This is a genomic window from Prolixibacteraceae bacterium (genome assembly GCA_019720755.1).
Classification (GTDB): domain Bacteria; phylum Bacteroidota; class Bacteroidia; order Bacteroidales; family Prolixibacteraceae; genus Halosquirtibacter; species Halosquirtibacter laminarini.
Map to the genome: position 1 here is coordinate 2,652,886 of CP081303.1, position 57,671 is coordinate 2,710,556.

40 protein-coding genes (2 of these 40 only partly in view) are annotated in these 57,671 nt (G+C 37.0%); 19 read left to right on the forward strand and 21 right to left on the reverse strand.

The window, feature by feature from the left end:
• Positions 1-48, reverse strand: partial view of a MarC family protein gene (locus K4L44_10375; protein QZE12994.1) — the start only. Its footprint begins 570 nt before the window's first position; only the first 48 of its 618 coding nucleotides appear in the window; its start codon is at positions 46-48; the stop codon falls past the left edge of the window.
• Positions 49-192: 144 nt separating this feature from the next.
• On the opposite strand from K4L44_10375, the gene K4L44_10380 reads away from it, so the two are divergent.
• On the forward strand, positions 193-1,980 hold the full coding sequence (locus K4L44_10380) for a hypothetical protein (GenBank protein ID QZE12995.1): 1,788 nt from the start codon (positions 193-195) through the stop codon (positions 1,978-1,980).
• 57 nt (positions 1,981-2,037) lie between these two features.
• On the opposite strand, the gene K4L44_10385 is transcribed toward K4L44_10380, so the two are convergent.
• Entirely contained in the window at positions 2,038-2,958 is a 921-nt protein-coding gene (locus tag K4L44_10385) for a ribonuclease Z (protein QZE12996.1), read from the reverse strand.
• Between the two features lie 88 nt (positions 2,959-3,046).
• Entirely contained in the window at positions 3,047-4,879 is a 1,833-nt protein-coding gene (gene rpsA / locus K4L44_10390; GenBank protein QZE12997.1) for a 30S ribosomal protein S1, read from the reverse strand.
• A gap of 555 nt (positions 4,880-5,434) precedes the next feature.
• On the opposite strand from rpsA, the gene K4L44_10395 reads away from it, so the two are divergent.
• From K4L44_10395 to K4L44_10415, 5 genes are all read left to right on the forward strand, one after another.
• A complete protein-coding gene (locus K4L44_10395) occupies positions 5,435-6,385 on the forward strand; it encodes an SDR family oxidoreductase (protein QZE12998.1) in 951 nt (316 codons plus the stop codon).
• Positions 6,382-7,266 carry a dTDP-4-dehydrorhamnose reductase gene (gene rfbD, locus K4L44_10400; protein ID QZE12999.1) on the forward strand — a complete coding sequence of 295 codons (885 nt, stop codon included), beginning with the start codon at positions 6,382-6,384 and terminating at the stop codon, positions 7,264-7,266. Before K4L44_10395 ends, rfbD begins: the two co-directional genes overlap by 4 nt.
• Before the next feature lie 7 nt (positions 7,267-7,273).
• Entirely contained in the window at positions 7,274-9,019 is a 1,746-nt protein-coding gene (locus K4L44_10405) for a phospho-sugar mutase (protein ID QZE13000.1), read from the forward strand.
• A gap of 825 nt (positions 9,020-9,844) precedes the next feature.
• A complete protein-coding gene (locus K4L44_10410; protein ID QZE13001.1) occupies positions 9,845-10,099 on the forward strand; it encodes an autorepressor SdpR family transcription factor in 255 nt (84 codons plus the stop codon).
• A 4-nt stretch (positions 10,100-10,103) separates the two neighbouring features.
• Positions 10,104-10,757: an SdpI family protein gene (locus K4L44_10415; protein ID QZE13002.1), complete on the forward strand. Its 654-nt coding sequence runs from the start codon at positions 10,104-10,106 to the stop codon at positions 10,755-10,757.
• A 365-nt stretch (positions 10,758-11,122) separates the two neighbouring features.
• On the opposite strand, the gene K4L44_10420 is transcribed toward K4L44_10415, so the two are convergent.
• The 3 genes from K4L44_10420 to K4L44_10430 are packed head-to-tail and all read right to left on the reverse strand — an operon-like array spanning position 11,123 to position 16,726.
• A complete protein-coding gene (locus tag K4L44_10420; GenBank protein ID QZE15994.1) occupies positions 11,123-14,311 on the reverse strand; it encodes an efflux RND transporter permease subunit in 3,189 nt (1,062 codons plus the stop codon).
• 24 nt (positions 14,312-14,335) lie between these two features.
• Positions 14,336-15,406, reverse strand: a complete 1,071-nt coding sequence (locus K4L44_10425) for an efflux RND transporter periplasmic adaptor subunit (GenBank protein ID QZE13003.1) — start codon at positions 15,404-15,406, stop codon at positions 14,336-14,338.
• Positions 15,407-15,412: 6 nt separating this feature from the next.
• Positions 15,413-16,726, reverse strand: a complete 1,314-nt coding sequence (locus tag K4L44_10430; GenBank protein ID QZE13004.1) for a TolC family protein — start codon at positions 16,724-16,726, stop codon at positions 15,413-15,415.
• A gap of 1,014 nt (positions 16,727-17,740) precedes the next feature.
• On the opposite strand from K4L44_10430, the gene K4L44_10435 reads away from it, so the two are divergent.
• Together K4L44_10435 and K4L44_10440 are read left to right on the forward strand one after the other, a co-directional pair.
• The gene (locus K4L44_10435) at positions 17,741-21,220 is read left to right on the forward strand and encodes a SusC/RagA family TonB-linked outer membrane protein (protein QZE13005.1); all 3,480 of its coding nucleotides are present in this window, start codon (positions 17,741-17,743) and stop codon (positions 21,218-21,220) included.
• Between the two features lie 24 nt (positions 21,221-21,244).
• Positions 21,245-23,161 (forward strand): SusD/RagB family nutrient-binding outer membrane lipoprotein, encoded by a 1,917-nt coding sequence (locus tag K4L44_10440; protein QZE13006.1) that lies wholly within the window; start codon positions 21,245-21,247, stop codon positions 23,159-23,161.
• A 690-nt stretch (positions 23,162-23,851) separates the two neighbouring features.
• Here K4L44_10440 and K4L44_10445 read toward each other — a convergent pair.
• Together K4L44_10445 and rfbC are read right to left on the reverse strand one after the other, a co-directional pair.
• Positions 23,852-25,330 carry a hypothetical protein gene (locus K4L44_10445; protein QZE13007.1) on the reverse strand — a complete coding sequence of 493 codons (1,479 nt, stop codon included), beginning with the start codon at positions 25,328-25,330 and terminating at the stop codon, positions 23,852-23,854.
• A gap of 288 nt (positions 25,331-25,618) precedes the next feature.
• A complete protein-coding gene (gene rfbC, locus K4L44_10450; GenBank protein ID QZE13008.1) occupies positions 25,619-26,170 on the reverse strand; it encodes a dTDP-4-dehydrorhamnose 3,5-epimerase in 552 nt (183 codons plus the stop codon).
• A gap of 231 nt (positions 26,171-26,401) precedes the next feature.
• Here rfbC and K4L44_10455 point away from each other — a divergent pair, with 231 nt between their 5' ends.
• The 5 genes from K4L44_10455 (at position 26,402) to K4L44_10475 (ending at position 34,494) form a co-directional block, all read left to right on the forward strand.
• Positions 26,402-26,737 carry a hypothetical protein gene (locus K4L44_10455; GenBank protein QZE13009.1) on the forward strand — a complete coding sequence of 112 codons (336 nt, stop codon included), beginning with the start codon at positions 26,402-26,404 and terminating at the stop codon, positions 26,735-26,737.
• A gap of 276 nt (positions 26,738-27,013) precedes the next feature.
• Complete coding sequence (locus K4L44_10460; GenBank protein QZE13010.1) at positions 27,014-27,616, forward strand: DNA-3-methyladenine glycosylase I; 603 nt, start codon at positions 27,014-27,016, stop codon at positions 27,614-27,616.
• A gap of 104 nt (positions 27,617-27,720) precedes the next feature.
• A complete protein-coding gene (gene rimO / locus K4L44_10465) occupies positions 27,721-29,016 on the forward strand; it encodes a 30S ribosomal protein S12 methylthiotransferase RimO (protein QZE13011.1) in 1,296 nt (431 codons plus the stop codon).
• Between the two features lie 303 nt (positions 29,017-29,319).
• The gene (locus K4L44_10470) at positions 29,320-33,276 is read left to right on the forward strand and encodes a response regulator (protein ID QZE13012.1); all 3,957 of its coding nucleotides are present in this window, start codon (positions 29,320-29,322) and stop codon (positions 33,274-33,276) included.
• A gap of 192 nt (positions 33,277-33,468) precedes the next feature.
• On the forward strand, positions 33,469-34,494 hold the full coding sequence (locus K4L44_10475; protein ID QZE13013.1) for an N-acetylmuramoyl-L-alanine amidase: 1,026 nt from the start codon (positions 33,469-33,471) through the stop codon (positions 34,492-34,494).
• A 441-nt stretch (positions 34,495-34,935) separates the two neighbouring features.
• Here the strand turns inward: K4L44_10475 and K4L44_10480 are convergent, their stop codons facing one another.
• Positions 34,936-36,231, reverse strand: a complete 1,296-nt coding sequence (locus tag K4L44_10480; protein QZE13014.1) for a voltage-gated chloride channel family protein — start codon at positions 36,229-36,231, stop codon at positions 34,936-34,938.
• A 233-nt stretch (positions 36,232-36,464) separates the two neighbouring features.
• Here K4L44_10480 and K4L44_10485 point away from each other — a divergent pair, with 233 nt between their 5' ends.
• Positions 36,465-37,250 carry a sulfite exporter TauE/SafE family protein gene (locus K4L44_10485; GenBank protein QZE13015.1) on the forward strand — a complete coding sequence of 262 codons (786 nt, stop codon included), beginning with the start codon at positions 36,465-36,467 and terminating at the stop codon, positions 37,248-37,250.
• Positions 37,251-37,333: 83 nt separating this feature from the next.
• The gene (locus tag K4L44_10490) at positions 37,334-37,993 is read left to right on the forward strand and encodes a hypothetical protein (protein QZE13016.1); all 660 of its coding nucleotides are present in this window, start codon (positions 37,334-37,336) and stop codon (positions 37,991-37,993) included.
• 87 nt (positions 37,994-38,080) lie between these two features.
• Here K4L44_10490 and K4L44_10495 read toward each other — a convergent pair whose 3' ends face one another.
• Positions 38,081-40,513: an AAA family ATPase gene (locus tag K4L44_10495; GenBank protein QZE13017.1), complete on the reverse strand. Its 2,433-nt coding sequence runs from the start codon at positions 40,511-40,513 to the stop codon at positions 38,081-38,083.
• Between the two features lie 300 nt (positions 40,514-40,813).
• Here K4L44_10495 and K4L44_10500 point away from each other — a divergent pair, with 300 nt between their 5' ends.
• Positions 40,814-42,073 (forward strand): hypothetical protein, encoded by a 1,260-nt coding sequence (locus K4L44_10500; protein ID QZE13018.1) that lies wholly within the window; start codon positions 40,814-40,816, stop codon positions 42,071-42,073.
• A gap of 85 nt (positions 42,074-42,158) precedes the next feature.
• Entirely contained in the window at positions 42,159-42,506 is a 348-nt protein-coding gene (locus K4L44_10505) for a BlaI/MecI/CopY family transcriptional regulator (protein QZE13019.1), read from the forward strand.
• A gap of 2 nt (positions 42,507-42,508) precedes the next feature.
• On the opposite strand, the gene K4L44_10510 is transcribed toward K4L44_10505, so the two are convergent.
• The 6 genes from K4L44_10510 to K4L44_10535 all read right to left on the reverse strand — a co-directional run bounded on the left by K4L44_10510 (position 42,509) and on the right by K4L44_10535 (position 49,914).
• A complete protein-coding gene (locus K4L44_10510) occupies positions 42,509-44,707 on the reverse strand; it encodes an AAA family ATPase (protein QZE13020.1) in 2,199 nt (732 codons plus the stop codon).
• Between the two features lie 29 nt (positions 44,708-44,736).
• Positions 44,737-47,535: an excinuclease ABC subunit UvrA gene (gene uvrA, locus K4L44_10515; GenBank protein ID QZE13021.1), complete on the reverse strand. Its 2,799-nt coding sequence runs from the start codon at positions 47,533-47,535 to the stop codon at positions 44,737-44,739.
• A 342-nt stretch (positions 47,536-47,877) separates the two neighbouring features.
• Positions 47,878-48,360, reverse strand: coding sequence for a DUF4252 domain-containing protein (locus K4L44_10520; protein ID QZE13022.1), 483 nt, complete (start codon positions 48,358-48,360; stop codon positions 47,878-47,880).
• A 54-nt stretch (positions 48,361-48,414) separates the two neighbouring features.
• Positions 48,415-48,906, reverse strand: a complete 492-nt coding sequence (locus tag K4L44_10525; protein ID QZE13023.1) for a DUF4252 domain-containing protein — start codon at positions 48,904-48,906, stop codon at positions 48,415-48,417.
• Positions 48,903-49,424: a hypothetical protein gene (locus K4L44_10530; protein QZE13024.1), complete on the reverse strand. Its 522-nt coding sequence runs from the start codon at positions 49,422-49,424 to the stop codon at positions 48,903-48,905. Before K4L44_10530 ends, K4L44_10525 begins: the two co-directional genes overlap by 4 nt.
• On the reverse strand, positions 49,411-49,914 hold the full coding sequence (locus K4L44_10535; protein ID QZE13025.1) for an RNA polymerase sigma factor: 504 nt from the start codon (positions 49,912-49,914) through the stop codon (positions 49,411-49,413). Before K4L44_10535 ends, K4L44_10530 begins: the two co-directional genes overlap by 14 nt.
• Before the next feature lie 330 nt (positions 49,915-50,244).
• Between K4L44_10535 and K4L44_10540 the strand changes: the two genes are divergently transcribed.
• Both K4L44_10540 and rocD read left to right on the forward strand, forming a co-directional pair.
• Positions 50,245-51,285, forward strand: a complete 1,041-nt coding sequence (locus K4L44_10540) for a TonB-dependent receptor plug domain-containing protein (protein ID QZE13026.1) — start codon at positions 50,245-50,247, stop codon at positions 51,283-51,285.
• Positions 51,286-51,642: 357 nt separating this feature from the next.
• Entirely contained in the window at positions 51,643-52,857 is a 1,215-nt protein-coding gene (gene rocD, locus K4L44_10545) for an ornithine--oxo-acid transaminase (GenBank protein QZE13027.1), read from the forward strand.
• 150 nt (positions 52,858-53,007) lie between these two features.
• Here rocD and K4L44_10550 read toward each other — a convergent pair whose 3' ends face one another.
• The 5 genes from K4L44_10550 to K4L44_10570 form a co-directional block, all read right to left on the reverse strand.
• Positions 53,008-54,114: a hypothetical protein gene (locus tag K4L44_10550; GenBank protein QZE13028.1), complete on the reverse strand. Its 1,107-nt coding sequence runs from the start codon at positions 54,112-54,114 to the stop codon at positions 53,008-53,010.
• 11 nt (positions 54,115-54,125) lie between these two features.
• On the reverse strand, positions 54,126-54,794 hold the full coding sequence (locus K4L44_10555; GenBank protein ID QZE13029.1) for a hypothetical protein: 669 nt from the start codon (positions 54,792-54,794) through the stop codon (positions 54,126-54,128).
• 424 nt (positions 54,795-55,218) lie between these two features.
• Entirely contained in the window at positions 55,219-55,887 is a 669-nt protein-coding gene (locus K4L44_10560; GenBank protein ID QZE13030.1) for a hypothetical protein, read from the reverse strand.
• A gap of 288 nt (positions 55,888-56,175) precedes the next feature.
• Positions 56,176-56,841 (reverse strand): hypothetical protein, encoded by a 666-nt coding sequence (locus tag K4L44_10565; protein ID QZE13031.1) that lies wholly within the window; start codon positions 56,839-56,841, stop codon positions 56,176-56,178.
• Positions 56,842-56,903: 62 nt separating this feature from the next.
• Positions 56,904-57,671, reverse strand: partial view of a hypothetical protein gene (locus tag K4L44_10570; GenBank protein QZE13032.1) — the 3' portion only. 222 nt of this gene lie beyond the right edge of the window; the window shows 768 of its 990 coding nt (coding positions 223-990); the start codon falls outside the window, past its right edge; it ends in the stop codon at positions 56,904-56,906.

Consider the following 57,671-nt stretch of genomic DNA (forward strand, 5'->3'; position numbering starts at 1 on the left):
GAAACCTGTTAATACAGACAACGCAAAAGACAGTATATTATGTTCCATGTTAACTCTATTTGATTTTATAGTATGAACAGCACCAGGGGATAAGTTGTTCTTATAAAATTGGTAATAAATGGATATTATCTCATTTTCTTACTCTATATTAGCACTACGATATAGAATCTATTTAGGTTAAAAACAGAACAGATGAACCATCAACCAAGTCATAGTTATTACCAAAAGACACTTTCAACAAAGCAACATAAAGCCATCAAAGCAAAAAGAGTAAGTAGATGGGTAGGCACCACCAGACTATTACTCTTTTTAGCCATCTGCTACACATTCTACCTTTTCACCAATGGATTGTCATTTCTATACATATTACTTCCATTAATTCCCTTTGCAGTACTCCATATTTACGATTTAAAACACCAACGATACCGAAATAAACTTTCTATACTCATAAAGATTTTAGAGGCGGAGATAGCCTCTTTGGAAGGAGACATCTCTAAGTTTCGTGATGGAAAAGAGTATATAGACAGCAAACACAACTACAGCTACGATCTAGAGATCTTTGGACAGAAGTCTCTCTTTCAGCTGATCAACAGAACTGCGACCAAAGAGGGAGCAGACCATTTGGCTTCCCTTCTTCAAGATACAGACCGAAGTGCAGAAGAGGTTCGAGAAAACCAAAAGGCAACCAAAGAGCTCTCTTCAAAGATCACATGGCGACAAAACATCTTGGCAGAAGGTTGGAATACCCCACTGCACATCACCCCATTAAAAGAAGCGGCCTCGGACTACAAGAAAATTATTACAAGCAAAGGACAGATCGTCATCGCAATCCTCCTCACCCTATTCAATATAACAGCAATTGTCACCGCCTCATTGGGGATCCTGAGTCCAAGTATTGCCATTATTACAGTCCTTCTTTTGATTGCATCAGCGGGAGCTTTAGCCAAGAAAATAAACAAACAACAACTTCTATTAGACACCACAATAAGCTCTATGAGAGGTTTAGAACAGCTACTACAACTCGTTTATCAAGAATCGTCCACCTTTCAAGACACAAAATTAAAACGTCTAGCAAAATCATTATGTGGCGAAGACGACAGTTTCATTTCTGAAATCAAGGAACTCAACAGTATTATATCAGCACTAGACCAACGAGCAAACTTAGTAGTAGCAGTCCTCCTCAATGGGTTATATTTCAGAGACTTTTGGGTTGTATTACGTACCGACAGATGGTTTATAAAGAACCAAAATAATGTAAGCAGATGGTTAGAGCACATCGCGGAACTGGATGCACTCTGCTCTCTATCGCATATTTCGTATCACTATAACACCACCACATATCCTGAAGTTAGCCAAGAGAAAGTATACGATGCAGAAGAGGTTGTACACCCTCTCATCCCTAAAGATGAGGTCGTAGGCAACAACATCGAAATACAACAACAGCACACCATACATATAGTGACAGGTGCAAATATGGCAGGTAAAAGTACTTATCTAAGAACCGTAGGGATCAACTTAATACTTGCCTCTACTGGCTCCACTGTCTTTGCAAAGAAGATGCAGTTCAGACCTACGGCCCTATTCTCAAGTATGAGAAATACAGACCAACTAACAGAGGGGATTAGCTTTTTCCATGCCGAACTTATACGACTAAAACAGATGAGAACACACTTAGAGAGTCATCAAAACAGTTTTATTCTTTTGGATGAGATACTAAAGGGGACAAACTCAGAAGACAAACTCAAAGGATCACGAATAGTATTAGAAAAGATTCTAGACTACCCATGTTCGGGCATTGTTGCAACCCATGACCTTGAGTTAAAACACCTAGAAGAGGAAAAACCAGAACACTTCCACAACTACTGTTTTGAGTTTACCTACGAAGAGGAAGAGATCCTCTTTGACTACAGACTAAGAGAAGGAGCTACACAAAAGATGAATGCAAGTTACCTACTCAAGAAGATCTTTTTAGAATCATAAAAGGAAAATATTATTGTCTGTAGATGCACTACATTTACAGACAATACCCTTTCTATTTTACTCAATAGTATATACACCACCATCCTTCACCGCTTCCACATTTGGAAACAGTTCTTTTGCCTCAGCAACAAGTGGAGACACCTCCTTATATCTACTAGAGAAGTGTCCTATAAGCAATCTCTTTGCGTCTACACTCTTAGCAATTTCAGAGGCTTGCACAGAAGTACTATGTCCTGTCTTCTTTGCCAAGAGATTCTGCTTGCAGTCAAAAGTAGCCTCATGATATAGCAGATCCACTCCTTTCACCACATCATACTTGTCTATTACAGGCGCAGTATCCGTACAGTATACATATTTTCTAGGAACTTGGGCTTGTGTTACAAGTTTGGCATTCGGAATAACCCTACCATCCTCCAGAATATGATCTTCACCATCCTTAATTCTCTTTATGTCGGAGATGGAGAGCTCATAAGTTTCAATCGCATCTTTATTGATATTAGGCTCCTTCTCCTTCTCTTCAAATAGAAATCCACAACACCCCACTTTGTGCTTCAGAGGAAGCGAGGTCACACGAATACGCTTATCCTCATAGATCTCTTTCACCCCCTTGAAACTAATAGGATGAAACACAATGTCGTAATTAAACACTTCTCCAAAAAAATCTTTCTGCAACACAAAGAAACGATGGACTTCAGAAGGAGCATATATATGTAAAGGCTTCGTCCTGTTTGAGAGATTATACGAAGACAACATACCATACAATCCAAGAATATGGTCCCCATGATGATGGGATATAAATATCGCTGTGATACGGGATTGTTTCACCCCAAAACGCATCATCTGTGTTTGCGTCCCTTCACCACAATCAATCAAATAAGGCACTTGATTCACAGACAACACCTGTGCCGATGTATTACGCTTGGGAGTTGGAACAGCAGCTCCTGAACCTAAAATAGTAACAGTAATTGGATCTCTCATTCTTATATATATCAAAAAAATAGGTTGCTTCTATACAGAAACAACCTATTAATATTATCATAAATCCTTTAATGGATACGAAATCGGATTAGTTTTCTCCTTTTTCGTCCTCTTCCATTTGAGACTTAAGAGCAGCAAGGTCAGTGATATCACCTAGAGTTGTTTTCTCCAAGTTATCCTTCACGTGTTGCATACCTTTTTTAGCTGTTTTAGCAGCAGCTGATTTCTTAGCACGATCTTCTGCACGTTTCACATCTTCGAATACACGAGAGTGAGAAAGAATGATACGCTTAGCTGATTTAGAGAATTCAATTACTTTGAACTCTAATTTCTCATCAACTATCACTTGAGTACCATCTTCTTTTACAAGGTGACGTGGAGTAGCGAATCCTTCAACACCGTAAGGCAATGCGATAACAGCACCTTTGTCGAAGATATCGATTACAGTTCCTTCGTGTACAGAATCAACAGTAAAGATTGTTTCGAAAACATCCCATGGGTTCTCTTCTAGTTGCTTGTGTCCAAGGCTTAGACGACGGTTATCTTTGTCGATATCCAATACTACAACCTCGATCTCAGCTCCAATAGAAGTAAATTCTGATGGGTGCTTAATTTTCTTAGTCCAGCTTAGGTCAGAAATGTGAATCAAACCATCAACGCCCTCTTCGATCTCTACGAATACACCGAAGTTAGTGAAGTTACGTACTTTAGCTGAATGCTTAGTACCAACACTGTACTTCTCTTCGATTTGAGCCCAAGGATCGTTTTTTAGTTGCTTAATACCAAGAGACATCTTACGCTCGTCGCGATCTAAAGTAAGGATTTGAGCTTCTACCTCATCTCCAACTTTCATGAAGTCTTGAGCAGAACGTAGGTGTTGACTCCAGCTCATTTCTGAAACGTGGATCAAACCTTCTACACCTGGAGCAATCTCAACGAATGCACCGTAGTCAGCCATCACAACAACTTTACCTTTCACACGATCACCAACTTTCAACTCAGTATCTAGTTGATCCCATGGATGAGCAGTCAATTGTTTCAATCCAAGAGCAATACGTTTCTTATCATCATCGAAGTCAAGGATAACAACGTTAATCTTCTGATCAAGTTCAACGATCTCGCTTGGATGGTTTACGCGACCCCAAGAAAGGTCAGTAATGTGGATAAGACCATCTACGCCACCAAGGTCGATGAATACACCGTAAGAAGTGATGTTCTTAACAGTTCCTTCAAGAACTTGTCCTTTTTCCAATTTAGAGATAATCTCTTTCTTCTGTTGTTCAAGCTCAGCTTCGATAAGTGCTTTGTGAGATACAACAACGTTACGGAATTCGTGGTTAATCTTAACTACTTTGAACTCCATTGTTTTACCTACATAGATATCGTAATCACGAATAGGCTTCACGTCGATTTGAGAACCTGGCAAGAAAGCCTCAATTCCGAATACATCAACGATCATACCACCTTTAGTACGACATTTAATGAAACCTTTGATGATTTCGTCGTTTTCTAGAGCAGCATTAACACGATCCCAACTACGTAGAGAACGTGCTTTTTTGTGAGAAAGAACTAGTTGTCCCTTCTTGTCTTCAAGGCTTTCAACGTAAACCTCTACTTCGTCACCCACAGTCAACTCTGGGTTATAACGGAATTCGTTCAAAGAAACGATACCATCAGACTTGTAGCCAATGTTTACAACTACTTCACGCTTGTTCATTGCGATCACATTACCATCAACAACTTCTTTTTCTTGAAGTGCAGATAGTGTGTTATCGTACATAGCTTCCAACTCTTTGTCTTTCACTTCTGCAGCTGTTTTACCAGCTTCGTACGCATCCCAATCAAACTCCTCGTGAACAACAACTTGAGTTTTTACCTCCTCAGTTGCCTCAACAGCCTTGTTTTCTAAATTTTCGCTCATTTAATTTTCTTAATTCAATTAATAAATTAGACAATATATCGTTTAAATCGCGGCAAAATTAGCGATTAATTACCAAACCACCGAATGAAAGATGTTTTTTTTGTCTTTTTCTTAGGCACTTAATCAATATAGAGTAATTTTTTACAATAAACGACATGCAAATCGCTCTCCGATTAAAATAGAAACCACTATTATGTGTTATATTTACATGCTATTTAGAAAACCATTTCATGCATATCAAAAAGTCTATATGAACACATTATCTTCGTTATGATACCTATAATAAGATGTAATGATACAGCCCAAAACAATACTAGTATAAATAGAGATATTGGGGAGTCGAACATCACATTTAAATAGGATCGACAACAGATAAGAGGGTCATAAAATATTAAATCGTAAGTCTAAAATATTTCCGATTTTTACTATTTTCACGGAAGGTGTTGTTGGTTAAGGAAGCGCCTCATTTGACAATATCTAGAATACATTATCTAGGAAATAAGATGCAGTCTAATCACGTATCTCAAGAGGGAAAACATTATTAAGAATCACATAATGAACACAAACCGAAGAAAGAAAATCCTTGTAACAGGAGGAGCTGGTTTTATTGGCTCCCATCTTTGCGAGAAGTTGCTCAACCAAGGACACGAAGTCACTTGCTTAGATAATTTCTTTACTGGCACCAAAGACAACATCATCCATCTATTGGATAACCCATACTTTGAGTTGGTGAGACACGACATCACCATGCCATTCTATATTGAAGTGGATCAGATATACAATCTAGCTTGTCCTGCCTCCCCGGTCCATTATCAACACAATGCAATCAAAACAATCAAGACATCTGTCATGGGGGCAATCAACATGCTAGGGCTTGCCAAAAGAACCAACGCTCGCATACTACAGGCATCCACTTCTGAGGTCTATGGAGATCCTTTTATTCACCCACAAACAGAAGACTATTGGGGAAATGTCAACCCCATAGGCCCAAGGTCCTGCTACGATGAAGGGAAAAGATGTGCCGAATCGCTCTTTATGAACTACCATATTCAAAACGATGTAGACATTAAAATTATCCGCATATTCAACACCTATGGCCCCAAAATGCAACCCAATGATGGGAGGGTCATCTCCAATTTCATTTTTCAAGCTGTAGAGAACAAGGATATCACGATCTATGGCGATGGAAGCCAATCACGAAGCTTTCAATTTGTCGATGATTTGATTGATGCAATGATCCTTATGATGAATACAGACCCATCTGTCTTAGGTCCCATTAATATTGGCAATCCGATAGAGTATACCATCAAAGAGCTCGCTCAGAAAATTGTAGATCTCACCCACAGTAAATCGAAGATCATCTATCTTGAAAAACCGATTGACGATCCCAACCAACGTCAACCCAACATCTCTACCGCGACCAAAACCTTAAATGGATGGAAGCCCAAAGTGGAACTAAACGAGGGACTAGAAAAAACCATTGCATACTTTAAAGAAAGACAATGAAAAAAAAGAATATCCTTATTACTGGAGGACACGGAATGCTAGCATTTCACCTAAATAGGGCACTAAAAAATGAGAACAATATCCGTACTTTATGCTTAGGAAGAGAGGATTGTGATATAACCAACAGAGAACAACTCAATCAAATAGTTGTGGACAATCACATCGATATCATTGTCAATTGTGCGGCCTATACTGCCGTAGACAAAGCAGAAGAAGAGAAAGAGACTGCTGATCTTATCAACCACCGTGCTCTACAAAACATCGGGGAGATCTCTCAACAAAAGGAGATTGAGGTGGTTCATATCTCTACAGATTATGTCTTCGACGGAGAAGCATCGTATCCCTATCAAGAAGATCATACAACCAACCCCCAATCCATCTATGGTATCACCAAAAGAGACGGAGAGACTACACTCCTGAATGCCTCTTCCTATGCCACCATTATCCGAACCGCTTGGTTATACGATGCCCTACATGCAAATTTCTTCAACACCATGGTAAAACTAGGGCAATCTAAAAAAAAGATACAAGTGGTGAACGATCAATTTGGCACACCAACTTATGCTCCAGATCTAGCAAACGTCATCGTAAAGATTATAAACACAGATAGAAAACAGACAAAAAAATTTGGTATCTTTCATTTCAGTAATGAAGGTCAAATATCATGGTATGATTTTGCTCATAAAATATTCAGCAAATTCGAAATAACTTGCGCAATACACCCTGTTTCTTCAGAACAGTTTGTGCGTCCTGCACCAAGACCAAAATTTACTGTATTAGACAAGACAAAAATAAAACATACCTTTGAGCTCTCTATTCCGCAATGGGAAACGAGTCTGAAACAGTGTGTACAACAATTTAATCTAAATATAAGAAACTAACATAAAAATGAATAATATGGATATATTGTCAACAGTTGAAATCAAAGCAACTGAATGGTTAGAAGGACCTTACGACCAAGAAACAAAAGATGCCATCAAAAAAATGTTGGAGAACGAAGACAAGACAGATTTGATCGAGTCTTTTTATAAGGATTTAGAATTTGGTACCGGAGGACTTCGCGGTATTATGGGACCTGGTTCTAACAGAATGAATCGCTACACTGTTGGAGCAGCAACACAAGGGCTATCAAATTATCTTAAAAAAACATATCCAAACAAAAAAGATATTAAAGTAGCTATTGGATATGATTGCCGTAATAATAGTCCATATTTTGCAGAAACCGCTGCAAATATCTTCTCTGCAAACGGAATAGAAGTCCATATCTTCGAATCGTTAAGACCTACTCCTGAGATGTCTTACGCAATCCGTGAATTAGATTGTCAAAGTGGTATTATCATTACTGCATCCCACAATCCAAAGATCTACAATGGTTATAAGGCTTACTGGAATGACGGTTCTCAGATTGTAGCACCTCACGATAAGAATATCATTGACGAAGTAGCAAACATCAAAGTAGAAAACATCCTTTTCGAGCCAAACAAAGAGCTTATCCATGTCATGGGAGAAGAGATGGATAAAAAATTCATCGAAGCATCTCACCAAATCTCTATGTCCCCTCAATCGATCGAGAGACATAAAGATATGAAGATTGTATACACACCAATCCATGGTACTGGATACAAAATGGTTCCTGCAGCACTTCGTAAGTTCGGCTTCACAAACATCATTAACGTTCCTGAACAGGATGTAGTGAGTGGCGAATTTCCAACCGTAGTCTCTCCAAATCCCGAAGAAGCTGCGGCAATGGAAATGGCTATCGCTAAAGCAAACGAGACTGGTGCAGAAATAGTGATGGCGACTGATCCCGATGCAGACCGTATTGGTGTCTGTGTACGTGACGACTCTGGTAAGTTTATCATCGTAAACGGAAACCAAACTTGTATTCTATTCACATACTACCTTATCGCTCGTAACAAAGAGCTAGGACGCATCACTGGTAAAGAGTATGTAGTGAAAACAATTGTTACAAGTGAGTTGATCGCTAAAATTGCAGAAGCGAACAATGTAGAGTACTTCGACAGCTACACAGGATTCAAGTTTATTGCAGACGTAATTCGCGATAATGAAGCAACCAAGAGATATATTGGTGGTGGAGAAGAGAGCTTCGGTTTCCTTCCTTCAGACTTCGTAAGAGATAAAGATGCAGTAACTGCTTGTGCTTTGATGGCAGAAATTGCTGCTTGGGCAAAAGACAAAGGAAAATCTCTATTTGAACTTCTTCAAGACATCTACCTAGAGTATGGTTTCTCTAAAGAATTCATGAAATATATTGTACGTCAAGGAAAAACTGGAGCAGAAGAGATTCAAGAGATGATGAAGAACTTCAGAGAGACTCCTCCTGCTACGCTTGGTGGATCAAAGCTTGTTCGTATCAAAGATTACTCTACTCTAGAAGACAAAGATCTTGAAACAGGTAAAATAACAAAGATGAACTACAAAAGCACATCTAACGTACTTCAGTTCTTCACTGAAGACGGAACAAAAGTGTCGGTACGTCCATCAGGAACAGAGCCTAAAATCAAATTCTACTTCGAGTGTACAAGTAAAATCAACACCAGAGACGAGTATCATTCTGCAGATGAAAAAGCAATGAAACGAATCGAAAGTGTGATGAAAGATCTAGGAATCTAAAACACAAACACACAATGCGAAAGGCTGACACTCAAACCGTGTCAGCCTTTTTTTTCACCACATCCCCATCCTGTCTCCTTCTTCCCGAATAACCATTTACAAAAAACGCCCAACAGATATTCCTATCTCTCCTACCCCCTATAAAAACAATCATTTTGATAAGAAAACAACTAAAACTCCCATCCCTCTATTTTTTCTCTCACATCTCCCCTATTTCATCCTGGTTTCAAAGGGGTTTCCACCTAGGTTTGTCCATGGTTTGTCCATACTTCCTCCATGGTTTGTCCATCGATTCTCCATCGATTGGGTGGACAAAGCATGAACAAGATTCGAATCAACCATGAACAAAGTCAGGTAGAAACAGGGGACAAAACCCTTCCAATATACCCCTAAAACAAATAGAGGGCACTGTCCCGAAAAGTATGTTAATCCCCTTTATTTATATCCTGATTCCTTTTCATGAACCAAACAATAAATTGCATCCTATAGACAAAATGGTCGAATGGATGTCAACCCATATTTGTCTCTTTCTACATATTTTTTTGGGAATAGTCCTCCTTTACGACACTTAACTGTTTCACCTGCTTGTCCCCATATCTTAAACGATTTTTCGAACCTACTTGCTTTACACTCTCTCCTGCATAATACTATCGGTTTTCATCTCATTGTATAAAACTTCCACATAAAAATAACCACAAGCAATCTCTCCCAACAATAGGCATAGACTCCATCAAAATCTCCTCTCTCAATCCCTTTAATCCACTGATATTTGGATATATAAGATATTATTTAGATATTTGTCTAAATATATAAGTATTTACATCAATGAATTTAATATTTAAAGCGCTGAATGATGAAACTCGAAGGAGAATCGTAGAACTTTTAAAAGAGAAAGATATGAATGCTGGGGAGATCGCAGATCGATTTAATATCTCGAAACCAAGCATATCTCATCATCTCGATATATTAAAAAGGGCAGATTTGATCACGAGTGAGAAGAAGGGCCAATTTGTGGAATATTCCTTAAACACAACGATTCTAGAGGAGCTTCTCAATTGGATTTTAACATTAAAAAAGTAAAAACATGAACTTAAAAAAAGAAATTCCGAACTGGATTATTATCTCCCTACCGTTTATCTATCTTGCTTTTGTATGGAGCGAATTGCCACAAACAATCCCCATCCATTGGAACATAGATGGGGAAATAGATAGATATGGAAGCAAAATATCTCTATTTTTTATTTCTCTTCTTCTTCCTCTATCCACCTACTTGATTCTTCATTTTCTTCCAAAGATAGACCCCAAAAAGAAGATGAAGAAGATGGGGAGAAAGCTCGCATCACTCAAACTTCTACTCACGAGTGTTATGTCGATCATAGCAATATTCATTATCTATGCAGCAAAACACAAAACGATCGGGGATCCGAACTATTTTCTCTTGCTTAATGGACTGCTATTCACTATCATTGGAAACTCTATGAAAACCATCCCACCAAACTATTTCCTTGGAATAAAAGTTCCATGGACCTTAGAGAGTGAGACCGTATGGAAAGCCACACACAAGTTAGGTGGTGTAATTTGGTTTGTAGGGGGTCTCATCGTAATATTATCTAGTTTGATTCTTCCTATCAAGACAAGTAATACTCTATTTATCATCATTATATCCATTATGGTTATTGTCCCGATCGCATATTCAGGAATTCTTTTTAGAAAACTAAAAAGAGAGAATACTATTTAAACGAGAGTTCATTCCAACTTACGTTTAGAATGGATAGAATGTTTATTTAAGTTAAATATTAATAACTTAGTAAGATTAAAAGAATCTCGACAAAATTTGCATATCCATGACTGAAGAGATAAAAAAAGCTTATCTCTACAGTCTGATAGATATTTTATTCAAGTCGATAATACAATGCGAAAAAAACACATACAATCACGTAAAGACCGATAAATAGATCGTGTTTCAGAGATATCTATAATAAAGGGAACAATCAGAGATATCCAAAGTGACAAACCACAAAAGACAAAGCACTAGAACCGAAGTGCTAGTGCTTTTGATAAAAGAGTGTTTAAATAAAAACGTACGAAAGACGTATCCTAATTCTATTGATATCTTTTACGATAGACCATATAGAAGATCAATGGAACAATGACTAATGTTAAGGCAGTGGAAGCGATAGAACCACCCATCAGAGAGATGGCAAGTCCCTGGAATATTGGATCGAAAAGAATCACGAATGCTCCGATCACTACGGTTCCTGCAGTCAACAAGATCGGAGTAGTACGAACAGCTCCTGCCTCAATGATGGCCTGTTTCATCGGAATGCGCTCTTTGAGTCGGATATGAATAAAGTCGACCAATAAGATGGCATTCCGCACCATAATCCCTGCCAAAGCGATCAATCCAATCATACTTGTGGCAGTAAAATAAGCACCAAGAAGCCAGTGTCCAATCAAGATTCCTCCCAACGAGAGTGGTATGGATATCATCATGATAATAGGAACTTTATAATCTTGAAACCAACCAATAATCAACATATAGATAATCACAATCACCACTGCGAAAGCAATTCCTAAATCTCTAAACACATCGTAGGTTATCTGCCATTCTCCATCCCATTTTACAACATATTGGTCGTCGTTAAAAGGTTGTCCATTATACATCTGTAAAAGATGATCTTGTCCAGATACAGGAATGGCCTCTATCTTCTCTTTGACATCCAACATAGGATACACAGGACTCTCTAGGTCGCCAGCCACCTCGGCAGTAACAAAGGTTACGGAGTGTTGATTTTTACGATATATCGATTTCGGCTCTAATCTCTTTTCGACATCTACGACATCGCCAAGGTATACCATAGATCCATTTTGTGAAACCATAGAGATATGTTTCAGATCCTCCACAGAGGTATACTCTTTGTCATTATATTGAACAATAACAGGCACCTCCTTCTGTTCCTCCGACTGAATAATATTCATCATATTAGAACCATGAAGTGCAGTGTACAATACCTGTTCTATTTGTGCTACTCCGACTCCTCTCATGGCAGCTTTCTGTTTGTTGATTGTAAACTGAAACTCCCAATTATCAGACTCCACATAGCTATCGACGTCTACCACATTCGAATTGTCGTTAAAGATGTCTTCTATATTTTTCGCGATACGCTGTTGCTCTTTGGCATCTGGTCCATATACCTCCACGACAAGGGTACTTAAAACAGGCGGTCCTGGAGGCATCTCCACCACTTTGATCTTCGCACCATAATTGTTGGCAATCTTTTCAAGTCCTGGTCTTACAGCTTTAGCTAAGTCATGACTTTGAATATCGCGATGATCTTTATCCGTAAGGTTCACCTGAATATCCGCCATATTATTGGCACCTCTTAGGTCATAATGACGAACCAATCCATTGAAAGTGATCGGAGAGGCAGTTCCCACATAACAAGTATATTTCTCTACTTCTGGCTGATTTTTAATATAGTTTGCTAAAGCTTGCGTTGCTTCGTATGTCTTTTCGAGTGAAGTGCCCTCAGGCATATCAATCACCACCTGATACTCATTCTTGTTGTCAAAAGGGAGCATCTTCACTGCGACCCATTTGACATAGAAAAGTGTCACAGACCCCAGTAATAGAAGTACAACAGCTCCGATAAATGTCCAACGTCGCTTTTTGCTGCTTAGAAGAGGAGTCATCACTTTATAATATGCCTTATAGATCCATGTCGAGGTAACCCCTTCTAATTCGTCTCCACTATTGCGTTCGGTTCGCTCTTCCTTTTTCAAAAGACGGTAAGCAATAAAGGGAGTAATCGTCAAAGCCACTAAAAGTGAAAAGATCATGGCAAAGGCAGCACCAATAGGCATCGGACTCATATAAGGTCCCATCATACCTGAGACAGCCACCATAGGCAACACTGCTGCGATCACAGTAAAAGTAGCTAGGATGGTAGGGTTTCCCACTTCACTAATACTCTCTAACGCAGCATCCATAAAGCGCTTCTTCCCCATCCTAAAGTGTCGATGCATATTCTCGGCTATAATAATGGAGTCGTCCACCACAATACCTGTAACAAAGACTAATGCAAAAAGCGTAATACGATTCAACGTATATCCTAAGAGATAATAGACAAATAGAGTTAAGGCAAATGTAACAGGTACCGAAAGAAAAACAACCAATCCTCCTCTCCATCCCATACTTAATGCCACGATCAATGTCACAGCAAGAATAGAACCTAATAGGTGCCACATCAATTCATCTACTTTATGAGAAGCTGTCTCCCCATAATTTCTTGTTACCTCTATATGCACATCACTAGGAATCAAATTTTCCTCTAAATGAGACACTTTATCCAATACCAAATCAGCAACCTTCATCGCATCTGCCCCATTACGCTTAGCGATAGAGATAGTGGTAGCTGGATAAGAGGAACGGTTCTCTTCATTCTGCTCTCCATACCCGAAAGTGACATACTGAGATGGTTTTCCTGGACCATCTTCCACCACTGCGACTTGATCAAGGTAGACAGGTACACCATTTTTTGTCGTGACAATAATATGTTCTAAATCCTCCTTTGAACGTAGAAAAGTACCTGTTTTGACTGAATAGGTATGATTGTTCTCGAAGAATGAACCGACTATCTTCTGCCCATTAGCTAAAGACAACTGTCTAGAGATCATGGTTGCATCTAGTCCATATGAACGCAGTCTATCAGGGTCTATAGTAACAGAAAATTGACGCGATCGACCTCCAATCACTTTTACTTGTGCAATATCGTTAATGGTTCCCACTTGATCAGCAACCTCAGAGGCAATACGACGAATCTGATAGTCGTCATAGTTATCACTCCACAAAGTTAAAGACATCACAGGGACATCATCAATAGATCGAGTCTTTACCAAAGGCATAGATACACCCTTGGGCACTTGATCCATATGTTTGACGATTTCGTTATAAAGTTTAACAATACTGCGTTCGATATCCTCCCCCACATAAAACTGTACCACAAGTTGTGCTTGCCCTTTCATACTAGTAGAATAGACATACTCAACCCCACTAATGTTCGAAACAATCTTCTCTAACGGTTTGGAGACACGAGAGGCTACCTCATCCGGATTTGCCCCTGGATATTGAACAAAGATATCTGCGATAGGCACAGAGATTTGTGGCTCCTCTTCTCTTGGAGTAAGTGAAGCACCATAAAACCCTAGCCCCAGAAATAGAAGCATCAGAAGCGGGGTGAGCTTCGAGTTTATAAATTGTTTGGCAATCTTGCCAGCGATTCCTTCTTTCATCATATATTCCTTATTGAAAATGGACTACTTAACTATTTCAACTTGATCTCCATCCACCATCTTTTCAGATGGATTATTCACAACCATTGTTCCTTCATCAAGACCAGAGAGTACTTGGTAGTTGCCGTCGTATCGACTTCCTAGACGAATCCACTGAAGAAGCGCTTTGTGGTCTTCAGATATCTTATAAACCCCTTTTAATGCCCCACGTCGAACAATAGAAGTTGCAGGAATCACGATCTTTTTCTCATATAAATTGGGGATCACAACCGAAGTATAGATGCCGTCAGCAACCCAACCATACGCACTTGGTTCGATAGTAGCGATCACACAAATCTGCCCATTATGGAACTCTCCTGCAGGTGCAATATGAGATACAGTAGCACCTGCTTGTCTATTGTCACGAATACCGACTAGACAGGTAGCTCCTATCTCTAGCTGTGGACTTAGATCTTCTGGAAGAAAAAACTCCACATTAAAAACGTCACTATTTGAGATAGAAAGAATAGGATGGCCTGGAACAGCATAACTGCCTTCCTTAATATATTTATCTACGATGATCCCATCAAAAGGGGCTTTTACATGACACTCTCCAATTAGACTCTTCACTTTTTTCACTTGAGCCTTCGCCTGTTTTTGTTGCGAAAGGGTAGCATCTCTTTCCATCTTCACTTGATCAAACTCTCTTTGGGTAATGCTCTGAACGGATAGAAGTCGAGACAACCGTCCATAATTTTTTTCAACAAGCTGTAGCTTCGCTTGAACCTGATCTAGAGCAGCAAGAGCAGTGGAGTAAGAAGCATTTAACGCTTGATCGTCAATCTTTGCTAAAAGTTGCCCTTTTTTCACGTGATCGCCTGGCTTAAAAGGAAGATAGATAACCTCTCCCATCACCTTTGTACTCAACTGGGCTTTCTGGTCTGAAAGAATGGTGCCAGATAGTTTGGTCATAGATTGTACTTCCATTAGGTTGGCAGTAGTCACCTCTACTTTTGTTTTATGAACCACATCATTAGATTGTATATCTTTTTTATCTCCACAAGAAGTCATGACACCCAAAAGGGCAAGGATCATGAATGTATATAAATGTTTCATTCTATTCTATTTTTGTAACATGAGTTGTAGTTGAAAATATGCTAGGGCACTTTGATACTGAGACTGAAGGAATTTCCAATGAAGTTGTTCCATCTCCGTTTGACTTAACAACAAGTCTGCAGTCTGTTCCAGTCCTTCGTTATAGCGATTCGATTGAATTGCATAGGTCTCTTTAGCTTGTAGAAAAGCTTTGTGCATAAGCTCAGATTGTTGTCTATATAGAAGAAGTTGGTCTTGCATATTTTGCAGCTCCATATCCGCCTTCTTTTGCATCTGAGAGAATTCTATTTTGGCTTTTCGATATTCTGCTTTATGTTTCTTATTTTGATTCCATCGTACGCCACCTTGAAAGATATTCCACTGTAGTGTCACACCAATCCAATAACTATTGCTCGTATTCTGGAATATCTCGTCACTATTCAAGCTATAATTCGCCATTCCATTAAGAGATGGAACCCAACCCATCTGATTCTTTTTGACCTGATGATATAACGCATTTACTTGATGCAATTTGGCAACAAGATCGGCACGTTCTTTACTTACAGAAGTTTGAGAGTCAAAGCCTGTTTGCTCAATATCCCCTAGTTTGTCTATGGGAGTCACCTCAGTATCCAAATCAAGTCCTAATAGAAATGTCAGGTAACGATTGGCCTTTTTGTAATTACTTTTGGTAAGAAGCTGTTGATTTTCAGACTTAAGTAGATGAACCTGTGCAAGAGATAAATCCGCAGAGGTAGCCATCCCTTCTTTCGAAAGAGAACGAACTCTTTTTAAAGCAGCTTGGGAAGTTTGTTTAGATTTATGTGCAACCTTGACACTTACAGAAGAGAGTTGTAAAGCATAATATGCCTTCTTCACTTCAAATCCAATGAGATCAAAGGATCGCTTCAACATAGAGGACCTTGATTCCATCGCCTCCTTAGCCGCTTTTCTTTCGTAAATCTTATCCAAGTTAAAAATCGGCATTCGAACGGAAACCATACTATTCCAGTTATCCGTAGTAGATGGATTATTCAACTTGTCTGGGGCAAAATCACTCGAAGTGATAGAGGTTTGTTGAAGATTGATACCAAACACCTGCATGGGATTATTGGTCGCTACATAACTTTCGGACAACGAAACTTGAGGCATATAGATCGCATTGGTTGTCTTATAGTCTGCAATATAAACCTTTAAGTCTTCGTAAGCAATCTTCAATGAGCTATTCTTTTCATAAGCAATAGAGAGTGCTTCTTCCAAAGACATCTCCCGTTTTGTCTGTGCTATAAGCACTAACGATGGGATAAAAGAAAGAAAGCACCATAAATAGATCTTCTTCATATAGTTGTTATTTAATTATATCATACTAATTCAACAACACATACTCTAACCTAGAAGCGGTACCTATACAGCTTTCTAAGAAGATGGATTAGGCTTCTTTAATAAGCTTACTCCATCTCTTGGTACAAACATTTACTCACTCAAATCTTATGCAAACATAGATGCTTTGTCCAAGATGGTCAGTGACAATAGTTACCGAAGAAGTGGTCTCGTTTATCTATATGGGTTCAGTACAATATTAGAAGAGATGACAAGCAGGGGGTAGAAGAAATGATTATATATATATATGTAGTGTCTTAATACTATATGAAATTTTCTTAAGCAATAGAGTACACTATAAAAAAATGGTACGATTGTTCGGAGTGATAAACATGGAAATTTCAACTCTATATTTTCACAAAGAAGATTGTTAAAATATAGTCCCTTCTAAAATGAGACTTCGATTCGAGTGAACTATTTGACAGGTTTTAGGGCTCAGGTGAATATTGAAAATGGTGTATAGCTCATATAATCTGTATCGAATCATTTTAAAGGCACATTTCATTAAATAGGATATAATAAGATAAAAAATAGTTATAGCAGATTTATCCCTAAAAAGCAACATATAATTTAAAATACTGACTCCTGATATCTCAAAATAAAGCAATTCGAATACATTATCAACTAATTAAATAGCCCAAACACATCATTTAAAATAGTTTAAGACTATTTAAAAAGCATTATTAAGCAATTATTAATTGTTAAATAACACATAAATAATCATTTTAAAACAAAGTAATAAAACTGATTATTAGCAAGATGACAACTTATATAGATATCGTAGTAATATAAATATTCGTATAAAATTATATATACATTAGAACTACAACACCTACCATACCCCCTAGTTTACAATATCTTAGAGCCTCCAAATTTAAAACATCCATTAACAAAATATTAATACATTTAGACCATCTAAAACAACGATACTATAGCATGACAATTTATGCTATAGAGCTAAAAATAACTAAAACTATGCGAGACATTAAGATCTTAAGATCCCAATGTACTGCAAAAACATTGGGAGTAGTAGCTTTGGCTGCAACCCTATTTTTTCCTGCAGTCACATTTGCCAACAACTCACCAGAGGCTCAATCAGTTTTTCAACAGGATTCTAAAAAAGTAATCAAAGGGGTCGTAACAGACAAAGAGACTGGAGAAACGATCATTGGTGCAACCGTTATGGTTCCTGGTACTAGTATTGGAACTGTTACAAACTTTGAAGGGGAATTTACCCTAAAAGTAAATGCAGATGCGAGACAGCTTCGCATTTCCTATCTTGGATATCAAGAACAAATTATTGAATACACTGGGCAAAAAGTGCTCAATATTGCACTTGCAAATGACACACAAAATATAGACGAAGTAGTTGTTACTGCTTTGGGAATAAAAAGAGAGTCTAAGAAACTAGGTTATGCTATGACCGAAGTAAAAGGAGAAGAGGTAGCTCAGTCAAATACTGTAAACCCCGTTTCTGCACTTCAAGGTAAATCTGCTGGTGTTAGTGTTAGTGGTAGTGATGGTGGTGCCTTTGGTGCAACCAAAATTCAGATTCGTGGAGTATCCACTCTAGGATCTAACAACCAGCCTATTTTCGTAGTAGATGGGGTTATTCTTGACAACAACACTTCAGGTGGATCTGAGTGGGAAACAGATAGTAATGATTTCGGTAATGAATTAAAAAACTTGAACTCAGATGATTTCGAATCGGTATCGATCCTTAAAGGATCTGCTGCGACAGCACTATATGGATCTAGAGGTATCAACGGTGCGGTAATCATTACAACGAAAAGTGGTTCTAATACCAAAGGTTTAGGGATCACTATCTCACAAACAACAGGTATTGACCATGTTTACAATACACCATCACTTCAAAATGAGTATGGAAATGGTACACTTTCTGGATATGTTAATTATGGGGAAGTAAAGCCTAACGGTAAGTTCAATTCATTTGATAACCAAGGACAATTCAAAACTTCAACATTAGATGGGAAGACATACCCATCTTTACCTGAGCTATCTAGTCTAAGCTTTGGACCTCGTTATGATGGACAACAAGTGATTGGATACGATGGAAAACTAACACCGTATAGATCTTACGAAGACAACTTTAAGGATGCATACGATTTAGGATTTAATTCAAATACCAACTTTACGATTCAAGGTGGTAACGAGAAGACCCATTTCTATATGTCAAACTCATACAACTATCGTAAAGGAACGTACAAAAACAACAGTTTCAATAGATACTCTTTCCTATTGAAAGGAGATCACCAAATCTCGGAGAAGTTAAAAGCAGAAGCATCGGTTAATTTTTCTCAATCGAATGCAGCAAACCCAGCAGGTAACCTTGGGGGTAATTTTGCAACAGGAACATTCTCTAGATCTTATGACACTAAGTTCTATAAAGATAAGTACACAACCACACACGGTGGTATCCCAGGAACTGGACCAGCAGATGAGTATAGTCAAGTACCAGGATCAGGATTTTGGTTCTCTGTAAACAACAACGAGATCACACAAAGAGAATATGTGATCCGTCCAACGGCTCAATTGACTTATAAAGCAGCACCATGGATCGACTTTACAGTAAATGCCAATATGAACCTTTACTTTGTAAACAAAGAGAGTAAAATTCTTGGTGGTGGATACAAAAATGATGGTGGTTCATATATGATCGGCAGTCAATACAAAAGACAGCAGACATTAAAAGCATTGGTGAATATCCGTAAGGATATTAGTGAAACAATCGGTTTTAGTTTGATGGCAGGAGCTGAGTACTACGATCAACTAAATTACTACACAGAAGTAAAAACAGACGGAGGTCTTATTATCCCTGGACAATATTTCATCTCAAATAGTAAAAAAACAGTAATTGGAAATGGAGGATTGAATCAAACAAAGAAGATGTTCTCTACCTATGCATTGGCATCGTTTAGTGTAAAAGATGATCTCTTCATAGATATTACAGGACGTAATGACTGGTCGTCTTCATTAGTTTACACTAATGGATCAGGAAACAACTCATACTTCTACCCTTCTGTAAGTTCATCATGGATTGTATCGAATACATTTGAAGTACCAGAGGCTATCAACTTCTTTAAATTGAGAGCATCATGGGCACAAGTAGGTAACGATACAGCACCATACGCTATCAACCAAGGTTTTAATGTTCGTACTATTGAAAGAGATGGAACCTTCAACTACAGAAATGAAGTCCCTACATCTATGATAGATCCTAGTCTTAGACCAGAGCGTAAAACATCTTATGAGCTTGGTTTAGACATTAGGATGTTGAACAGTAGATTTAACATTGACGCAGCAGTTTATCAAGAGACAACAAAAGATCAAATCATCAACATCCCTGCTCCTGCAGAGTCAGGTGTAAGTTCTCAGATGGTAAATGGTGGGGAAATAATGAACAAAGGTTTTGAGATTGCATTGAATACAACTCCAATCAAAACTCGTGACTTCCAATGGGATTTAAACTTTAACTACTCGAAGAACAAAAGTGAGATCGTATACCTTCACCCAACAGTTGGAGAATATAAAGTTCTTGCTGGTAGCATCGGTTACGGTAACTATCGTGTAGGATCCGCAGCATATATTGGAGGAGAGTATGGTGTGCTACTTTCAGATGCAGCACCTATGAAATTCCAAGCAAAAGATGCTGATGGAAACAATATCGATGACCCTCGCAACGGACAAAAAGTTCTAGTTTGGAATGACTCAAAAAGAGGTGCATATGCAAAGAGAAGTGGTAAGGTAGAGAAAATAGGATCAATTATGCCTGACTTCGAAGGAAGTTTAAGCACTTCATTTCGTTACAAATCGTTATCTATAAGTGCCCTATTTGATTTAAGGTTCGGTGGAGAAATCGTATCCTACAACAACCGTTACGGAACTGCTTATGGTTTTACTGAGTCTTCACTAGAGTACAGAGATGAAGCACACGGTGGCGTTGCATGGGATACTCAATATGCAGACGATGCAGGAATGAGATATCATGATGGAGTTATTCCTCAAGGGGTTTTTGCTACAGGAACGACTGTAACAACACCAACAGGAGCAAAACAAGATGTATCAGGAATGTCATATCAAGAAGCATTCGACAAAGGTTTTGTTGAGCCAACACATGCTTCATTCCACCACTATTTTAGTAACTCATGGAAACAAGGTACCGTTCATGACGGATGGGTATCCGAGGTTAATTACATCTCACTACGTCAGCTTGCTATTAACTATGCATTCCCTTCACAAACACTTTCTAAGGTAGGAATTAAGAATCTGAACCTTTCACTTGTAGGAAGAAACCTTGGGTTTATCTATAACTCTCTTCCAAACAATTTGAACCCAGAAGGGCTACGTGGAAACAAAAGTGACTACTCATATTTCGAGAGAAACTTTACTCCATACACTGCAACCTATTCGTTGGCATTGAAATTCAACCTTTAAGAAACGGTTTAAAAAACTACACAGATGAAAAACAAAATTATATATGCACTTCTTGCAGTAGCTGCAATCCTAAGCACTAGCTGTAACAAAGAAGATTTTGCCGAAACAAACACCAATCCATCTATTATTTCTAAGCCAGATGTAAATTTTCTTCTGACTGAAGCACTATATCGAATTGGTGGTAGAGACTCATATACAGAGTGGTTTTACAACAACAGCCAGTATTTTTTCCCATGGTGTCAAACCACTGTATCTGGAGGAGGAAACAATACAGATATGAACAGAATGTCCTCTGCAGGAAGCGTGGATTACTATCGTTACGTATTGCCTCCATTGGCAGAGATGAGATATCAAATTGACCAAAGGTTAGATAAAACACAGGCTAATGGATATCAATATCTAAGAGCAATCACCTTTCCTATTCAAATCTATCAAGTATTGAAAATGACGGATGTGACGGGAGCAGTATCTTACTCAGAGGCAGGATTAGCTAAATATACGACTCCACCTCTTCTTACACCAAAGTATGATCTACAACAGGATCTATTGAATCTTTTTGACAAGCAGTTGGCTGAGACAGTAAAGACTCTTACCAATGATGTGGTCATTAATGGACAAACAGTACAACAAACAAGTGTTGGATCACAAGATTTCGTTTACAATAGTAAATGGGACAAATGGGCAAAATTTGCCAATGGTCTAAGACTGAAAATCGCAGCTCGCTTGCTTCACCAAAATCGTGAGAAAGCATTTGAAATAGCAGAATCTGTAGCAAACAGTAGCATTGGATCAATGGATGCCCTTTCTGATGATTTTGTATACTATCCATCATCAAAAGAGTATCACATGAATAATAATGTGGACTTTGGTAATGGAGGTAAAAATCTTATCGATTTCTTAGTGGCAAACAAAGATCCACGCGTAAGGTTCTATTTCCATAAGAACAGCTTTAACTCAAAGGTGATTCAAGCATTCTTTGATCAAGGGAAAGATGTTCCTCCATATATTCTTGCGAATGTAGATTATGATGAAGATGCAGAAGGAAACAAAACATTCAGAGGATGGAAAGGCGAAGGAGAACCATGGGTACGTTATTATGGAGCTCCTGTAAAACCAGATGCATCCCTTGATCCAGAACTAAACAAAATTTACTTTAACTCAGTAAACTTCCAGTTGAAATCTAGCACAGGAGCAACAAAAGGTTATAGCCCACTGTCAGGTTACTCTTACAAAATTGTTAAACCTAATAGAGATTACAACTATCCAGATGCTCCAGATGCTCCATTAAAGCAGATGAAAGAAGACAAGCCTTATGCTTGGACATTGATGTCATCGGCTGAAGCAAATCTTTATCTAGCAGAGTTCAAATTATTGGGTGCAAATATTCCTGGATCAGCTCAAGACTATTTGACAAGAGCGATCACTATTTCGGTTGAAAGTGCAGACTATATCGCAGGGCACAACGGAATGCCTTACTATAGCGAGCCATATGATAGCTATGTAGACCGTGCAGGAAAAGAGGTTTCTGAGAGTACAGTAGCATTAAAAACTGGAGAAATCGATAACCTATTATTGCAGCCAGCTTACGAGCTTACAGGAGACAAAGATAGTGATTTGGAAAAAGTATATATCCAAATGTATATTCACTTCTTATCTGCTCCAAATGAGCTTTATGTTACTTGTCGTCGTGCAGGTATTCCTAAAGCAGGAAGTACTATTCTTCCAGCAGAGGATATGAGTATTACTACTGGACCACTACCATTCCCACGTAGATTCACGATAAATACTCCAACCAAAGACAACTTGAACTATGCAAATCAACTTAGTGCAATTCAAGCTCAGAACTTTACTTCAGGTCAAAACGAGCCGACGGTACTAAACAGTGAAAGACTTTGGTATGATATAGGAGCTCCAGCATTTAACGCAGGTCCTAACTACTAAAATATTTATTCATTAGTAGTACTAGAAAAGAGGTCGTTTCGTCGGAAACGACCTCTTCTTCATATATCCCCTTTTAATAGAAAGAATACCAGAAAATAATATTATAATACTTCTCCATTAATGACGAAAAAAATCTTCATCATACCATTCTTTTGGAAAGAATATGAAAGACTGTAGTATACACGATTTTTTGGATCATTTTCCTTAACGTAGTCCCAAATATGAAAGAAAAGTGTCGAGAACCAGTGAATAAAATGATGGGGAATATTCGGATAGAGAATACACCCAATAGCAGGAAGCTAAAAGAGGATAGAATCGTGCTTTGTCTACATTTCCATAATAGATTGGTTAGGGTTTGGTTACTCCTAGAGTAACTGAAGGGTATCGGAAGGGTATCGGAAGGGTAACTAAAGTAGCACTGAAAGTAGGTTCAGAAAGATTCTAAGAAGAGAAATCAAGGGATTAAAAAGAAGTTTATTTGAGACCGTGTTGAAGACAAAGATAACCCTTATTTATATTGTATCACGAAGACCATGAAATGGAACAAGAATACTCTTCACTCCTATATATTACGTTCATACCACTCCAAAAGTATCAAAGAGTTCGACAATCGAATAGTTTGGTTCCATTCTAAACGAAAAAACCAACTCCCAGAAGAGAGTTGGTCAAACATAATTATGTAACAGTCTATTAAAATTTCTTATTCCAAGATGGGCCGACATCTTCTTTTTTAAGAGGTGCCCCTTTTACGCCTTCTGAGACTAGCTTAGATAGGTCCAAATAAATTCCCTGAATATTGGGGTAATCACAGTTTTGCAGTGGAAGACCAGCAGGTCTTTTCTTGAGACCTAGCTTTTCATCCTTCATCGAAAACTTCTTCTTCTTCATTCCCTCAGTATTGCCATTTAGGCCAGATCCACTTCCACGATAGAAATTCCCTTTGAAAGAGCCAAGTGCTTTGTGAGATTGAGAGGTATAGATAAAGTCGTTCTCAAAATATTTATGTTGAAAGAAGACATTACCAAGAATGGCTATATTAAAGGGTAATTTAAATTCTAGATTATTCTTCGCAGCCCATTTTTCTCTACGATCTTTCAGAGGCTCTGTATGGATGGCATATCCATTATTATTGACGAATAAATTATTAACAATAAACAGATCTTTTGCCAAAGCATGATTACTAGATGCAGGTCCTGGGTTTAGATATATCGCAGCATTGCCTCTCGTTTTCAAAGTCGAATTTAGTTCGAAATAGTTACATGCAATGAGGTGGTTTGCCCCCCAAATGAAAATACCTCCACAACCATAAGCATCGCTTTTGGCAATAAAAAAGTTGTTTAATAGCACTTGTTTATCTCCATGTCTTAGGTTCGTTGTTCCTCTACAATCAATGAAAGTATTGGCATAGATCACATTCTCTTGGCATTTACTTGTAATGATTTCTGGCTCGGAGTTTTGTCTCACAAAGAGGTTCGAATCGACCAAACATCGACCTAAATCATTTCGATAATAACCTATTCGAATACCGCCACCAGCATTTCCCTTTTTCTTATAAGGGCTACTAATTAAACAGTGGTCAATGCGATGATACATTGGAGGAGCAGGTGTTGAAGAACGTTTATGAATACGATTATTCAAATTGATCACTTGATCTTGTGTCTTTTTATTCAAAAACGAACAATGATCCACACGACAATGTACAGGTACGCCCCCATCACTATCTAGAAATGTCGTAAGATAAGCTGATTTCACATTATCGAAGTCATCGACAACACAATTAGTCACTCTATTGTAACTACCATAGATTGCAATCAATCCAGGACCATGAGATTTCCATTGAGATGGGATACGATTCCCATCTTTAAATACTAAACCATCAAAAACAATAAAACTTCCCCTCAACTCAACATTTGAATTTCCAGTAATAGATACTTTCCCTCCGTTATTGGCTCTAATAACAATCGGATTTTCTGCATTTCCACTAACAGGAATGACCCATTTGATATCTTTATAAACTCCATCCGCAAGCGTTAAGGTATCTCCCGGTTTCAACTGCTTCGTTGCATCAATAACTTGAGGCACAGTATCCACAAAAAGATCTTTAGCTTGAACCTCTGTACAAAGAATCAGAGAAATCAAAATCGACAAACAATTGATAAATACTTTCACATTAATAAGATTTTCGACCTTTCCTTAAAGTAAGGAAAATGTTTGTATTAACTTATAAAATTAACTCAAAGTGATTTAGCCACTCTGAACAGTAGCAAACATAACACATAAACTGAGAGAGAAGCAGATTCAATAATCAAAGAACAAGCCCAAAAAAGGATATTGGGAGTAGTACCACGAAAGAAGACTAAAAATGGATACAATCATTCAAAATGGTGAACGATTTTCTGAATAGACTTCTATCATAAAGAAAGGATTAGATTAAAAAACCTATTCAGAAAAAAGAAATTATTCAAATGGAGATATCCAATCAGATACCTTCGGAAGCTTTTGATCCTTTGGAGAGATAATATATTCTGATGGGTCTAAGACCCAATCAATATCAATAGAAGGGTCGCTCCATAAAATTCCTCCCTCATCTTTTGGTGAGTAAGGAGCATTGACTTTGTAAGAGAATACTGCTGTTTCACTAAGAGTAATGAACCCATGAGCAAATCCTTTTGGAACAAAGAGCTGTAGTTTATTGACATCAGATAGTCGAATTGAGAAGGACTGAAGAAACGTTGGAGAGTTACGTCTAATATCAACACAAACATCGAGGACTTCACCTTGAATACATCGTACTAACTTAGCCTGTGCAGTAGGTGGTCCTTGATAGTGTAGTCCACGAAGGGCACCTTTTTTTGACATCGATTCGTTCTCTTGAAGGATATAAAAAGGGCCACTAAAAGGTTCTAATAACTCTTTTTTGTAAGACTCCATAAAGTATCCACGATTATCTTCGAAAACATTTGGTTCGATGATAACAAGATCTTTTATAGGTGTTTCAACTATTTTCATCTATTTATTGTTTTGTCATTCTTAATTGAGAGATCAAGTAATCTTCTATTACTCTACTGCCAAAGATAACAAAACAATAGGTGGTAGATCGTTTTTGTCTCAATTTTAGTTCTGCCTTCAATCTGATTCCACTCTTCATTCATCACAACGAATCCATAAAACATGATCATTCACAAAAACATTTGTTATTTAAATATGTTATGAATAAGAATTAAACAAACATTTTTAAATATGAAACACATTTTATTACTCATTCTATTCGTTGGGTTTACCTCAGCAGTAAGTGCAAAGAACATCCAAAACGAGAGTAACCAAGTAAAACAAGAGTTACAGCTCGACAAGGATTGTTGTAAGAAAGCCAAAGATGCTGGAGAGACATGCAAAAAATGTCACCCTGAAGCGACGAAGAAATCTTGTTGTAAAAGCAAAGATAAAAAGAGTTGCTCTAAGTCGAAGACAAAATGTAGCAAAGAAAAATCTACTTGTAAATCGGCAAACAAAGAGAAGAAGTCATGTGACAAAAGTACTGCAACATCCACCAAAAAATGTTGTAAGAAAAAGGGGTAATGAAACATGTTAAACACCCCCAATAATATTATATCCAATCCCTCTAAGGTTGGATATAATTTTACTCTTTAAACTGAAGTGTATTCTAGGAAACACCCTAAATAGCACACGCCTTCTCAAGTTCTTTCGAAGTGTACTTATTCTCCTACTCAACAGAAATATTCGTTATATCCACCTCATAGAGGTTCGCCAAAACAAACAGTTGTCAATATAAATGCTCCCAAAACTAATTCGTATCTTGTCCATTCATAGAGCTTTAACAAAAAATCACAAGTAATGATGAATCAAGATATTAGACGATGTGAATGGTGTAAAGCAGATGCGCAATACATTGTTTACCATGATACAGAATGGGGGGTTCCAAAGATTGATGACATCGAACTATTTGAGAAACTCTCTCTAGAAGGTGCTCAAGCTGGATTAAGTTGGATTACCATACTGAGAAAAAGAGAAGGATACCGAGAAGCATTTATGCACTTTGTTCCTCAAAAAATTGTCGAAAAAGAGTTGTCATTCTTCTTAGAGAATATGGACAATCCAAAAATTGTTCGTAACAGACGAAAGATAGAAAGTATCTACACCAATGCAATCGCATTTATTGAGATTCAGAAGGAGTATGGAACCTTTGCGAACTATTGGTGGAAATGGAGTAATTACACCATCCTTGACAACCAGCCTAAAGAGAGCAAAGATATTCCAAGTCAAACAGAACTCTCAAAAGAGATTTCTAAAGATCTCAAAAAAAGAGGATTTAAATTTGTTGGACCGACCATTATATATTCCATGATGCAAGCAACGGGAATGATCAATGATCACCTTCATGACTGTATGTTTAGAAATCATGGGATTGTTATGGACAGATCCCTTTTAATAGATTAAAATTAGCTTGATAATCCAATAATTTATGAAGAACATTTGTATTATCGGACAAAGAAATCTTTCTTTGCACATTCTTTAAAACAAAGGTAATCAGGATTTTTATAATGAATAAGAAGGTAAATATTGTTACATTAGGTTGTTCCAAGAATCTAATTGATTCAGAACTATTTATGGGTCAACTTGAAGCGAACGGATATGAAGTAATAACCGATTCGAATGAAACAGATGCTGATATTGTGGCAATCAACACTTGTGGATTCATTTTGGATGCAAAAGAAGAGTCTATTAATACTATCTTAGACTTCGTAGAAGCAAAAAAACGTGGAGATGTATCTAAAATATTCGTTTTTGGATGTCTTACAGAGAGATATAAAGATGAATTGATGGCTGAAATTCCTGAAGTGGATGGCTTTTATGGAAAGTTCCAGGTAAAAAAGATGGTAGAAGATCTTGAGGGAGAATACAAAATGAGCCTAAAGAATCAACGTTATGTTACGACTCCTTCTCACTACGCATTCTTAAAAATATCTGAAGGTTGTAATAGGACTTGCTCCTATTGTGCCATCCCATATATCACAGGGAAACACAAATCAAGACCCATAGAGGACATCGTAATCGAAGCAACACTTCTTGCAAAAAAAGGGGTGAAAGAGTTACTTGTAATCGCACAAGATCTCTCTTTTTATGGATTAGACTTATATAAAGAGCAACGTTTGGCTGAACTCGTTCGTCAACTAGCAAAAATTGAGGGTATAGAGTGGATTAAGTTACATTATGCTTATCCATCAAACTTTCCTTATGATCTATTACCTGTGATGCAGCAGGAGTCTAAAGTTTCTCTATATCTTGATATCGCACTACAACATATTTCAGACAATATGTTGAAATTAATGCGTCGTAATATCAACAAAGAAGAGACGCTAGCTCTTTTAGCAAGAATTCGCAAAGAGGTACCAGGAATACATCTTCGTACCACACTTCTTGTAGGACACCCTGGAGAGACTGAGGAGGACTTCAATGAGTTGTGTGAATTTGTTGAAACAGCACGTTTTGAAAGACTTGGTGTTTTTGCTTACTCTCACGAGGACAATACCTATGCTGGGGAGAATTATGAAGACATTATCGTAGAAGAGACCAAACAGGCTCGTGTAGAAAAGATTATGGAACTACAACAAAATGTTTCACTTCTGCATAACGAACAAAAGGTTGGTAAAGATTTAAAAGTCGTAATAGACAGAGTAGAAGGAGATTTATATATTGCCCGTACAGAATTTGATTCTCCAGATGTCGATGGAGAAGTGTTTGTAAAAAGTGATAGAGAGCTCTCTATCGGTGAATTTGTAAAGGTTCATGTAACAGAAGCAGCAGACTATGATCTATACGCAGAGATAATAGAATAATCCATCACTGCGCCCAAAAGACATTAGCCCTAGCATCCTTAAAAGAGGATGCTAGGGCTTTTTTGTTGCCCTCTACCCAAGATACACTCTTATAAAAAAGCATTAAGACTCTGACAATAATGACGACAATCTATTGAGAACCACTTTCAATGACAAAGAGAGCAAGCACAAGATAAAGTAAGCAAGTCAGCAGGGCTATTTTATTTAAATGAAAATTTTATTCGAACAAGAAGTTATATGTTTTGAAAGATTTCATAAGAACGTTATCTTTAAACACCGTACAATTATTTTTAAAACTAACATATGACTGCTTTGCAGAAAATCCAATATAAATTAACCGTTCTATTATTAATCGTCTTTACTTTTCCTGTAAAAGGAGCGCCTATCGCACAATTTCAGCCTCTGAATATTGATTTTATCAGAGACTATGGAATAATCCCCAAAGGCATAATAAAAGGCCCACAAGGTTACACATGGGTATATAACAGTTATAACTTACTTCGATATGATGGTTCCGAAGTTGTTGATTTCACCAAAAAGTTTTCTAAAATAACAGGATCTGTTGGAATTGTAGAAATACAAAAGAAGAGTTCGGGTGAACTAATCTTGGTAAACAAAAAGAACCAATACTTTCTTATTCAAGACAATATTATTAAACCCTATCCAACAATAATAAATCACCCTAACCCGAATAGTAACGTCACACTATTTCGGATCATTTCAGATCGTGCATGGATTGCTTTTAACGATGGCAAAATCTATGAGTATCAATTTAGCAACCATCGGACAAACACATTTGATATTCCTAGGAAGAAAGGAGTTGCAAACAAGTTAATCATTACCCAAAGTGGAACTATATGGGTAGCAACAAATCAACACCATCTTTTTAGTCTAAAAATAGAAGATAGTTTCTTTAAGGAAAAAAAACCACTTAAGGATTATCACTCTGGTTGGATTGTATTGTCGGCAGGATCTTTGGCCGATGATATATGGATAGGAACAGAAAATGAGGGTCTTTTTCACTTCAATAATGGAAAATTAATTCAATATACGAAAAATAATAGGAACCCTAAAAGAAGGATTCACAGTAATATTATATGTACCATGTTAAATGATAAATATGGACATATATGGGTTGGCACCGATGGAGCGGGTCTTATTGAGTTCGCACCCAATGGAGATATAATAACCCAATCGCAACATCAGTCTTATAATCCGCACTCGCTGGGCAGTAATGCAGTCATAGGTCTAGCCCAAGTAACAGATAAGGTTATGTGGATCATTACCAATTTTGGAAAAGTAAGAACATACACCCCTTCTCTTCCGGGGATGAAATATCTATACGGAAGGAAACAGTCGAGTCCTACTAGGGTTCTCAATATTTTTATTGATAGTAAAGATAGGGTTTGGTTTGGCAGCGATGGTTATGGAATCTTTATGAAAGATGGGGATAAATCAATTCAGATTAATATAGACAATCATCATATAAATGGTAATTACGTACAGTGTATTCACGAAGATAGTATTGGCAATATATGGTACGGAACGTATCAAAGTGAGACAGGGTATCTAGATAAAACATTAAAAAATCATACGATAAAGCTTCAAAACGAACAAGGAGTAGTGGTAAAAGATATTCGTACAATCTTTACTGACGCACAAAAGAATGTATGGATAGGAAGTAATTTAGGATTACATCGCATCAATGAAGATATCAATGTTTGTGATTTCTATAGCCTAAAGACGCTAGATATGAGACACTCTCCTATTATCTTTCTAAACCAAACCAAACAGGGAAATCTAGTGGTCGGATCAGGAAACAATTTAGTAGTTATTGAAAACCCATGTGACTCTATCCATTACAAGATGCATAACTTGCTAAACAAAGATGGAAAAAAGATCCATTTTAATGATATTGCCAAATCAGATAATGGTTCCTTCTTTATTGCAACACCTTCTCGTGGTATTCTACTTTGGAATGGGTATCTTAGCGACTCAATACGGGTAATAGAGGACTCGCCAACAGATCCAGTAAAATCCATAGAAGCAGACTCCGATACAGTATTGTGGTTGTCTACGGACAAGGGAATTGTTCACCATTCACGTATTACACACAAGAATGTATTGTGGGATCAAACCTATTCTGAGGTAATCCCAAACTATAGGCAGTACTCTAGTTATAAGAAAAAAAACCAGTTATATTTTGGGGGACAAGAAGGGGTTACTTCAATTATTCTAGATAGTCTCAAAATTAAACCGAACAATTCAGATAACAGCCCAATACTCATAAACAACCTTCTTATTAATAACAAATTTGCAGAGCAACAGATTCCTCAACAAATTCAGAATGGTTATAATCATATAGATCAAATATCGATACCATTTAGCATGAATGAAATTCAAGTTGAATTTTCATGTAATAATGACTATCGTGAAATTCATGAAGAGTTTTGGTACAAACTAAAAGGTCTAGATAAAAGATGGATCCGAGCAAATGAACTCAATCAAATAACCTATAGGAATTTGGCTACTGGGGACTATACCCTTATTATTGAAAAGATAGGTCCAAACAAAACGATTATACAGAAAAAACTCAACATTAAAGTATTAAAACCATCATGGCAAAAGTGGTGGGCAGTGTTGATATATGTGATTCTCTTATCCTCAATCATCTTCTTGCTAATGCATCTATTTTCTAGATGGAAGCTTTTAAATGAACGCCTTGAACTAGCCTCTTGGAGACACAATGAGAAAGAGAAGATATTCTCAATGAAGATGGATTTTTTTTCAAAGATGTCCCATGAAATACAGACACCTCTAACACTTATCATGTTGCCCATTGATGAGATCATCTCCAAGTTGGAAGACAATCCACAAATACAAAAGCAGTTAAAAGGGATAAAGAATAATGCCTCAAGACTCTCCTCGATAGCGCAGAATATGATGTCTGTAAAAGAGAAGCAGTCAAAATTAGGCACATTAAATAAGACAACTAATAATTTAAAGAAACACTTAAACAGCACCTTGGACGCATTCTCTGAACAAGCCAAGGTGAAGTATATACACCTAAATATGGACTATCGTTCTGAACAGGAGTATTTCGACTACGACCGAGATAAGATGGAACATGTTTGGTATAATATCCTTTCTAATGCATTTAAATTTACTCCCGAATATGGGAATATATACATTGATGTTTCTTACAATATAAAGAAACAGGAGGTAGTCATAACCATTGTGGATAATGGTTGTGGAGTACCAAGTGAAGAGAAAGATCGAATTTTTGATATGTTCTATCAAAGTCATCATGGTGTAGAAAAAGGAGGTACAGGTATTGGTCTTGCGCTATGTAAAGATCTTATGCAACTACACCAAGGTAGCATACAGTTAGCCCCTTCGAATGCCGGTGCAACATTTATTTTACGTTTACCACAGAATAATACAAAGAGTCAATTAGAACTATTCAATGAGGAGACGAAAGAATTATCCAAACAGTTTATTCCTTCCTCATCAGAGATACTAAAAAATAATATTCTTATCGTAGAGGATCATCCGGAGATGAGAGAATACTTGCAGTCATACCTATCCACCTCCTACAATGTTGAAGTGGTAGCTAATGGACCAGAAGCACTAAACAAAATTGAACGTAGATCTTTTGATTTAATCATCAGTGATCTTGAAATGGGCAGTATGTCAGGAATCGATCTGTATAAGATACTCCAACAAAATAAAAAAACTCAAAAGATTCCTTTTGCTATAATTACTGCTAACCATAGCAAAACAGTAAGAATCCAAGCACTTAAACTAGGTGTTAATGAATATCTTCAAAAACCATTTGATATTGAAGAACTAAAATTGAGGGTGGATAACCTTATCATAGAGAGAAAAAAGGCAAACACCGAAGAGGATAACTTCTTGTTTCAACATAAACCCAATAGCTTTACTCATAAATTAGAATCAATACTAAACCATGAAATCCCTAATGGACAAGTATCTCTTGATCATATTGCAAGTAAGATGAATCTTAGCTACTCCTCTCTTTACAAAAAAACAGTGGCTGAAACAGGAATAAGTCCCAATGAGCTACTTACCCAAAAAAGATTAAAGAAGGCTGAGTCCTTGTTACAGTTTGATGAAAAGTCTATTGCTCAAATAGCCATAGAGTGTGGATATGCTGATCCTAAATATTTCTCTAAAGCATTTAAAAAACAGTATGGAGTAAGTCCGATGAATTATAGGAGGAATTGTAATAATATATGATTCATAATTTCTTTGATTAATATTATTAATTATATATTCGGCTGTTTTTTGCTTTCTAAAATGTAATACGACAAAGTTATCATTGTAGTATTATATTAGAACACATAACGAACAAAAGGGTTCGTTATGTGTTTTTACTATTAGAGAAACGAAAATTGAGCATATTAAAATACAACCACAGCACTTTTCATAATGACTAGAATTAAGACATACATTTTTCTATTTACAATACTTTTTACCACACGACTACAGGCACAAAATAAATATGTTATTGCACAAAAGGGAGATGGTATTATAAAATTACTTCAGCGTAATAATTTATCACCATCGAAATATAGAACCGCTTTTATTGAGATCAATAAAAATCAGATTGGAAAGAATGATCAACTTTACGCTGGGGTTAAATATAAGCTACCCGATGTAAAGACAAATAAAGAGGAGACGAAAGTAAAGACAACTGATAAATCTAAATATCCTGTAAGAAAATATAAGATATTTGGGTCTACATATGATACAATCCATATTACCAACAATCAACTAAAGAGCTGTGTGTTCTATCTTGTTAGTGGACATGGAGGCCCAGATCCTGGGGCTATAGAAATGATAGACAATAAGATGATTACAGAGGATGAATACGCTTATGATGTCACACTAAGACTTGGTCGTGAACTCATCAGGCACGGTGCTAGGGTATATATTATTACTCGTGACAACAAGGATGGAGTCAGAGATGAAAAGTTCTTAGAAAACAATTATAGCGAAAGATGCTATCCAAATAAAAAGATCCCTTTGAATCAGAAGAAACGTCTTCGTCAAAGAACAAATATTGTAAACAAACTATACAAACAGAACAAAAAATATAAGTATCAAAGACTACTTGTTCTTCATGTAGATGCATTTCACCCAACCAAGAGCATCGATCTATATTTCTATCATCACAAAAGGAGTAAGACAGGTAGACAATTAGCAAATAATATGAAAGAAGTAATACGCAGGAAATACGATCAGTATCAGCCACATAGAGGATATAATGGCACTGTTACATATCGTGATCTACATATGATCTCCATGACAGATCCGCCAACTGTATTTATCGAACTAGGGAATATTAAGAATAGCCGTGATCAGCAAAGATTAATGCAACCCAATAACAGACAGCTTTTAGCGGAATGGATGACACAGGGTATCATAAAAGATAAGCTCTCTAAACAAAGATAAGAGACTTGAATAGGAAAATGGACTACAATGCAAGCCAATGCCTTACTATCTAATTATCCTTATTACAAACAATCAAATCGTTATTTCCACATTGAAAAGGGTATATTTAAGTAGATACTGAAACCAATCGTAGATAGAAAAAATATTGGATGGTAGACTCAATAAGAATCAAGACATAGTAGTTTCTTAAAAAAAGAAAAACATTCCACTTTCTTAACATTAGACATTTTTAAACGCATACGTTTAGGCTAAAATATAGTCCCTCTTAAAATACATAATAGAATTCGATAGGATACGAAAAACGCAATGCTTTATAGGACCAAGAAAGAGCAACGAACATGGGACATATCCTCATCGAAGGAGCATAAGAAATGAAATCGAAATGACATAAAAAAAGGATACCAATTGGGTATCCTTTTTTCGATATTTATAATAGATATATTAATGTTTTTCCGAATCTATCTGAGATAAGGTCTTACCCTTTTCTCCTTCGTAGCTCCAGTGTTTAGGACTTCCAACAACCTGAGCACTGTAGATGCTTGAGTGTCCAGAAAAGAGATAGGCTATAACACATGCTATCGCGATATAGACAGCCGCTTCAGCACCAAATAACTCAATTCCCATAATAGTACATGCTATCGGTGTATTGGTTGCTCCAGAGAAGACTGCAACGAAGCTTACACCTGCCAAGAGAGATATCGGTAATGGAATCCAAAAAGAGAGTGCACTTCCAAGAGTAGCACCTACATAAAAGAGTGGTGTAACCTCTCCTCCTTTAAATCCAGCACCTAAAGTAAAGGTGGTGAAAAGAATTTTAAGCAAGAAATCATACCAATTCATCTGGCTTGTAAATGAATCAACAATAGTCGGTACGCCCAATCCAATATACTTGGTATCAAAACCCATTGCCCAAATAGTCAACGCTAGAATAGCACCCCCAACAAAAGGACGAAGAGGTGCATATTTAATCTTTTTAAATAAGTTTCCCCAAAAATGAACTCCTTTAGAGAATAACATTCCGGCCAAACCACAAAATACACCGACAAGAACTACCCATAGAAAATTCTGTATTTCAAAATTAGGGATACTGAATATCTCATATTGGGTATGGTGAATATTAAACATCTTACACCCATAATCAGCAAAAACGGCAGACAAGAAAGAGGGCATAATCGTATCATAACGCATCCTTCCAATAGTAAATACCTCTAGAGCAAAAATAGCTCCCGCTAAGGGCGTTCCAAAAACAGAAGCAAAACCTGCAGCAACACCACATGAAAGAAGTATTCTACGGTCTCTTTCATTCAATTTAAACCACTTAGTGAATTGATCTGCGATAGCACCACCCATTTGTACTGCAGTACCTTCACGACCTGCGGAACCTCCAAATAAGTGTGTAATAACAGTTCCAATTAATACAAGTGGAGCCATTCTTAGTTGAATAATTTTCTTTGGACTATGAAATTCTTCCAATAGAAGATTATTTCCTTTTACAACCCCTTTACCCCAATAGTGATACATTAAACCAATGACCAAACCTCCTAAAGGAAGACCAAAGATGATGATCATATGTTCATTTCTAAAATCTGTAGCCCAATGCAACGATTTTAAGAAAAAGGCAGAAGCTGCACCAGCAAGGAGACCTACTAATAGGGATAAGAAAAGCCACTTTATTAAATACCCCAGCGTAGCTACCTGCTGGATCTGCAGTAGTTTCTCTTTTAAACGCTCAAACATAGTTTATGATTACAATTAACAAAAAAAAGATCTTTTTATCTAAAAGTTCTTTTTAGAACTAAACGAGGACAAAAATAGTGTGTAAATAGCAATAGAGCATACAATTCTTGTTAAAAACAATGCCTAAATATAAAATCTATTCTTTGACAAATTTTATGGGCTAAAAAAAAGTGGCATCATACATAATAAAGTTCTATCTTTGACTTCTTGAAAAATAACAGCAAGATTAACATATGGTTCATTTCTTATTAATATTTATTGGGATTATTGCAGGAATTGTTACAGGGATTACGGGAGCATCTAGTGTTATGGTTGTTGTTCCTCTCTTAAGCATCTTACTTAACTTCTCAATACATCAAGCTATTGGAACAAGCTTGGTGGTTGATATTGTTGCACCTCTATTCATATCACATACCTATTTCAAAAAAGGACATATAAAAATTAAAGAGAGTATCCCTGTTTTACTCGGAACAGTATTAATGGCTCCCATTGGATCATACTTTTCTGATATGGTTCCAGAAAGAGGCTTAGGATCCTCTTTTGGAGGATTTATGATTGTCCTTGCAGTAATTATCTTTCGTACTGGCGCAAAGCAGAAGTTAGATCATAAAAAAGGATCCAAACTGCCGAGTTCCCTGAATCATCCATATACTAAGACACTTCTCTGCTTTTTACTTGCAGGTGTAAGTGGTTTTATGACAGGTTTTATGGGAGCTGGTGGAGGCACAAACCTTCTATTAATCTTAATTCTCTTTTGCGGTTTTTCTTTACATAATGCACTTGGAACATCCATATTAATGATGGCAATGACTGCAAGTGCAGGAGTGGCTGGACACCTTTATTATGGGAATGTAAATTTCCATGATGGGCTTCTCGTAGCAATAATTGCCACTATTTCAGGCACCATAAGTGCCAAAAAGATGAGCAACTTAGATGAAAAAATGTTATCTTTTGTAATGGGAGGAATATACACCGTTCTTGGTACTATGATGGTTCTATTAAATATGTTTTACAACTAATCATTTTTACCTATATTTGCGTAATCCTCTTTCTACACCAAATGCAAAAATCAAAAAAGTTTCATCATTTAAAAGGTATAAGAATGCGATTATTAAGATCAACCATACTGTTTTTAGCTATTCTTCTTTGCACTGTAACCTATGCACAAGAAGGTACAACTACAGCGACTTCATCAACTACACAGACAACTAAAAAAGCAACCATACGCAAACCTCGTCCTAAATTTACTTTAAAGGATAAAAGTATTGATGAGCAGTTTGACTTGATTTATAAAAGGTCTACCAAATATCAAGACTATAAGGTCGTTAAAATCACTTGGTATAATGATCTAAGAAAAAATATTAAGGACTCAATAAGTGCACAAGTACAAATGTGGAAAGAGGCAAATACGGAGACCATTAAATTAAAATCGGAGGTTGAAACATTAAACAATCAGCTAAATACAACGAAGACAAATCTTGATAATGTTACAAACGAAAAGGATAGTCTTACGTTTATGGGCATGTTGATTAAGAAATCTACTTACCAAACCATTTTGTGGAGTATCATCTTTCTTTTGGTAGTGTTCAGTATTATCTGTTTTCTACTATACAAAAGAGCTCACGTGGTCACTAAAAGAACCCAAGAGAAGCTTGAAGATACACAAAAAGAGTTTGATCTACATAGAAAAAGAGCCCTTGAGAAAGAGCAAGTTTTAGCAAGAAAGCTCCTTACGGAACAGAAGAAAAATCAATCGTTCTAAACCATTCATCATATTATCAAATTGTAACAACACAATCGTAGGACAATTGATTAAGAAGAGACAGTTTTAGTTAAAAACTGCCTCTTTTTATATAAGATGGGCAAGGTAAGTCAATCGCTCCTCCTGTTTACAATTGCCTGAAGCCCTGCGTAAGGCTCCTCTATTTCCTACAAAAACAACTAATCTTTTACCTCTAGTCATTCCTGTATACACCAAATTCTTTGTAAGCATTGTAAAGTGTTGGAAAGCAAGTGGAATGATTACAGCATCAAACTCACTCCCTTGAGATTTGTGGATTGTAATGGCATAAGCCAAATCAAGATCTACAAAATCATCAACACTATAGACAACCTCTCTTGTCCCATTTTTATCCTTAAATGTGACTCCCAACTTTCTCTTATTGTCTGCGATTTTACTGATATAACCAATATCTCCATTAAATACCTCTAGGTTATAGTTGTTACGCTTTTGAATCACACGATCACCTTCACGTAAAACATATTTACCCACCTTCACCTCACGTACATCAGACGATTTGGCAGGATTAACCACTTGTTGTAAACAGATATTAAGATTAAAAGTACCTAAAAGGCCTTTAGTCATTGGGGTAAGAACCTGTATCTCAATCACACTATCATAATACTGTTTAATAGTATTACAATACAATCGAATAATCATATCTAGTGCATTGTATCCATAATGAATAGAAGAGAATGGGGAAATTCGTTTCGTGATATGTGTTAACCCTTTGGTTTCTGAATCACTCAATGCAATCCGACTAAGATCTGCATATTTAAACTTGTCTGGCACTTCAAAACCATCCCAGGAATAACCATCACATTGTAATATATTGCTTGGATGTATATCTTGTTTCTCTTGAAAAAGAGAGGCATAATATTTCTTTACTTTTCGAATAAAAGCAGTCTGCTCTTGTGTTGCTACTTCACTATCAATAAACATACAATCCTCCCCATTTTTCCATAACATTGGATCTTGAAAAGGAGTTTTAATCTCGGGGTATTCTCCTTTATTTAACTCATGTGCATAACGAATAATAGCACTGGAGGCCGCCTGACGAAAAACAGAGGATAGACGATGTACTCTTACTTTGCCACACTGTATTAAATCGTGAAGAACATTCCCTGCACCTACTGAAGGCAACTGGTCCACGTCCCCGATAAAAAGAAGCTGTGTTTTTTCTCCAATGGCAGAGAATAAGCTCTGTGAAAGCTCAATATCCAGCATGGAGGTCTCATCGACAATCAAGAAATCGACCTCCAGAGGGTTGTCTTCATTATATTTAAAATCATTGACCATAGGATTAAAAGCCAAAAGACGATGAATCGTCTTTGCCTCCCCTCCTACAACATCACTCATTCTTTGAGCAGCCCTTCCTGTAGGAGCAGCAAGCATCACCTTTAACTTACGGTTCTTTAAGAACTTAACGAGTAATCTTAATGTAGTAGTCTTTCCACATCCAGGTCCTCCTGTAAGTATTGAGAAAGGGCATCTCACAATACTCTCAATAGCATCTCGCTGTTCTGACGAAAGAGGAAAATCCTCTCCTTTTTCTAAGCTTGAAAAAACGATTCGTTCATCAAGATTGGGATTGCAATAGTCCAAAGTCAAAAGAGAACAAACCTTCTGTGCTACACTTAATTCTGCATCATATAATTTCTTATCATAGTAAGCTATAACATCATGAACCTTTCTAGACATGACCATCTTTTTTGAAAGTAATGTCTCTAAAACCTCATCAAGTTGTATTGTAGTGATACGACTATCTAAACGTCTAAGTTTGTCTTCTATAAGATTTCTGAGCAGATAACAATTCCCTTCATCTTTTGATTTTGAAAGAACATACTTTACCATTGCTTCAACTCTTTCAGGACTTTGTGGTGACATTCCAGTGGAGAGAGCGATGGCATCAGCTCGAATAAATCCGATCCCATGCATCTCCTCAATCAAACTATAAGGATCATTACTTAACTTATCTAAGGCAGCATCTCCATATCGATCTATTAGTTTTGAAGCATAACTTATTGGTAGATTATTTTCTTGAAGAAACTGTACTATCTGGCGATTTGCCCTATGTGTTTTCCACGTTTTTTCAATCTTTCCCAATTTACTCTTTGAGATTCCAGGGATATTAAGCAATGACTCAATATCATGATCTAGAATATCAATGGTGTCTTTTCCGAAACGTTTGACAATTTTATTTGCCATCACAGGACCAACCCCACTAATTAATCCAGAACCTAAATATTTTCTCAAAGCATCTAATGTTTCAGGCTGTTTTTCAACAGTTCTTTTAGCTTCGAATTGCCTGCCATAAGTCTTATGTTGAATCCATTTACCATAAAAATCAAAGGTCTTCCCTACAAAAACATCTTCCCCAAACATTACCACTGATACGGTTCTATTAGAGTCAAAAGGTTTCACTTTCAATACAGTCCATCCATTTTCTTCATTGCGATAAGTAATACGGTCAATCACTCCGTGTAAATGCTCTTCAAACATAGTATAACAGTGTTTTAGTACAAGTAAAAGTAGTACAAAAAAGATAATCGTAAAAAGAGATCATAATCAAATAAAAGAACATCACAAATAAAACAAACATATTATAAAACATACTACACTAACCACTTAATATACAACACATACCACTTTATTTATTAACATTAAAGACATTTATCATGAAACAATAGAATGCAAACTAAATTATTATGATATTTTTGGGATAAGTAAATTCGAATGGAGTAATCTCATTCTACAATGTAACTGAGAATATAACACAAAAAGTAATTATAAAACAGAATCATGACATCGAGTTCAAACAATCAAAAAGCCAACTACATGGGACCATTTCTTATAATGGTTGCATTGTTCTTTATCGTTGGATTTCTTACTGTAGTAAACCAACAATTTCAAGCTCCTCTAAAAGCAGCATTTTTATCTAATGCAGGAGCACTGAAAAACACGTTAACAACGTTTATTACGTTTGCTTTCTTTATGGGATATCCTGCAATGGGAAGTATCTCTTCTAAATGGGTAGACAAAAATGGATATAAATCTACACTGGTACGTGGATTGGTGATGCTAGTAATTGCATTAGGTATTTTTGAAGTTTCTGCATTCTCTAATGCTCACCTTGGTAGCATGTCTATTGGTGCAGGTGAAACATTGCCTTATGCATTTATCATCTTCTTTCTAGGTTCATTCTTCTTAGGATGTGCATTGGCAGTACTTCAGGTTGTGATCAACCCATACCTTGTAAACTGTGATGTAAAAGGAACTTCTTCTGTAACACGTATCAACATTGGTGGAGCATCAAACTCTATTGGTACAACATTGGCTCCTTTCTTCGTATCAGGAATCGTATTTGCAGGAACAGCAAACCCTACAGTAGATCAACTTTATGTACCTTTCGCTGTTTTGATGGCTACAGTAGCATTGGTTGCAATGACTGTTACAAAACTTCACCTTCCAAACATCTCTTCTAATGGTGCCGAAGAAGTAGTAGTAGATGATTCTAAAAGTGTATGGTCTTTCAAACAACTTAAGTATGGTGTAATCGGTATCTTCGTTTATGTTGGTGCAGAGGTTTGTATTGGAGCAAATATTAATCTATTCGCTGAGGCTCGTGACTATACAGCTGAAATCGCATCTACAATGGCAGCGATGTATTGGGGAGGTATGTTAATTGGACGTCTTTGTGGTTCTTTCCTAGCAAAAGTATCAGGACAGCGTCAGTTGATTGTTGCATCTTTGATCGCAACCACATTAATTGTTCTAAGTATGTTAATGAACAATCCATGGTTGCTTGTTGGAGTTGGGCTAGTACACTCAATCATGTGGGGTGCTATCTTTGCTTTGGCAATCGACAAACTAGGTGCTTACACTTCTAAAGGATCTGGAGCATTGATGATTGGTGTTGCCGGTGGTGCAGTACTACCTTGGTTCCAAGGAATTGCAGCGGATGTTCTAGGTGGATGGGAGATGACATGGGTTATCGTTATCCTTTGTGAGCTTTACATCCTATGGTATGCTATCTCAGGACACAAGCCAAGCAACGCATAATTAGAAATCGTTTGATTACAATAAAAAAAAGAGAGATCCACTTGCTGGGTTTCTCTTTTTCCGATTTAAATAAAAAAGTGGGATTATGAAAGAACTAACAAGAGCAGAAGAACAGGTCATGCTTTTCTTATGGGACATGGATAAGGCATTTGTAAAACAGCTAGTAGAGATGTATGAGATGCCTCAACCTGCATACAATACTGTCTCCACTATCGTTCGTATTCTAGAAAGAAAAGGCTTTGTTAGCTATAAGGCTTTTGGACGATCTCATCAATATTTCCCTATTATATCCAAAGAAGAGTATAAACACTCTCTAGGGATGAGAATCCTGAGAGACTATTTTAATAATTCGTTTATAGAACTAAATCAGTTCTTTATGGAAAAAGGAGAGATCAAACCAGATGAATTTGATAAGATTACCAATATCCGATAGAATTACGACTCTTTCTCTTTCCTAAATATTTCGAATAATTGTTCTGTAAGATTCAACCCTGTACTCTTATTCAACTTCTTTAAAGGGTCCTCTTTCTTTTCTGGATTCACCTTCCATTCTCGCACCTGTTCCAATATCGCACGACCATATTGCGTCACAACAGAGTCTCCAACCCCTTGTATTGCTTTCAATTGGCTCATGGTCACAGGAGCATAATCAGCAATAGTCTTCATAATATTAAAGTGTAGGATCGAACTAACTGGACGACTTTCATTATCTGCTTGCTCTTCACGCCACAGCTTTATTCTAGCAAATAAGCTTGGATTCGTTGAAACCACTCCTTTAAGCTCAAATTTCTGTGGTTTCACAAGCAAACGCCCCTCTAGTTTTGATATTAATGGTTTAAGATTATCCACAGGTGTCGCATTCTGTAAGGCTTGAAAACATTTAGTCTTTGCTTGAATCACCCTAAAGAAGGACTCATTCAAATCTGTCCACTCCACTCTTAGTTCCGTATTGTCGGACTCAAAGATTGCATTGGTTAATTTCTTAACAAATGCAGTGCATAACTTATCTAAATAGTAGTTAGCCCCATCTTGTAATCTCTGAGATAACTCTTTACGCTTGTTACCATAAATCAATGCACTAATTTGTTTCACAAAACGCTCGGAAATTTCATTCATTGGCTCGATGATCTCCATCAGAATCTCTTCTAAAACGTCATACAGAGAGCCTTCCCAACGAGTCTGTTTCTGTAACAAGTTAGTGGCGCTAAATACCAGGAGCTTCAAACTTTCTACACCAAAAATATCATTCAAGAGAGAAACTTGAAACTCTTTATGAGCTTTATCTAATAACTCAGGATTCGGCTCTACATCCGAAGAGATACGATGAAATAGACGCACTGTCTCATTACATATCACAGAATATTCATTAAATGGTTGGGTTAATACCAACCCCTCTAGAGAACGACACCTACTTAAAGCGACATAAGTTTGTCCATGGTCAAAAGCCCTATTGGTATCAATAATTGCTTTAGAGAAAGTGAGCCCTTGGCTCTTATGTATGGTGATTGCCCATGCCAATTTGAGGGGAAACTGAGTAAACACACCTACTATTTTTGTCTTTAATGACCCACTCTTTTTATCCAATTCATACTTCACCTCTTCCCACTGCTCCTTAGGAACCACAATAACCTCCTCTAGATCTTCACATTTCACATGAATCTTCTTATTATTTAAGAAGGTGACCTCTCCGATCTTACCATTATAGAAACGTTTTTGGGTACTGCTATCATTCCGAATAAACATAACTTGAGCCCCAATCTTCAACTCAAGCTCCCCATCTGTCGGGTAGTTTTGTTTTGGAAAATCCCCTTCAATATCCGCCTTATAGGTAAATAACTTTCCTTTCAGCAAAGATATTTTCTTATCATTAATGGCTTTCACAGAGGCATTATGGGTAGACAATCTGATATAATGTTCAGACTTATCCGGATCGAAATCTGGCACATATCGTTGATTCAGCAAAACCTTGGTATTGCTAGATATATATCCATCACGAACCTCATTAAGAATTTGAATAAAAACAGGATCATCTTGACGATAGATCTTTTTTAATTCAATTCGAATATAACGACAACCCCGAAAAGCAAAACTATTAAAGAAAAATAGTGATGGATAGAAGTTTTTTAAGATAGACCAATCCTCATTGGTTATGACAGGAGGAAGTTGTTGTATGTCCCCAATCAATAGCAACTGAACACCACCAAAAGGCTTGGAATTGCGTCTATATTTTCGAAGAATCTCATCGATCGCATCTAATACATCTGCACGAACCATACTAATCTCATCGATGACGAGTAGTTCCATCGCACGAAATAGCTTAATCTTATTCTTTCTTATTTTTTGTTCCGTAAGACTACTTTTCAGAGCCCCCGCACTCTTTGTTAGAAGAGGACCAAAAGGAATCTGAAAAAATGAGTGAATCGTCTGACCTCCAGCATTGATCGCAGCAATACCTGTGGGAGCAACAACAATTGCTTTCTTTGTAGTTATTGAAGAGAGCGTATGTAAAAAAGTCGTTTTTCCTGTTCCAGCTTTCCCAGTTAGAAAAATATGCCAAGAAGACTTCGAAACGAAATCTTTGGCATAAGAGAGTTCTTCATTATAATTCGATTGCTGTTCAGGATCTATATTCATCTATCTAGAGGTTTAGTATAACTCATTAATTATAATAATTTATCTTTTAGGTAAGGAGCAGTAACACTATCTGCACATTGAATCAATGCTTCAGGAGTTCCCTCAAATATAATATTACCACCTCTTTTTCCTCCACCAGGACCCAAATCAATAATCCAATCGGCAGTCTTTATCACATCCAAGTTATGTTCGATGATAATCACCGTATGTCCTCTTTCAATCAAAGACTGAAGCGACTTCATCAATAAAGCAATATCATCGAAATGAAGCCCTGTAGTAGGCTCATCGAAGATAAACATTGTTGGAACCGTCTTCTCTTTTGCAAGGAAAGATGCCAACTTCACCCTTTGGCTCTCTCCACCAGATAGCGTGCTACTAGATTGTCCTAGTTGGATATAACCTAACCCCACATCTTGTAGCGTCTTCAGCTTCTTGACAATAGACTTTTCATATCGATCGATTTTCTCAGAAAAGAACGCTACCGCTTGATTCACAGTCAATGTCAAGACATCATATATACTTTTTTTACGATACTTCACTTCGAGCACCTCTGGTTTAAATCTCTTTCCATCGCAGAGGTCGCACTTCAGTCGAACATCCGCCATAAACTGCATCTCTACAGTAGTCACCCCTTCTCCATTACACTGTTCACAGCGCCCGCCTTCACTATTAAAAGAGAAGAAATTGGCTTTCATACCCATCACCTTAGCCTGTTTTTGCGAGGCAAAAAGGGCACGAATATCGTCATATATCTTCAAGTAAGTCACCGCATTCGAACGGCTGGACTTACCTATTGGATTTTGATCCACAAACTCGACCGCATGAATGGTAGAGAGATCTCCATCCACATAGTCATGAGCTCCCGTAGGATTTCCATAGCCTCCTAAATACTTTGCAAGGAATGGCCATAAAGTATTCTTGACCAAGGTACTTTTACCCGAACCACTAACACCTGTAACCACCGTAAGCATATTCAATGGAAATTTAGCCGTTACATGGTTCAAATTATTTTCATTGGCACCATGAACTGTAATATAGTTACGCACAGGACGTCTAGATTGAGGAACATCTAATTTTTTCACTCCAGAGAGATATTGTGAGGTTAATGTATTCCCTTCCGCAAGAAGTTGGTCCATATTACCTTGAAACACCACCTCACCTCCATGCATTCCTGCACGAGGTCCAATATCTATAATTTGATCAGCAGCTTTCATGATATCTTCATCATGCTCTACCACCAATACCGTATTTCCAAGATCACGCAACTCATTTAAAACAGAGACCAAACGCTCTGTGTCTTTAGAGTGAAGGCCAATAGATGGCTCATCCAAAATATATAAAGATCCTACCAAACTACTACCTAAAGAGGTCACTAGATTCAAGCGTTGACTCTCCCCACCAGACAAAGTACTCGAAAGTCTGTTTAAAGTAAGATAACCTAGACCTACTTTATCGATAAGCTCCAGTCTTTTGGCTATCTCGCCAATAACTCGTTTTGCCACTTTGACCTCATATTCATCAAATTTTATTTTTGCAAAATGAGGGACTAGCTCATAAACAGGCTTATCCAAGAACTCTTGTATCGAATGCCCGCCAATTTGCACATAACGACTATTTGCTTTTAATCTAAACCCATTACATGAAGGACAAGTTGTTTTGCCTCGATACCTAGACAACATCACACGATATTGCACCTTATACACCTGCTCTTCAACCATTTTAAAGAAAGCATCTATCCCTTCAAAGTGCTGGTTCCCAGTCCAAAGAAGTCGCTTTTGTTCTTCCGTAAGGTCCACATATGGAGCGTGAACAGGAAAATCAAACTTATGTGCATTTAAAAGAAGCTGATTTTTCCATTCCGACATCTTCTCTCCTCTCCAACAGGCCACTGCATCTTCATAGACAGAGAGAGATTTATTTGGAATCACTAGATCGGGATCAATACCAAGCACCTTACCATACCCCTCACACATCTCACAAGCCCCAGTAGGACTATTGAAAGTAAACATCTCAGGAGAAGGCACTTCGAAAATCATTCCATCGCGTTCAAAACGATTAGAAAAGAAGAACTGCTCCTGGGAACCAGAAGGGTCAAACACAATCACTTGACACTCTCCTTCTCCCTCATAGAAAGTAGTCTGAACAGAGTCAGCATAACGATAACGACTCTCATCATCGTGAGATACAGAGAGACGATCCACTACAATATCATAACGATCCCCATCGATAGTCGCATCCTCCTCTAGAGAGGACAAAGAGACCAATTTTTCATCCACACGAATTCGTGAAAATCCTTGTTGACGTAAACTACTCATCTCCTCTCCAAATTCTCTTCCCTCGATTAATTTCTTAGGAGCCAAAAGCATCATCTTGGTCTTCTCTGGGAAGGAGACAATAAAATTAACCACATCTTCGACACTCGAACACTTCACCTCTTCCCCTGATATAGGAGAATAGGTACGACCTAAGCGAGCGAACAATATTCGTAAGAAGTCATACACCTCAGTGGAAGTACCCACTGTTGAACGGTTATTTTGGATATTCACCTTTTGCTCAATAGCAATCGCAGGCGGGATACCATAGATATAGTCTACTTCCGGCTTATCTATTCGTCCAAGGAACTGTCTTGCATAAGAAGATAAACTCTCCACATAACGCCTCTGTCCCTCAGCATATAGGGTATCAAATGCCAACGAGGACTTCCCTGATCCCGAAACACCAGTTACAACAACAAATTGATTTCTTGGTATATCTACGGAGATATTTTTCAAGTTATGAACTCTTGCTCCTTTGATCTCAATATTCCCAATTGATTTACGTTTTCTCATATTGCCCATTGTCCTTGATGTTTCTTTCTTTTTATGAATAAGATCTTATGATTTCACAAATTAATTGTAAAGCATAAGAAGAACAAAAATAATCACTAATTTTTACATCACAATTAAATAACTCTCCATTCTTCTGATCACACACAAACAAGAACAAATTGGTGCAAGTTTTGGTTTCACTTGAGATACAAACAACCATACTTAAGATCATAACTGATAATAGCAATTTTTCATTCAAGATTGAAATAATCTAGCCATAGAAAAAGGGGTATGATAGCCACACCCCCTCTATTCAGTTTATCCTAATTTCAATCCTATGTATCGTCTAAAAGAAATATCCTTCTATTTTCCGAATACATTTACATCTAACTCTCCTGTAACAGTCTTCAACTCTTGCATGGTCATATTACATTCAAAGTACATTAAAGTCCCTCCACCAGACTTCTCCATATTGATCATCAAAAAATCTGTTATCTTCTTGCCTTTCACACGTATATAAAAGCGAAACTGGCTATTGTTGTCATCAGTCATATCCATGATTTTCTCATATTTCTCACCGGCTAACGCAGAATTTATGTTATCCAATTTCGGAAACTTCTTTCCATTCACAATAAGCATATAGGTTACATTCTTATATATCGTCTCATCCGAACCATTCTCTCCTTCTGCAACCGTAGATAGAAGTTTAAACATCGTTGGGGTTAGCTCTGTTTTAGATACCCCCTCTTGTTTAGAGAGTTCTAACATATACTTGACCACTTTGCTTTTACTATACCCTTGTAGGGCAAAAAGACACAATACGATTAATAATACTTTCTTTATCATGTTAATATTATTATTTAAGACACGAACATTATTCAATACAAACGCCAAAGATCCCTATTGTTGCGTAATTGAAGAGATCAACTTGCTCTCCTTAATCTTTTTCAGATCCTTCATCGACACAGCACACTCTACATATACAATAAAATCTTTTCCACTATCGTCAGTATGAACCATTAAAAAATTAGATATTTTCCCTAAAGAGAAGAGTCCTTTTCTCTTTATATAGAATCTATTTTGGGTATCACCACTCATCTGCGCAATCACCTTATAATGATCCTTGTCTATTAGTTTATTCAGTTTCTGCATATCGGGGAATTGTGGTGTATTTAAGATCAGTACATACTTAAGTTTTTCAATCGCGTGACTCCATTCACTATCTTCCCCATCACCCAACGAAGCGAAAAAGCGAAGTTTCTCCACACCAATCTCTGTTTTAGAGATCTGTTGATCATCCGATAAACTTTTAATATATTCTCCAACTCTCTCCTTACTATAACCACAAAGAACAGTACAACTCAGTAAGAACAATAAAATAATTTTCTTCATCTTTTACTCTTTTTAGGGGATGTTATGAATCTATTCAACTGCGTATCTAGAGCCTTTAATGCAGGGGTGACACGCTTTAAGTTTGTTGACAATATCTTCTTGTAGTTCATAGATCGAGGCATATCCATCTGGGGCTTACAAGCTTCCATATTTTTAGCAAAAAGCTGTAATGCTAATTGAGGAGAGGTGATTGGTTTCCCATCTATATAGGCATATATCTCTGTTTGAGATGCAGTATGCTGCTCTATCAAAGTATGGATCACAAAAAAACAAGCCAAGAAAGAAGCTGCCACAGCAAACGATTTAAAAGACACCTTCATAACATGCCCTTTACTCTTAGGTTGTTTTCTCTCCTCTTTCATCGATGCCATCGATAAAAAAAGCACTTTATCTGGGAGTAACTCTTTGGGAACAGATTTACATTCTCTAAAATATTGAACCAAAACCTCTCTCTCTGAATCACTCTCCCTTCCATCATAATATTTTTCCAATAGAATTTTTACTTCATTTGGTTTCATATGCATAGATATTTGTTATCTGTTCTCTTATTTTTTTCCTTGCACGCGACAAGGATACTCTCACTGAAGCAGTATTCATTTTTAAAACCACTCCTACCTGTTCCATAGACATCTGTTCGACATCCTTCAGATAGATCACCATTCGATATTTCTCTGGTAATTTATCGATCAGAAGCTTCGCGACCTCAGACATCTCATTTCTCTCTAAACATCGTATTAGATCCTCTGTATGAATATTTAAAGACGCGTCTAACTCGACACTACGATATCTATTGCTTCGGATCACATCTAGAGATCTATTCTTTACCATGCGATAAACAAATCCCTCTATATTTTTTACTGACTTCAAAAGCTCAGGGTGTGCTAACAATTTAAGCTGAACATCTTGTACAATATCCTCTGCCAAAGAGTAATCTTGTACTAGAGTCGTCGAAAACCGAACAAGCCGAGTCCATCTATCAGTAGATATTATAAATTTATTTGATCTCATATATACTTAAGACGGTTAAGTAATCAAAATGAAACAGATATCACGATATTTTTTTATCCTTTTGTAAAAACGTTCACGTAAACCGCTCCAAGTAAATAGATATGAGCACTAAGATGATATCCCTATTCTCCACTATTGATCAGGATCGACACCATCATAGAGTCGTTAAAGATAGGCAAACAAGCGACATGGATTATTCCACCACAACAAACGTTAAATTATTTAACAAACAAGTCAATTCTGTTAATCTACACTTAATTATATTCACATCTTTTCACATAAAATTGAATATTACTATATTAGAACTAAATAATCACTAAAATACGTTATATGAAAATCCAATCCGCAATAGCTTTTATCTTAATCTCCATGCCATTCTCTTCTTTCTGCTCGACATATAGGAACAGTAAAAACAACAGAGCAAACCATATCCCTGATGTTGTCAAAGAGGAGAGCACCCTGAATAGACTCGACAGTATCCAAAGTAATGGGCAGTCGAACACAAAATTTATAATTAGAGATAGTGCAACGTTAAATGTCAGCAAATTGCCTATATATATCGTCGATGGGAAAACTGTCTCCTCGGAAGCTTTTGCGAAAATAAACACAAGCAATATCGAGAGTGTAGAGATACTCAAAGATGCAAAAGCCACTGCAATATATGGTACGAGTGCAAAAAATGGCGTCATTTTAATAAAGACCAAAGGAAAGAAAGAGACCACATCTGTTAAGACCCATGACCCTGCGACCCCAATCAGTAAGATGCCAATATATATCGTCGATGGGAAACATATCTCTTCAGAAACATTTGCGAAAATCAACACAAACAATATCGAGAGTGTAGAGGTCCTCAAAGATGCAAAAGCCACTGCAATATATGGTACGAGTGCCAAAAATGGCGTCATTATAATAAAGACCAAAGAGAATAAAGAGAACACAACTTTCAAGACCCATGACCCTGCGACCCCCATGAACAAAATGCCAATATATATCGTCGATGGGAAACCTGTCTCTTCGGAAGCATTTGCGAAAATCAACACAAATAATATCGAGAGTGTAGAGGTCCTCAAAGATGCAAAAGACACTGCAATATATGGTACCAGTGCGGAGAATGGAGTGATCATTATTAAGATGAAAGACCCCCAATCAAAAACTCAGACTACATTGAGATGTGCCAATGCGGATAAAAGCAAGTTGCCCATCTTTATTCTAGATGGAAAACCCATCACACAAAAAGAGTTCGAAAAACTGAATCCAGATAACCTAAAGAGTGTAGAGATACTTAAAAATAAAAAAGACACTGCAATATATGGTACTAGTGCGAAAAATGGCGTGATGATCATGAAAACAAAAGATTCTAAAACAAAATAATCCGAACCAGAAGCAATATTTCTAATCCTAATAGAGAACTATGTGGGCAGTCAAGTAACACCAATCCAACAGTTATTTGACTGCTTCAAAATGTTCCATGACTATATCTACACACAGCCCTCTCTTTGCCTCCCCCTTTACGAGCTCGACTTCAGGATATCATTTCTCCCATTACAACAAGAAGGACTCTACTCCAAAACAGAATCATCATTACAGACACCTTCTCACACCTTCTACCACACTAATTCGTTGAATACAATCCCTTTAATGCTTAACAACATTATTGTTTACTTACAATTTGAAGTTAAAATCATTAAATTTAATGCTAATCAATAACAAATTTTAATCTATTTTTCAATGAATAAAAGTTCGAAACATTTTATGGATCTCGAGCATAACTATGGTGCACACAACTACCATCCAATACCTGTGGTATTGAGTCGTGGTGAAGGCATCTATGTTTGGGATGTCGAGGGGAAAAGATATATGGATTTCTTGGCTGCATACTCTGCAGTAAACCAAGGTCACTGTCATCCTCGACTTGTAAAAAAGATGAAAGATCAGTGTGAAAAGCTAACACTTACTTCCAGAGCATATTATAACGACCAGTTAGGGTTGTGGGAAAAATATACCGCGGAACTATTAGGGTACGACAAGATGTTACCTATGAATAGTGGTGCCGAAGCCGACGAGACTGCCATTAAACTGATGCGCAAATGGGCATATCAAGTAAAGGGAGTCCCTGAAGGTCAAGCAAAGATCATTGTATGCAACGGAAACTTCCACGGCAGAACGATCACCATCGTTTCGATGTCATCCGATCCATCTGCATATGCTGGCTATGGTCCTTATACTCCTGGTTTTATAAAAATCCCATATAATGATATGGAGACACTAGAAGAAGTGATTCAAGATCCAGATGTTGCAGGCGTACTTGTAGAGCCTATTCAAGCAGAAGCTGGAGTCTATGTGCCCGACGATGGCTTTCTTCAAAAAACCGCAGCTTTGTGTAAAAAACACCACTGTCTATTGGTAGCCGATGAGGTACAGACAGGTCTCGGCCGTACAGGTAAGATGTTGGCATGTGATCACGAAGGAGTGCGACCAGATATATTAGTACTTGGAAAAGCAATCTCTGGTGGAATGCTACCCGTATCTTGCGTGTTAGCCGACGATGAAGTGATGCTTACCATCAAACCTGGAGAACATGGATCTACTTATGGAGGAAACCCTCTCGCTTCGGTCGTAGCAATGGAAGCGCTAGAGATACTACAAGACGAGAAACTCATTGAGAACAGCGAACGTCTAGGAAAGATCTTTAGAGAGGAGATGTTAAAAATCGACTCAAAATATATCATTGAGGTTAGAGGAAAAGGACTCCTCAACGCAATAGAGATCGATTCTAAAGCTCCCAAAAGCGCATGGGATCTATGTCTAGAGCTGAAAGACAAGGGAATCCTTGCAAAGCCGACCCACGATTACAATATCCGCTTCACGCCACCTCTAGTGATTACAGAATCGCAACTAAGAGAAGCGTTAATTCCAATTAAAGAGGTACTTAGTAATATTTAGTGAAGTATAAAATATCCTACTATAAATTATAGGGGAGTGCCAAACAAAGCACTCCCCTTTTTATTTTTAATGAGAAGCTTTCACCGTCGATAGTACAAGTATTCTCCATCTAAATAGTCTAGTAAAGTTAGACCAAATACAAACCCTATCTCATGGAAAGATTGCCTCGTTATAATGAGTTATACGACTCCAATAGAGAGCACTGTAGAAGTCTGGGAAATAAGTTTTTTTGTCTACAGGGATATAACAACTGATTCCATGGAACCTCTTAAGCAATAGAGACTGTTGAAACCTATCTGTATGGTCTGTATAGAGTATAAAAGAGTTCAATGTTTTTATCATCTTAATCGCTGAATCTTCCCCATAACTCTTTTCTATGGCATCCACCAAATCATAACAATCAGCCTCTTTGTGAAGCCTCTGAACACCTTCAGCTCCTATTTTTACTTTCGGATAGTCAGTTATAATCTCAGACATCGTATGCTGAACCAACTCAATGTTATTCAGATCATACAAAGCAATGGTAGCAGATTGCAATTCTCCCTTGTTTTGCTTATAATGAGCTATATATGTTTTACAAACCTCAACAAGCCTAGCTTTTACTGTTTGAGAATAATTCAAGAGTATTGGTAAAATCTCCTTATAGGGCATTCCTGTCTTTAATATGTCAGTAGGCGATGCCAAAAGATAGTCCGTATGGTTCTGTAATTCTGAAGCCACCTCAACACTCCCCATCAGACAGGCATCAAAGAGAATATATTTAAATTTTGTAGGCAGAGCATTTGCTAAATCATTTATCTCGATAGTCGCTCCTTTATCGATCCCAAATGATTTTGTTTGAGGCTTTGAAGAGGGAAACCACGAAGTACCATGAGACCACAGAATAAGACCATATTGTTCAGATGGATATCTTTTTATAACCTCTTTTAAGATAAAATGGAGCGTACTACTACTTGCAGAATTCATATCTGAATACTGCTTTACAACTTGTTGATGTATCGAAACTCCATTCTTCTTGTTTATCTCCATCAGGTATGAGCTCTTGTCTCCTTTATCAAAAAAAACAATCACCTTTTGATCTGGTCCAATTCCCTCCACCATATCATAGACATTCAACAAAGCATTGCTCTTCAGATTATTATCTGCAGCCATATATATAATCAAAGTTTCACTATGCTGAATGACTTCTGGATTCTTTTTACAACAACTTAAAAAAGCACAAAGAATACAACTATACAATAAAAAGTAGTGTTTCATAAATTGCTTTATTAATATCCAAACTCTTTGATATATTTCTCTGAAAGATCCCCCTCTACATATTTTGTATTACGAACAATTTTCAATCCCTCATCTTGGTTACTATTCAGATATTTAAAAATCAGCGTTAAGTGAACAGGTTCGGCAAATCCCTTCTTTTGATTATAGTAAATCGAAATAATCTTCATGATCAACATATTATTACGATATTCCACTTTTCTAATGGAACCATGATCACTTCCTGAAAACAAATCATCCCATCGAAAACAAATAGTACCATCTTCGGGGCGAACTTCTGGTTGTTTCATACTACACCTTAACTGCCAATTTGTACATTCCCATTTACTATACGTTGGATTCGTGATTTCTTTTTTCTCAAATGTACCAGGTACACGAAACATGAATTGATATTGTTGATTCCCCTGATTATTTACACCTCTTCCACAAAACAATAAATTTTGCTGTCGGCTTAAATCTAAAGGATTTTCACCCGTAGTATACTCAGTTAAAAAATCCTCATAGATCCCATTACAATTGATATCATGAATTTGTGGGCCATCCACACGTACTAGCTTATAAAAGCCATCCACATAAGAAGGTATTTCAGGAACGCCCTCCTCCTCTTTCGAGCAAGAGCAGAGTGCCAAAAACGCAAAAAGTATGACTGTTAGTTTTTTCATATATTTAAATTCTAGATTATACGATGGAATTTTCATTCCATCGTATGGTTTGATTTTTAAGATCATAGATAAAACACAGTATTATAGCTCACAGATATCCAGTCAAATATCTGGATAAGAAAAGAAGTAGAAATACTGTGCATGCTTATTTTAATCGATAGGTGTCTATGGAAATACTTTTTAAGAAATACCCCATCAATTATTGCACTATACATAAAATCCAAACACAATAAAATTAATAAAGAACAGTTTTATTTGAACTCCTCCTAAAACAACATTAGAAGGCATTCGATACAGTTCTATTAGTTTCTCGACACCTTTCTCTGCAGATATATTTTCAATAACGATTCTTCCAAAATGATTAGAATAATCCACTTCAAGAAAAAAATATGGTCACATATACTTTCTGATTAGGATGAGGCACCTACCATATAAACTGTTTGATATACTCCTCTGAAATGTCACCCTTTTCAAACTTCGTAGCAGGAGAAACTTTCAATGCTTCATCTTGTTCACTTGCAAGATATTTAAATATTAGTTTTAGGGTAATAGGTTCTACAAACCCCTTCTGTTGATTATAATATATTGAGGTTACTCTCATTATCAATAGATTATTACGATACTCAATTCGTTTTACTGAACCAAAGTCACTTCCTGAAGACGACCCATCCAATTTAAAACCAAAAGTTCTATCATTGGATACAGCTTTAGGTAGATAGACACTACACATTAAATCCCATGATCTCCAATTATTTTTTATAAAATAAGGATCCGTTATTTCTCTTATCTCATATGGACCTGGGACACGAAAAATAAATGTGTATTTTTCATTTCCATCAGAATCATCTATTCTTCCACAAAGCAATAGATTCGATTGTCTATTTAGATCTACAAAATTATCCCCAGTAGTATATTCTGATAAAAAGTCATCATACACTCCATCACCATTTAGATCTGCAATATATGGAGCATCAACCCGAACTAATTTATAGTATCCATCCACATAAGAAGGAATTTTAGGTATGTCCTGCTCCTCTTTCGAACAAGAGCAAAGTGCCAAAAACGCAAAAAGTATGACTGTTAGTTTTTTCATATATTTAAATTTTTAGATTATACGATGGAATTTTCATTCCATCGCATAACTTGATTTTTTAGATCATGGATAACACTGGGTATAGGAACTCATATACATACACCCGAATATCTGAATTCTAAAAGAGACTGAAATACCTACTCTTTAAATTAAATCGATAGATGTCTATGGAAGTCATTCATTCAAAAAATATTGTTAAATGATCCATTCGCCCTAAAGTAGGTACGATATCCAATTTGAAGGCTATAACTCATCGAAATGTACTTGCTGATTTCGATTGTGTACCCTCTAATTAAACTGCTTGATAAATTCCTCCGAAAGATCACCCTCTTCGAATTTCGTAGCAGGAGAAACTTTCAATGCTTCCTCTTTGTCACTAGAAAGATATTTAAAAATTAACGTTAGGGTAATAGGTTCTACAACCTTCTCCTTTTGGTTATAATAGACTGAAACAACCTTCATGATCAACATATTATTCCGATATGCCGCTAACCTAACGGAGCCATGATCACTTCCCGAATACAACCCGTCCCATGTAAAACCAATAGTTCCATCATTAGGGCGAACTTTGGGTTGATAGATACTACACGTCAAATCCCATTTTCTATATTCAATTTTATCATAAAAAGGATTTGTAATTTCTTTCATCTCATATGGACCTGGGACACGAAAAATAAAAGAAAATTTCTCATTACCTCCAGAGTCCTCTGTTCTTCCACAATACAAGAGGTTGTTGGAGTTATTTAGATTGAAAGGATTATTTCCAGTAGTATATTCAGTTAATAAGTCCTCATATACCCCATTACAGTTGACATCCTGTATTTGTGGACTATCCACACGTACCAGCTTATAACAGCCTCCAACATAAGAAGGAATTTTAGGAATGTCCTGCTCCTCTTTTGAGCAAGAGCAAAGTGCCAAAAACACAAAAAGTATGACTGTTAGTTTTTTCATATATTTAAATTTTAGATTATACGATGGAATTTTCATTCCATCGTATGGTTTGATTTTATAAATTATTCTAACCCTCTCATTGGATTATCACCATACTTTCGTGATAATTCATTTGGTTCGAGTAGGCGTGATGGTCTGTCGTTAGGAGTATACATCCCCCAGTTGTTTGTAGGCACTCTAGCTCCCACATTTCTAAAGTGAGGTGGAAGCGCTCTATTCCTACTTACCGAGGAAGAAGTAATACTTCCTGACTTTTGTATCTTTGCTAGACCAGTCACTTGTGGATTTGTGTCATCTTGTGGCAAAATAATCATTTCCATATAACCTCCAATTCTTATTGGTTCAATTGGATAATACATCTTACCCTTTTTTTGAATAGGAGGATACTTTGTACTCCTATAAATTACTTTTCTTTTGAAATTAAGAAAAGTGGATCCCCAGTGGTCTGACTCATTATCATAACTCCATGTGAACTTTTTATCGGTTGTCTTAGTTTGTTTCTTTGCCATCCTAGCAGAGATAGAATTTTTCAGTCCTACAACTCCCACATTCATAGATGCTCCAATACTTGAGGAAACTTCAGAGCTCTTAATCTCTTCAAATTTAAAACTTTTATTTACGGTTATCCGTTCACCTTTATCAACTTCTTCTGCTTGAATATAAATAGATACTCCCTGTTTTAACGGATCCCATTTCTCTAAAAAGTATTTCCCAACACTAGGTTTAATCCATTTAGATTTGATACTATCTTCATTAATTATATATCGCTCTCTTGAATGATTCCAAAAAGATGGCTTTAATCCGTCCACGGTAATTGTCTGAAAGGCAAA

Bases quoted from the DNA above. Each gene is read 5' to 3' on its own strand.
- rimO (QZE13011.1), top strand. From the start codon at position 27,721: ATGAATAAGAAGGTAAATATTGTTACATTAGGTTGTTCCAAGAATCTA.
- K4L44_10525 (QZE13023.1), bottom strand. From the start codon at position 48,906: ATGAAGAAAATTATTTTATTGTTCTTACTGAGTTGTACTGTTCTTTGT.
- K4L44_10495 (QZE13017.1), bottom strand. From the start codon at position 40,513: ATGTTTGAAGAGCATTTACACGGAGTGATTGACCGTATTACTTATCGC.
- uvrA (QZE13021.1), bottom strand. From the start codon at position 47,535: ATGAGAAAACGTAAATCAATTGGGAATATTGAGATCAAAGGAGCAAGA.
- K4L44_10395 (QZE12998.1), top strand. From the start codon at position 5,435: ATGAACACAAACCGAAGAAAGAAAATCCTTGTAACAGGAGGAGCTGGT.
- K4L44_10470 (QZE13012.1), top strand. From the start codon at position 29,320: ATGACTGCTTTGCAGAAAATCCAATATAAATTAACCGTTCTATTATTA.
- K4L44_10385 (QZE12996.1), bottom strand. From the start codon at position 2,958: ATGAGAGATCCAATTACTGTTACTATTTTAGGTTCAGGAGCTGCTGTT.
- K4L44_10535 (QZE13025.1), bottom strand. From the start codon at position 49,914: ATGAGATCAAATAAATTTATAATATCTACTGATAGATGGACTCGGCTT.
- K4L44_10380 (QZE12995.1), top strand. From the start codon at position 193: ATGAACCATCAACCAAGTCATAGTTATTACCAAAAGACACTTTCAACA.
- rocD (QZE13027.1), top strand. From the start codon at position 51,643: ATGAATAAAAGTTCGAAACATTTTATGGATCTCGAGCATAACTATGGT.
- K4L44_10480 (QZE13014.1), bottom strand. From the start codon at position 36,231: ATGTTTGAGCGTTTAAAAGAGAAACTACTGCAGATCCAGCAGGTAGCT.
- K4L44_10555 (QZE13029.1), bottom strand. From the start codon at position 54,794: ATGAAAAAACTAACAGTCATACTTTTTGCGTTTTTGGCACTCTGCTCT.
- K4L44_10565 (QZE13031.1), bottom strand. From the start codon at position 56,841: ATGAAAAAACTAACAGTCATACTTTTTGTGTTTTTGGCACTTTGCTCT.
- K4L44_10460 (QZE13010.1), top strand. From the start codon at position 27,014: ATGATGAATCAAGATATTAGACGATGTGAATGGTGTAAAGCAGATGCG.
- K4L44_10475 (QZE13013.1), top strand. From the start codon at position 33,469: ATGACTAGAATTAAGACATACATTTTTCTATTTACAATACTTTTTACC.
- K4L44_10540 (QZE13026.1), top strand. From the start codon at position 50,245: ATGAAAATCCAATCCGCAATAGCTTTTATCTTAATCTCCATGCCATTC.
- K4L44_10510 (QZE13020.1), bottom strand. From the start codon at position 44,707: ATGAATATAGATCCTGAACAGCAATCGAATTATAATGAAGAACTCTCT.
- K4L44_10420 (QZE15994.1), bottom strand. From the start codon at position 14,311: ATGAAAGAAGGAATCGCTGGCAAGATTGCCAAACAATTTATAAACTCG.
- K4L44_10405 (QZE13000.1), top strand. From the start codon at position 7,274: ATGAATAATATGGATATATTGTCAACAGTTGAAATCAAAGCAACTGAA.
- K4L44_10500 (QZE13018.1), top strand. From the start codon at position 40,814: ATGACATCGAGTTCAAACAATCAAAAAGCCAACTACATGGGACCATTT.
- K4L44_10505 (QZE13019.1), top strand. From the start codon at position 42,159: ATGAAAGAACTAACAAGAGCAGAAGAACAGGTCATGCTTTTCTTATGG.
- rpsA (QZE12997.1), bottom strand. From the start codon at position 4,879: ATGAGCGAAAATTTAGAAAACAAGGCTGTTGAGGCAACTGAGGAGGTA.
- K4L44_10415 (QZE13002.1), top strand. From the start codon at position 10,104: ATGAACTTAAAAAAAGAAATTCCGAACTGGATTATTATCTCCCTACCG.
- K4L44_10520 (QZE13022.1), bottom strand. From the start codon at position 48,360: ATGATAAAGAAAGTATTATTAATCGTATTGTGTCTTTTTGCCCTACAA.
- rfbD (QZE12999.1), top strand. From the start codon at position 6,382: ATGAAAAAAAAGAATATCCTTATTACTGGAGGACACGGAATGCTAGCA.
- K4L44_10410 (QZE13001.1), top strand. From the start codon at position 9,845: ATGAATTTAATATTTAAAGCGCTGAATGATGAAACTCGAAGGAGAATC.
- K4L44_10435 (QZE13005.1), top strand. From the start codon at position 17,741: ATGCGAGACATTAAGATCTTAAGATCCCAATGTACTGCAAAAACATTG.
- K4L44_10425 (QZE13003.1), bottom strand. From the start codon at position 15,406: ATGAAACATTTATATACATTCATGATCCTTGCCCTTTTGGGTGTCATG.
- K4L44_10455 (QZE13009.1), top strand. From the start codon at position 26,402: ATGAAACACATTTTATTACTCATTCTATTCGTTGGGTTTACCTCAGCA.
- K4L44_10560 (QZE13030.1), bottom strand. From the start codon at position 55,887: ATGAAAAAACTAACAGTCATACTTTTTGCGTTTTTGGCACTTTGCTCT.
- K4L44_10530 (QZE13024.1), bottom strand. From the start codon at position 49,424: ATGAAACCAAATGAAGTAAAAATTCTATTGGAAAAATATTATGATGGA.
- K4L44_10440 (QZE13006.1), top strand. From the start codon at position 21,245: ATGAAAAACAAAATTATATATGCACTTCTTGCAGTAGCTGCAATCCTA.
- K4L44_10430 (QZE13004.1), bottom strand. From the start codon at position 16,726: ATGAAGAAGATCTATTTATGGTGCTTTCTTTCTTTTATCCCATCGTTA.
- K4L44_10550 (QZE13028.1), bottom strand. From the start codon at position 54,114: ATGAAACACTACTTTTTATTGTATAGTTGTATTCTTTGTGCTTTTTTA.
- K4L44_10490 (QZE13016.1), top strand. From the start codon at position 37,334: ATGCGATTATTAAGATCAACCATACTGTTTTTAGCTATTCTTCTTTGC.
- K4L44_10485 (QZE13015.1), top strand. From the start codon at position 36,465: ATGGTTCATTTCTTATTAATATTTATTGGGATTATTGCAGGAATTGTT.
- rfbC (QZE13008.1), bottom strand. From the start codon at position 26,170: ATGAAAATAGTTGAAACACCTATAAAAGATCTTGTTATCATCGAACCA.